The organism is Marinovum sp. (assembly GCF_048263515.1).
In the GTDB taxonomy this organism is placed as follows: Bacteria; Pseudomonadota; Alphaproteobacteria; order Rhodobacterales; family Rhodobacteraceae; genus Marinovum.
This window is the reverse complement of record NZ_JBLXEC010000012.1, coordinates 54,456-112,126: the sequence shown is the minus strand read 5'-3', so window position 1 is coordinate 112,126 and position 57,671 is coordinate 54,456. Positions and strand designations below refer to the sequence as shown.

Annotated in this window: 43 protein-coding genes and 1 tRNA gene (2 of these 44 cut by a window edge); 25 read left to right on the top strand and 19 right to left on the bottom strand. The window is 66.3% G+C overall.

The features are described 5' to 3' along the window. Both ACN0SE_RS12730 and ACN0SE_RS12725 read left to right on the top strand, forming a co-directional pair. Nucleotides 1-320, top strand: the 3' end of a protein-coding gene (locus ACN0SE_RS12730; protein WP_417524900.1) for a 4Fe-4S dicluster domain-containing protein. 421 nt of this gene lie to the left of the window's left edge; 320 of the gene's 741 nt are visible here — the last part of the coding sequence; the start codon falls outside the window, past its left edge; the stop codon is at nucleotides 318-320. Nucleotides 321-330: 10 nt separating this feature from the next. Beyond that, complete coding sequence (locus tag ACN0SE_RS12725; protein ID WP_417524899.1) at nucleotides 331-1,266, top strand: dimethyl sulfoxide reductase anchor subunit family protein; 936 nt, start codon at nucleotides 331-333, stop codon at nucleotides 1,264-1,266. Between the two features lie 463 nt (nucleotides 1,267-1,729). Here the strand turns inward: ACN0SE_RS12725 and ACN0SE_RS12720 are convergent, their stop codons facing one another. The 7 genes from ACN0SE_RS12720 to ACN0SE_RS12690 all read right to left on the bottom strand — a co-directional run bounded on the left by ACN0SE_RS12720 (nucleotide 1,730) and on the right by ACN0SE_RS12690 (nucleotide 11,487). Further along, the gene (locus tag ACN0SE_RS12720) at nucleotides 1,730-2,692 is read right to left on the bottom strand and encodes an ABC transporter ATP-binding protein (protein WP_417524898.1); all 963 of its coding nucleotides are present in this window, start codon (nucleotides 2,690-2,692) and stop codon (nucleotides 1,730-1,732) included. Then, nucleotides 2,693-3,667: an ABC transporter ATP-binding protein gene (locus ACN0SE_RS12715; RefSeq protein WP_417524897.1), complete on the bottom strand. Its 975-nt coding sequence runs from the start codon at nucleotides 3,665-3,667 to the stop codon at nucleotides 2,693-2,695. Continuing rightward, complete coding sequence (locus ACN0SE_RS12710) at nucleotides 3,667-4,611, bottom strand: ABC transporter permease (protein ID WP_417524896.1); 945 nt, start codon at nucleotides 4,609-4,611, stop codon at nucleotides 3,667-3,669. Before ACN0SE_RS12710 ends, ACN0SE_RS12715 begins: the two co-directional genes overlap by 1 nt. Then, a complete protein-coding gene (locus tag ACN0SE_RS12705; RefSeq protein WP_417524895.1) occupies nucleotides 4,611-5,591 on the bottom strand; it encodes an ABC transporter permease in 981 nt (326 codons plus the stop codon). Before ACN0SE_RS12705 ends, ACN0SE_RS12710 begins: the two co-directional genes overlap by 1 nt. An 827-nt stretch (nucleotides 5,592-6,418) precedes the next feature. Beyond that, a complete protein-coding gene (locus ACN0SE_RS12700) occupies nucleotides 6,419-7,990 on the bottom strand; it encodes an ABC transporter substrate-binding protein (RefSeq protein WP_417524894.1) in 1,572 nt (523 codons plus the stop codon). Between the two features lie 693 nt (nucleotides 7,991-8,683). Then, complete coding sequence (locus tag ACN0SE_RS12695; RefSeq protein ID WP_417524893.1) at nucleotides 8,684-10,264, bottom strand: ABC transporter substrate-binding protein; 1,581 nt, start codon at nucleotides 10,262-10,264, stop codon at nucleotides 8,684-8,686. A gap of 173 nt (nucleotides 10,265-10,437) precedes the next feature. After that, a complete protein-coding gene (locus tag ACN0SE_RS12690; protein WP_417524892.1) occupies nucleotides 10,438-11,487 on the bottom strand; it encodes an AraC family transcriptional regulator in 1,050 nt (349 codons plus the stop codon). Between the two features lie 134 nt (nucleotides 11,488-11,621). Between ACN0SE_RS12690 and ACN0SE_RS12685 the strand changes: the two genes are divergently transcribed. Together ACN0SE_RS12685 and ACN0SE_RS12680 are read left to right on the top strand one after the other, a co-directional pair. Continuing rightward, nucleotides 11,622-12,668, top strand: a complete 1,047-nt coding sequence (locus tag ACN0SE_RS12685) for an efflux RND transporter periplasmic adaptor subunit (RefSeq protein WP_417524891.1) — start codon at nucleotides 11,622-11,624, stop codon at nucleotides 12,666-12,668. An 11-nt stretch (nucleotides 12,669-12,679) separates the two neighbouring features. Beyond that, nucleotides 12,680-15,733 carry an efflux RND transporter permease subunit gene (locus ACN0SE_RS12680; protein ID WP_417524890.1) on the top strand — a complete coding sequence of 1,018 codons (3,054 nt, stop codon included), beginning with the start codon at nucleotides 12,680-12,682 and terminating at the stop codon, nucleotides 15,731-15,733. Between the two features lie 28 nt (nucleotides 15,734-15,761). Here the strand turns inward: ACN0SE_RS12680 and ACN0SE_RS12675 are convergent, their stop codons facing one another. From ACN0SE_RS12675 to ACN0SE_RS12635, 9 genes are all read right to left on the bottom strand, one after another. Further along, nucleotides 15,762-16,052 (bottom strand): SH3 domain-containing protein, encoded by a 291-nt coding sequence (locus ACN0SE_RS12675; RefSeq protein WP_417524889.1) that lies wholly within the window; start codon nucleotides 16,050-16,052, stop codon nucleotides 15,762-15,764. A 214-nt stretch (nucleotides 16,053-16,266) separates the two neighbouring features. Continuing rightward, a tRNA-Ser gene (locus ACN0SE_RS12670) sits at nucleotides 16,267-16,356 on the bottom strand. Nucleotides 16,357-16,451: 95 nt separating this feature from the next. Next, nucleotides 16,452-17,171, bottom strand: a complete 720-nt coding sequence (locus ACN0SE_RS12665; protein WP_417524888.1) for an alanyl-tRNA editing protein — start codon at nucleotides 17,169-17,171, stop codon at nucleotides 16,452-16,454. Beyond that, complete coding sequence (locus ACN0SE_RS12660) at nucleotides 17,168-19,657, bottom strand: DUF3772 domain-containing protein (protein WP_417524887.1); 2,490 nt, start codon at nucleotides 19,655-19,657, stop codon at nucleotides 17,168-17,170. The genes ACN0SE_RS12665 and ACN0SE_RS12660 overlap by 4 nt, the downstream gene beginning before the upstream one ends. After that, nucleotides 19,657-20,691 (bottom strand): cysteine synthase A, encoded by a 1,035-nt coding sequence (locus ACN0SE_RS12655; protein WP_417524886.1) that lies wholly within the window; start codon nucleotides 20,689-20,691, stop codon nucleotides 19,657-19,659. The genes ACN0SE_RS12660 and ACN0SE_RS12655 overlap by 1 nt, the downstream gene beginning before the upstream one ends. Before the next feature lie 54 nt (nucleotides 20,692-20,745). Beyond that, on the bottom strand, nucleotides 20,746-21,888 hold the full coding sequence (locus ACN0SE_RS12650; RefSeq protein WP_417524885.1) for an NUDIX domain-containing protein: 1,143 nt from the start codon (nucleotides 21,886-21,888) through the stop codon (nucleotides 20,746-20,748). 4 nt (nucleotides 21,889-21,892) lie between these two features. After that, nucleotides 21,893-22,333, bottom strand: coding sequence for a TrgA family protein (locus ACN0SE_RS12645; RefSeq protein WP_417524884.1), 441 nt, complete (start codon nucleotides 22,331-22,333; stop codon nucleotides 21,893-21,895). After that, nucleotides 22,333-23,544 (bottom strand): class I SAM-dependent methyltransferase, encoded by a 1,212-nt coding sequence (locus ACN0SE_RS12640; RefSeq protein WP_417524883.1) that lies wholly within the window; start codon nucleotides 23,542-23,544, stop codon nucleotides 22,333-22,335. Before ACN0SE_RS12640 ends, ACN0SE_RS12645 begins: the two co-directional genes overlap by 1 nt. Nucleotides 23,545-23,609: 65 nt before the next feature. After that, entirely contained in the window at nucleotides 23,610-25,016 is a 1,407-nt protein-coding gene (locus ACN0SE_RS12635; RefSeq protein WP_417524882.1) for a cryptochrome/photolyase family protein, read from the bottom strand. Between the two features lie 133 nt (nucleotides 25,017-25,149). On the opposite strand from ACN0SE_RS12635, the gene ACN0SE_RS12630 reads away from it, so the two are divergent. Next, entirely contained in the window at nucleotides 25,150-25,776 is a 627-nt protein-coding gene (locus tag ACN0SE_RS12630; RefSeq protein WP_417524881.1) for a nucleotidyltransferase family protein, read from the top strand. Nucleotides 25,777-25,900: 124 nt separating this feature from the next. Here ACN0SE_RS12630 and ACN0SE_RS12625 read toward each other — a convergent pair whose 3' ends face one another. Then, the gene (locus ACN0SE_RS12625; RefSeq protein ID WP_417524880.1) at nucleotides 25,901-27,889 is read right to left on the bottom strand and encodes a Hint domain-containing protein; all 1,989 of its coding nucleotides are present in this window, start codon (nucleotides 27,887-27,889) and stop codon (nucleotides 25,901-25,903) included. A gap of 999 nt (nucleotides 27,890-28,888) precedes the next feature. Here ACN0SE_RS12625 and ACN0SE_RS12620 point away from each other — a divergent pair. Both ACN0SE_RS12620 and ACN0SE_RS12615 read left to right on the top strand, forming a co-directional pair. Beyond that, nucleotides 28,889-29,683: an alpha/beta fold hydrolase gene (locus ACN0SE_RS12620; RefSeq protein WP_417524879.1), complete on the top strand. Its 795-nt coding sequence runs from the start codon at nucleotides 28,889-28,891 to the stop codon at nucleotides 29,681-29,683. Next, a complete protein-coding gene (locus tag ACN0SE_RS12615; RefSeq protein WP_417524878.1) occupies nucleotides 29,667-31,022 on the top strand; it encodes an HWE histidine kinase domain-containing protein in 1,356 nt (451 codons plus the stop codon). The genes ACN0SE_RS12620 and ACN0SE_RS12615 overlap by 17 nt, the downstream gene beginning before the upstream one ends. Before the next feature lie 6 nt (nucleotides 31,023-31,028). Here the strand turns inward: ACN0SE_RS12615 and ACN0SE_RS12610 are convergent, their stop codons facing one another. Continuing rightward, nucleotides 31,029-31,973: a GlxA family transcriptional regulator gene (locus tag ACN0SE_RS12610; RefSeq protein ID WP_417524877.1), complete on the bottom strand. Its 945-nt coding sequence runs from the start codon at nucleotides 31,971-31,973 to the stop codon at nucleotides 31,029-31,031. 76 nt (nucleotides 31,974-32,049) lie between these two features. Here ACN0SE_RS12610 and ACN0SE_RS12605 point away from each other — a divergent pair, with 76 nt between their 5' ends. The 15 genes from ACN0SE_RS12605 (at nucleotide 32,050) to ACN0SE_RS12535 (ending at nucleotide 52,399) form a co-directional block, all read left to right on the top strand. Further along, nucleotides 32,050-33,210: an acyl-CoA dehydrogenase family protein gene (locus ACN0SE_RS12605; protein ID WP_417524876.1), complete on the top strand. Its 1,161-nt coding sequence runs from the start codon at nucleotides 32,050-32,052 to the stop codon at nucleotides 33,208-33,210. Between the two features lie 91 nt (nucleotides 33,211-33,301). Then, nucleotides 33,302-35,320, top strand: coding sequence for an acetate--CoA ligase family protein (locus ACN0SE_RS12600; protein WP_417524875.1), 2,019 nt, complete (start codon nucleotides 33,302-33,304; stop codon nucleotides 35,318-35,320). Beyond that, the gene (locus tag ACN0SE_RS12595) at nucleotides 35,317-36,102 is read left to right on the top strand and encodes a carnitinyl-CoA dehydratase (protein WP_417524874.1); all 786 of its coding nucleotides are present in this window, start codon (nucleotides 35,317-35,319) and stop codon (nucleotides 36,100-36,102) included. The genes ACN0SE_RS12600 and ACN0SE_RS12595 overlap by 4 nt, the downstream gene beginning before the upstream one ends. Nucleotide 36,103: 1 nt before the next feature. After that, nucleotides 36,104-37,027, top strand: coding sequence for a 3-keto-5-aminohexanoate cleavage protein (locus tag ACN0SE_RS12590; protein ID WP_417524873.1), 924 nt, complete (start codon nucleotides 36,104-36,106; stop codon nucleotides 37,025-37,027). Next, a complete protein-coding gene (locus ACN0SE_RS12585; RefSeq protein ID WP_417524872.1) occupies nucleotides 37,024-38,448 on the top strand; it encodes a carnitine 3-dehydrogenase in 1,425 nt (474 codons plus the stop codon). Before ACN0SE_RS12590 ends, ACN0SE_RS12585 begins: the two co-directional genes overlap by 4 nt. Nucleotides 38,449-38,946: 498 nt before the next feature. Continuing rightward, a complete protein-coding gene (locus tag ACN0SE_RS12580) occupies nucleotides 38,947-39,906 on the top strand; it encodes a TAXI family TRAP transporter solute-binding subunit (protein ID WP_417524871.1) in 960 nt (319 codons plus the stop codon). Then, complete coding sequence (locus ACN0SE_RS12575; RefSeq protein WP_417524870.1) at nucleotides 39,903-40,370, top strand: DUF1850 domain-containing protein; 468 nt, start codon at nucleotides 39,903-39,905, stop codon at nucleotides 40,368-40,370. Before ACN0SE_RS12580 ends, ACN0SE_RS12575 begins: the two co-directional genes overlap by 4 nt. Beyond that, entirely contained in the window at nucleotides 40,367-42,346 is a 1,980-nt protein-coding gene (locus ACN0SE_RS12570; RefSeq protein ID WP_417524869.1) for a TRAP transporter permease, read from the top strand. The genes ACN0SE_RS12575 and ACN0SE_RS12570 overlap by 4 nt, the downstream gene beginning before the upstream one ends. 106 nt (nucleotides 42,347-42,452) lie before the next feature. After that, entirely contained in the window at nucleotides 42,453-43,583 is a 1,131-nt protein-coding gene (locus tag ACN0SE_RS12565) for a metallophosphoesterase family protein (RefSeq protein ID WP_417524868.1), read from the top strand. Beyond that, the gene (locus tag ACN0SE_RS12560; protein ID WP_417524867.1) at nucleotides 43,580-46,192 is read left to right on the top strand and encodes an AAA family ATPase; all 2,613 of its coding nucleotides are present in this window, start codon (nucleotides 43,580-43,582) and stop codon (nucleotides 46,190-46,192) included. Before ACN0SE_RS12565 ends, ACN0SE_RS12560 begins: the two co-directional genes overlap by 4 nt. Nucleotides 46,193-46,843: 651 nt before the next feature. Next, a complete protein-coding gene (locus tag ACN0SE_RS12555) occupies nucleotides 46,844-48,469 on the top strand; it encodes a peptide ABC transporter substrate-binding protein (protein WP_417524866.1) in 1,626 nt (541 codons plus the stop codon). 53 nt (nucleotides 48,470-48,522) lie between these two features. Further along, nucleotides 48,523-49,446: an oligopeptide ABC transporter permease OppB gene (gene oppB / locus ACN0SE_RS12550; protein WP_417524865.1), complete on the top strand. Its 924-nt coding sequence runs from the start codon at nucleotides 48,523-48,525 to the stop codon at nucleotides 49,444-49,446. A gap of 4 nt (nucleotides 49,447-49,450) precedes the next feature. Beyond that, nucleotides 49,451-50,404 (top strand): ABC transporter permease subunit, encoded by a 954-nt coding sequence (locus ACN0SE_RS12545; protein WP_417524864.1) that lies wholly within the window; start codon nucleotides 49,451-49,453, stop codon nucleotides 50,402-50,404. Nucleotide 50,405: 1 nt separating this feature from the next. Continuing rightward, nucleotides 50,406-51,383 carry an oligopeptide/dipeptide ABC transporter ATP-binding protein gene (locus tag ACN0SE_RS12540; protein ID WP_417524863.1) on the top strand — a complete coding sequence of 326 codons (978 nt, stop codon included), beginning with the start codon at nucleotides 50,406-50,408 and terminating at the stop codon, nucleotides 51,381-51,383. Then, the gene (locus ACN0SE_RS12535) at nucleotides 51,380-52,399 is read left to right on the top strand and encodes an ABC transporter ATP-binding protein (protein WP_417524862.1); all 1,020 of its coding nucleotides are present in this window, start codon (nucleotides 51,380-51,382) and stop codon (nucleotides 52,397-52,399) included. Before ACN0SE_RS12540 ends, ACN0SE_RS12535 begins: the two co-directional genes overlap by 4 nt. Before the next feature lie 4 nt (nucleotides 52,400-52,403). Here ACN0SE_RS12535 and ACN0SE_RS12530 read toward each other — a convergent pair whose 3' ends face one another. Further along, complete coding sequence (locus ACN0SE_RS12530) at nucleotides 52,404-53,573, bottom strand: pyridoxal phosphate-dependent aminotransferase (protein WP_417524861.1); 1,170 nt, start codon at nucleotides 53,571-53,573, stop codon at nucleotides 52,404-52,406. Between the two features lie 214 nt (nucleotides 53,574-53,787). Between ACN0SE_RS12530 and ACN0SE_RS12525 the strand changes: the two genes are divergently transcribed. The 3 genes from ACN0SE_RS12525 to ACN0SE_RS12515 all read left to right on the top strand — a co-directional run. Continuing rightward, a complete protein-coding gene (locus ACN0SE_RS12525; protein WP_417524860.1) occupies nucleotides 53,788-54,945 on the top strand; it encodes a CaiB/BaiF CoA transferase family protein in 1,158 nt (385 codons plus the stop codon). 87 nt (nucleotides 54,946-55,032) lie between these two features. Further along, the gene (locus ACN0SE_RS12520; RefSeq protein WP_417524859.1) at nucleotides 55,033-57,081 is read left to right on the top strand and encodes an ASKHA domain-containing protein; all 2,049 of its coding nucleotides are present in this window, start codon (nucleotides 55,033-55,035) and stop codon (nucleotides 57,079-57,081) included. Between the two features lie 369 nt (nucleotides 57,082-57,450). Continuing rightward, nucleotides 57,451-57,671 carry the 5' portion of an outer membrane protein gene (locus ACN0SE_RS12515; protein WP_417524858.1) on the top strand. It continues 421 nt past the right edge of the window, so the window shows 221 of its 642 coding nt (coding positions 1-221); the start codon lies at nucleotides 57,451-57,453; the stop codon falls past the right edge of the window.

Sequence of the window (57,671 nt, the reverse complement as noted above, 5' to 3'; positions counted from 1 at the left end):
GCACCCTCTGCGTCGACCGCATCTATAACGAGACCATCCCCGAAGAGGACCGCGTGCCCGCCTGCGTCAAGGCCTGCCCGACCGGTGCGCGAGCCTTCGGCGACCTCGCCGATCCCGACAGCGCCGTGTCGCAGAACGTCGCCGCCCGCGACGGCTTCAACCTGCTCGACGAGTTCGGCTACAAGCCGGTCAACAAGTACCTGCCGCCGCGCAAGGCCTCTGACCGCACGCCGCAGGTCGCAGCCACGCCACAGGCGCAGGGCGATGGCTCGGCGCTCGACAAGCTCTTTGCCTGGGCCGACCGCGCCCTCAGCCGCTGAAGGACCAGAGATGCATCCTGCCTATTCGGTCATCCTCTTCACCACCTCCTCCGGCGCGGGTTACGGCCTGCTGTTCTGGCTCAGCCTTGCGCATGTGCTGGGCGCGCAGCCGGTCACCGGCTGGAGCTTTTTTGCCGGGCTCTTCATCGCCTTGGGCCTGATCACCCTGGGGCTTCTGAGCTCGACCTTCCACCTTGGCCGGCCCGAGCGGGCGTGGCGCGCGCTGTCGCAATGGCGCTCGTCCTGGCTCTCGCGCGAAGGCGTGGTGGCGGTGGCCACCTATGTGCCCGCCGGTCTGCTGTTGCTGCTGGCGCTTTTCGGCGTGACCGGCTGGCTGTCGCTGCCGCTGGCGGTGCTGAGCGCTGTTGGCGCCGTGGCGACCGTCTGGTGCACCGGCATGATCTACGGCTCGCTGCGCACGATCCGCGAATGGCACCAGCCCATGGTGCCCTGGATCTATCTCGCCAATGCCGCGGCCTCCGGCGCGGTGCTGCTGGCGCTGCTCCATGCGTTTTCCGGCCGGGAGGTGCACTGGGTGAGCCTGCTGGCGCTGGTCGCGCTGGTCGTCGCCGGCGCGCTCAAGGTGCTCTACTGGCGTCGGATCGATGCCGATCAAGGGGCTTATACCGCCGAGATGGCCCTGGGGCTCGAAGGCGTGAAGCGCCAGCTCGAACCGCCGCACAGCCGACCGAACTACGTGATGCGCGAGATGGGTTATGACGTGGCGCGCAAGCACGCCGAGACCCTGCGCCGTTCGGTGCTGGTCTGGGGCTTCGCGGTGCCCGGGGTGATGCTGGCGTTTCAGGCGCTGACCGGCGGTCTGGGTCCGGTGCTGATGCCGATCGTGGTGCTGGCGGCAGCCGGTGGCCTGGTGGTCGAACGCTGGCTGTTCTTCGCAGAGGCGAGCCATGTGTCGATGCTGTACTACGGTGCCAAGCGGGCCTGAGGCACCGAGCCGCGCATTGCCGGCGCGCGCGGTGGCGATCCGGCATTAGTTCAGCAGCGCTTTATCCCCGCCAAATCCGGAGAACCTTGGAGCGACGCGCATACGACTACCAAATCGCCAGCGCGATGGGGCGCGCCGGCGATGCGCGGCGGCCTGCGGCCGCTGTTAACGCGCATTGGCACGGCTCGGAGGTTCTTCTGGTGCTGATTACGGTTTAACGACGGCGTGAAGGCCCAAGCCGCGCATTGCCGGCGCGCGCGGTGGCGATCCGGCCTCGGTTCAGCCGCGCTTTATCTCAGCCAAATCCGGAGAACCTCGGAGCGACGCGCATACAACTACCAAATCGCCAGCGCGTGGGGGCGCGCCGGCGATGCGCGGCGGCCTGCGGCCTTGATTCCGCGCCTGGGCGTTGCCCGTAGGTTCCGCCTAAGCGTTCAAGGAAGGCAGACGAAGCCCAACAGCCCTACTCCGCAAAGTGGCACGCCACCCGCGTTCCGCCGATCCGCCGCATCTCCGGCCGGTCGCGCTTGCAGACCTCCTGCGCCAGCGGGCAGCGCGGGTGGAAGGCGCAGCCGGGTGGCGGGTTGATCGGGTCGGGGATCTCGCCCTCTGGCGGCTGGATCTCGCGGCCGAAGCCATCCATCTTGGGCGCCGCTTCAAGCAGCATCTGCGTATAGGGATGCTTGGGGTCCTGGAACAGCTGCTCGGGGGCTGCCTCTTCCACCAGCCGGCCGAGATAGAGCACGCCGATCACGTCGGCCATGTGCCGCACCACCGTCAGATCGTGGCTGATGAACACATAGGTCAGCCCGAAATCGTCCTTCAGGTCGCTCATCAGGTTCAGCACCTGCGCCTGCACCGAAACATCCAGCGCCGAGGTCGGCTCGTCGCAGACAATCAGCCGCGGCTCCGAGGCCAGCGCCCGCGCGATGCAGATCCGCTGACGTTGACCGCCGGAGAACTCATGCGGGAACTTGCCGGCATCCTTGACCGACAGCCCGACCTGCTCGAGCAGCTTCTCGGCCATGCCCTCGGTCTTGCCCCCGCGCGAGGCGACCGGCTCGACGATGATGTCCTTGACCCGCCAGCGCGGGTTGAGCGAGGCGTAGGGGTCCTGAAAGATCATCTGGATATCGGCGCGCACCGCGTCGATCTTGTCGGCGTCGGTCTCGTTCGCCAGATCGATCCCCTCGATCTCGACCTTGCCGTCTGACGGCCGCAACAGCCCCACCAGCATCTTGCCGATGGTCGACTTGCCCGACCCGCTCTCGCCCACCAGCGCATAGGTCGAGCGTTCCGGCACCTCGAAATCCACCTCGGAGACGGCGGTCAGATATTCCTTCTTGCGCCGCTCCAGCACCCGGTTCAGCCAGGGCTTCGAGACGTCGAACACGCGGCTCAGATTTTCGACTTTGACCAGAGCCATTCAAACGACCTTTTCTTCGACGAGGGGGTGCCAGCAGGCGGCCATGCCATCCTTGACCTTGGGCGGTGGCGGCGTGCGACAGACCTCGGTGGCGCGCGGACAGCGCGGGTTGAAGGCGCAACCGTCGGGCACTGCATCAAGCCGCGGCATGGCGCCGGGGATCTGGTGCAGCCTCGCCTTGCCGGCCGAGGCCAGCGGCGTCGAGGCCATCAGCCCGTGGGTATAGGGATGCTGCGGCCGGGTCAGCACGTCGCGCACCGGACCCAGCTCGGCCAGACGGCCGGCATACATCACCGCCACCCGGTCGGTGGCCTCGGCGATCACCCCCATGTCATGGGTGATCAGCATCACCGCTGTGCCGCGCTCGCGGCAGAGCCGCTTCAGAAGCGCGATGATCTGCGCCTGCACCGAGACGTCGAGCGCCGTGGTCGGCTCGTCGGCGATGATGAGCGAGGGTTCGGCACAGAGCGCGAGCGCAATCACCACCCGCTGCCGCATGCCGCCCGAAAATTCATGCGGATAGGAGTTCACCCGCGCCGCAGCGCCGGGAATGCCCACTTCTTCCAGCGCCGCCACGGCACGTCTGCGTGCCTCGGCCTCGCCGATCTTGAGGTGGGTCTGCATGGTCTCGACCAGCTGATCGCCGATCTGCAACAGCGGGTTGAGCGAGGTCAGCGGGTCCTGGAAGACCATGCCGATCTCCTTGCCGCGCAGTCTCCGCATCGCCTCGCCGCGCAGCTGGTCGATCCGCTTGCCATTGAGCCAGATCTCGCCGCGCGCGATATGTGCCGGCGGCGTCAGAAGCCCGATGACCGCATTGCCGGCCATGGATTTGCCGGCGCCGGATTCACCGACGACGCCGAGGATCTCGCCAGCGGAGATGTCATAGCTCACGCCGTCGACGGGCCTGACGATGCCATGGCGGGTGGGAATTTCGACCGAGAGGTCGCGAATGGAAAGCACGGGGTCAGCCATCAGCGCAGCCTCGGGTTCAGGGCGTCACGCAGCCAGTCGCCCAGCAGGTTGACGGAAAGGGCCAGCGCCAGCAGCGTGACGGCGGGGAAGAACAGGATCCACCACTCGCCCGAGAACAGGAAGCCCTGGCCGATGCGAATGAGCGTGCCCAGCGACGGCTGGGTCGGCGGCGCGCCGACACCGAGGAAGGACAGCGTCGCCTCGGCAATGATCGCCAGCGCCAGCGAGATCGTGGCAATCACCAGCACCGGAGACAGCACGTTGGGCAGGATGTGGCGCAGCATGATCGCGCCCGGTTTGCGACCGATCAGCCGCGCCGCCTGGACGTATTCCTTGTTCTTCTCGACCAGGGTCGCGCCGCGCACCACGCGGGCGAACTGCACCCAGTCGGACAGGCCGATGGCAAGGATCAGCACCCAGATCGCCATCTGGTCGCGGTATTCCACCGGGGTCACCCCCTTGGCGATACCGAAGATCAGCATGGCGACGAGGATCGAGGGAAAGGTCAGCTGCACGTCGGCGACGCGCATGATGATGGTCTCGACCCAGCCGCCGACATAGCCCGAGATCAGCCCCAGCGTGATGCCCAGCACCATGGCGAATGCCACGGCGGCCACGCCCACGAAAAGCGAGATCCGCATGCCGTAGAGGATGGTCGAAAACACGTCGCGGCCCTGGTCGTCGGTGCCCAGCAGAAATTCGTCACCGGTAAAGGCATTGGGTTCCAGCGGCGGCGTGAAGCCGTTCATCAGGTTGAGCGAGGACGGATCGAACGGGTTGGTGGTGGCGACCCAGGGCGCAAAGACCGCCGAGAGCACCAGCACCAGCACCACCAGCGCCGAGATCACCGCCACGGGCGAGCGGCGGAAGGTGTAGAAGACATCGCTTTCCAATGCCAGGCGCAGCCGCGATTTCGGCGGCGGCGCGACGGGAGTATCGGTCATCAGTGGCCTCCGGAGCGGTCCGCGCGCAGGCGCGGATCGATGAAGAAGTAAAGGATATCCACCAGCAGGTTGATGCCCACGAACATTACCGAGATCAGCATGAGGTAGGCCGCCATCACCGGGATGTCGACGAACTGCACCGCGTTGATGAACAGCAATCCGACGCCGGGCCACTGGAACACCGTCTCGGTGATGATGGCAAAGGCGATGATCGCGCCCAGCTGCAGGCCGATCACGGTGATCACCGGCACCATGGTGTTCTTGAGCGCGTGGCGGAAGTTCACCGCCCGGTCCTTGAGCCCGCGGGCGCGGGCAAAGCGGATGTAATCCTGGCGCAGCACCTCGAGCATCTCGGAGCGCACCAGCCGCATGATCAGCGTCATCTGGTAGAGCCCTAGGGTGATCGACGGCAGGATCAGCGCCTTGAGCCCGCTTTCGGTCAGAAAGCCGGTCTTCCAGCCGCCGAGATCCACCACCTCGCCGCGTCCGAAGCTGGGCAGCCAGCCCAACTCGACCGAGAAGACGTAGATCAGCAGGATGCCGATCAGGAAGGTCGGCAGCGAGACGCCGATCAGCGAGGCCGACATGATGGCATGGGCCAGCCAGCCGTCGCGGCGGATCGCGGTGAAGACGCCGAGCGCGATGCCGAAGAGGATGGCAAGGATGCCCGAGACCGCGGCCAGCTCCAGCGTCGCCGGGGCGCGTTCCAACAGGATCTGCGTCACCGGGCGGCCCTGCCTGTAGCTGACGCCGAAGTTGCCCTGGATGGCCTCCTGCAGGAACTTGAAGTACTGGACGAAGAACGACCGGTCGAGCCCGAGCTGTTCGCGCAGCCGCGCGATATCCTCGGCGGTGCGCTCCTGGCCCAGCATGTTGTCGATCGGATCGCCCACGAAGTTGAACATCGAAAAGGCGACAAGCCCGACGATCAACAGGACAAGAAGGGATTGGCCGATACGGCGGATGATGAATGCAAGCATGGCCGTCAAAAGAACTTGCAGGCCGGTATGCGTCAAGGGCAAATCCGCCCGGTTTACGCGCGGACGCCCCTCAGGTGACGCGATGTTCCGGCGGTTCGGGGGGCAAAGCTGAAGTTCGGCTCACATCAGCCCCCTGCCCCTTGGCTAAAGCCGGGCCTGCGGCTGCCCGCGGGATGCCGCTGCAGCTCGTGTTCGGAAGCGCTTTATCCCGGTCAGATCCGGACAAGGAATGATCGGCGCGCTGACGTCAGCCGAAGCGGCAGCCCGATGGGGCGACGGCTTGCGGCCTTGTTCCGGGCCCGTGCGAAGATCATCGTTTGGGCAATTGCCATGAGCGACACTTGCATCGCTCAAGTCCAGGCCGGGCCAGCGGCTGCCCGCGGGGTGCCGCTGCAACCTGCGTTCGGCAGCGCTTTATCCCGGTCAGATCCGGACAAGGAATGATCGGCGCGCCGACGTCGACAAAGCGGCAGCCCGATGGGGCGGGCAGCCGCTGGCCCGGCGGCCTGCGGCCTTGTTCCGGGCCTGTGAGACGATCACCGTTTGGTAAATTGGCCATGAGCAACACTTGCATCGCTCATGTCCAAGCCGGGACCGTGGCTGCCCGCGGGGTGCCGCCACGCCCTCAAGTTCCGCAGTGCTTTATCCCAGCCAGATCCGGACAAGGAATGATCGGCGCGCCTACGTCAGCTAAAGCGGCAGCCCGTCACGCCAGAGGCGTGCCTTGACGGACGGCGCACCTCCGGTGCGACGGGGCGGGCAGCCGCTGGCCCGGCGGCTGCGGCCTTGATTCCGGGCCCATGGTGCGTCGAACGAACGGCAAAAGCTCAGTTCACCGTCACCCAGCGCAGGATGAAGAAGTCGTCCGGGCGCTGTGTCAGCTCGACATTCGCCCGCGTCCCCCAGACCAGAGGTTGCACGTAGAGCGGCACATAGGCCTGTTCCTCCGTCATGATCTGCGCCACCTCGTCCAGCATGGCCTGCCGCTTGGTCTCGTCGATCTCCGACTGGATCATCGGCAGCAACTCGTCGATCCTCTCGTTGGAATAGCCCCCGAAATTCCAGCTCCCCAACTTCTTCTCGTCATCCGGCGTGGCAACGAGGAAACGGATCGGGTGCTCGGCATCGAAGGTGCCCGGCGACCAACCCAAGAGGTACATGTCGTAATTGTCGGCGCGCAGTTCGGGCCAGTAGTTGTTCACCGGCATCGCATCGAGCGAGGCCTTCAGGCCGACCTGCGCCAGCATCCCGGTGACCGCCTGACAGACGGATTCGTCGTTGAGATAGCGGTCGTTGGGACATTTCAGACCAAAGGAGAACCCCTCGGGATAGCCAGCTTCGGCGAGCAGCGCCTTGGCCTTCTCCGCATCATATGCCGGCGCCGCCGCCAAAGCCTCGGAATAGCCGTTCATTGCCGAGCTCACCAACTGGTTCACCGGCTCGGCATTGCCGCGCATGATGGTCTGCAGGATCGCCGGCACGTTGATCGCATGCGCCACCGCCTGGCGGACACGGACATCGGCAAAGGGATTGGCGTCCGTGGTCTCGGTCGAGTATTTCAGCGTCTCGGCCTCATGCGGGAAACCCAGCATGATGACCCGCGCCTCAATGCCCTGGACGACCTTGACCTCGGGGTTCTCGGCCAGCCGCGCCACGTCCTGGATCGGTACCGGGTTGATGAAATCGACGTCGCCTGACAGCAGCGCCGCCAGCGCCGTCGCCGGGTTCTGGATCGGGGTCAGCTCGGCGCGGGTGAGATTGTGCTCGGCCTCGCCCCACCAGCCCTCGAAGGGTTCAAGTACCGTGCGCAGGCCCGGCTCGCGCGCGGTGATCATGAAGGCGCCGGTACCGTTGGCGTTCAGCGTGGCGTGGTTGCCGTTCTCCTTGTCGGGGCGCGTGGCGTCATTGGCCTCGGCCCAGCCGCTGTCCATGATCATCCAGTTGGCGATCGACGAGGGAAACAGCGGATTGGGCGCGGTGGTCATGAAGTCGATGGTGGTGGCATCGACCACCTTGACCTCCGAGATCGGCGAGAACCAGCTGCGGGTGTCGGCCTCCTCGCTGGCGGCGCGTTCGTAGGAGAACAGCACGTCCTCGGCGTCGAAGCTGCTGCCATCGTGGAAGGTCACGCCTTCGCGCAGGGTAAAGCGCCAGCCCTCGCCCTCGCCGATCGGCTCCCAGCTGGTGGCCAGCGCCGGCTCGACCGACATGTCCTTGCCGCGCCGCACGAGGCCTTCGTAGACGTTGTTGAGAAAGCCCAGAACCGGCGTCGAGTTCACCGCATGCGGGTCCATCGTCTGCGGATCGGTGGTAACCGCCCATTTGAGCTCTGCCGCCGCCGCGGGAATGGCAAGCGCCACCCCGAGCGTCGCGGCGGTGGCGTAAATCATGTGTCGCATTGCGGTAACTCCCCGGATTGTTTTGCTCAGGGTAGCACATGCGCGCGGCGCGTCCATCGGGAAGGGTTTGGGGGAGGCTGGTCATTCGAGCCAAAGCCGCGCGTCGCCGACCCGTGGGGTGGCGATGCTACCAGCGTTCATTGCACTTTATCCCGGCCACTGCCGCAAGACTTCCGAGCGATGCACTGGTGGCTGCCAAATCGCCGCCCCATGGGACGGGTCGGCGATGCGCGGCGCCTGCGGCGCTGTTAACGCGTTTTGGGCAAGGCTCCGAGGTTTTGAGGCACTGGGAAATTTCTCCCTCACCAAAACAACGCCAACCCCGGGCACAAGCCGCGCATCGCAGACCCGTAGGGTGGCGATCCGACCGAGGTTCCGAGCACTTTATCCCGGCCACTGCCGCAAGACTTCTGGACGAGGCGCTGGTGGCTGCCAAATCGCCGCCCCATGGGACGGGTCGGCGATGCGCGGCGCCTCCGGCGCTGTTTACGCGCTTTGAGCAAGGCTCCGAGGTTTTGAGGCGCTGGTGAAATTCCTCCCTCACCTACCAATGCCGAACCTAGGCAAAAGCTGTACTTCGCCGCCCCGTGGGGCGAGTCGACGCTGTTAACGCGCTTGGGGCAAGGCTCGACCGCCCCCAACGAAAAAGGGCGGCCCGTCTGGACCGCCCTCCAATCACTCGGCGACGTACCCTCAGTCCATCGTGAAGTACTTCACCTTCGGCTGGTCTTCCGGGTCGACCTCGATGCCGACCTTCTCGGACATGCCCCAGTTCAGCACCTGGTGGTGGATCGGGATGTAGAGCTGCTCGTCCTGAACCACCCGCCAGATGTCGGCGATGTCCTTGTTGCGGGCTTCCAGATCGGTGTTCGACGCCAGCGACTTGATCTTGGCATCAAGCTCCGGATCGGAGAAACCGGTGCCGTTCCAGGTCCCGATGTCATCTTCACGCGTATGCACGAGGAAGTTGAAGATATACTCGGAATCGTAGGTCGGAACGCCCCAGCCCAGCATGTAGAAGTCGGTCTTGCTGTCGGTGATCAGCGGGAAGTGTTGCGCCTTGGGCTTGGCGTCGAGGTTCACGGTGATGCCGATCTGCCCCAGCATGCCGACAGCGGCCTGACAGATCGCTTCATCGTTGATGTAGCGGTCGTTCGGGCAGTCGAGACGGATCGAGAAGCCGTCAGCATAGCCGGCCTCTTCCAGCAGCGCCTTGGCGCCTTCGATGTCGGTCGAGCTCTCGGCGTCCATCTCCTCGGTCCAGCCGTTGACGAACGGCGGTGCGATCATGCCGGCCGGCACCGACTGGCCGCGCATCACCACCTGCTTGATGGCATCGCGGTTGATCGCCATCGACATCGCCTTGCGCACGCGCACGTCTGCCAGCGGGTTCTTGCCGTCGACGTTGTCAGCCTCGATGTCATCGGCACCCATGTTCATGCCGAAGAAGATCACCCGGTTCTGCGGCGCCTGCTTGACGGTCAGGCCCTCGGCATTGTTGACGCGCTCCAGATCCTGCACCGGCATGTCCTGAAGGAAATCGACCTCGCCAGACAGCATCGCCGCAACCCGGGTCGAGGCGTTCTGGATCGGCGTATAGACGATCTCGGTCACTTCCATCGGGAACTGGTCACGACCCCAGTAATCCTCGTTGATGGTCATGACGGTCTTCACGTCGGGCTCGCGGCTCTGCAGCTTGTAGGGGCCGGTGCCGTTGGCATTGGTGGTGGCATAGGTGATCTCGCCACCCTCGAAGTCCTGCACGTTGACCGTGTCATTGGCCTCGGCCCAGCCCTTGTCGAGGATGAAGAGGTTGGTGAGGTTCGACGGCAGGATCGGGTTCGGACCGTCGGTGACCATCTCGATGGTGTAATCGTCGACCGCGCGGACCTCGGTGATCGAGCCGATCAGCTCTTTCATGTCCGAGTTCGGCTGCTTGGCGCGCTCGAAGGAAAACACCACGTCCTCGGCGGTGAAATCGGCCCCGTCGTGGAATTTCACGCCCTGACGCAGGTTGAAGACCCAGACGTTCGGGTCACCTTCCTTGGGCGCCCAGTCGGTGGCCAGCGCCGGCTCGAATTCACCGGTGACGTCGCGGATGATCAGCGGCTCGTACATCTGGTGGCGGATGGTATGGGTCGGACCCTCGTTCTGGGCATGCGGGTCGAGCGTCAGCGCATCACCGGCGCGCGCCCAGCGAAGGGTCTCGGCACTCAGCGAGGCGGTGGTGGCCAAGAGCGCACCGATCACTGACAAAGCGAATGTCGTCTTCATTGGATTTCCCTGTCTGTTGTGTGTCTGTCGTTTTCGACATGTGTGTGTTTGCCGTTTCCGACATGGCGCCAGTCTTTGACACAAGCGCGGGAATGACAAGAGCCGACTTGGCTTGACGTAACGAGGGGCTGGCAGGCTAAGCCGCCCTGACCGCTCGATTAATTGCTATAGCGCTAACGCCGCGATGCAGTATCCGCGAGCGTTGCCGCCCCTGCCTGCGCGGCCCGTCGCAGCGCCGCCGGAGGGGCGCCGAACCATTTGCGGCAGGCCCGCGACAGCGCCGATTGCTCGGGAAAGCCCAGCATCGCCGCCAGTTGGCCAAGGGTCACGTCGGTTTCGGTCAGGTGCTTCAAGGCCAGATCGCGACGAGCGCTGTCCTTGATCTCCTGAAAGGTGGTGCCCTCGGCCCTGAGCTGCCGGTGCAGCGTGCGCGGCTCGATGGCGAGGATGCGGGCAATGTCGCTGCGATTGGCCTGCGGCGTGCCGATCAAGGGGCGCAACGCGGCGCGCACCCGGTCGGTGACACGCTGCGCCGGGGCCGGGAAATTCCGTTCGAGATGCTCTTCCATCAGCTGCTGGAATCGCGGGTAGCTGTTGGGATCGGGCCGGTGCCAGCCGCCAGCGTCGAGGTGCAGCGCCGCCAACGGCTGGTTCTCGTGCACCGGCACGCCAAAGAACCGCGCATGCCGCGCGCCCTCTTCGCCGATCGCATGTGGCAGCGAGACCGCGCGCACGCGGTTGACCCAGGGGTCACGCATCCGGCCGATCTGGTAGCCCATGCCGAGAATCAGCTCGATTATCTGACGCTGGTGCGCCGCCGGGATGCCGTCGATCTCGAGCGTCAGGGCCACGGTGTCGGGCACCAGCGGGCCCGGAACCTCGGCCCGCATCCGCAATGCCGTGCCCTGCAGAAAGATGAAACGCGAGATGATCTTGGAACCCTCGGCCGGGCTCGCGGCGGTCTGGAGGGCAAGGCCGAGGATGCCCAGCACGCCCAGATCCTGATGCCGTGCGATGCGCAGGCCCAGGTCAGGGCAGCCCGCCGCCTGCGCCGAAGCCTCGAGCAGTGCGCAGACCGCGGCCATCGGCAAGAGCGCATCCTCATCCGTCAAATCCGCGGCGCGAAGCCCGTGGCTGCGCAACAAACCAGCCGGCGCGATCCCGCAGTCGCGCATCACCTCGGAATAGCCTTTGAGCGCGGCGGCGCGGATCACGTGGGACATGTCCTCAAATGACAATTTTTTGTCCTCGAATGTCAAGACATGGCGAAGCTCTACCCATAGGTCTGCCCCCCGTGCTGTGTTTTGCAGTGCAGCATCATTTATCCGGCGAAGATCAGGTCAAGGAGTTGTCACAGGTGAAACCGCTTCAGATGGGCATGCTTGCTTTGGTTCTTTCCGCCCTGGGGCTGTTGCCGCAACTGGCCAGCGCCGAGGCGCCTTTCGTCAAGCTCGAGACCGCGACCTCCTCGGCCGAGGGCCTCAGCCGGGTGTTCTTTGGCCATGTTGTGGCGCGAGAAACCGTCGACCTCGCCTTTCAGGTTTCTGGCCAGGTCATCACCTTCCCGCTGGAAGAAGGCGCCGTGGTGCCCGCTGGCGGTCTTGTCGCCCGGCTTGACCAGGAGCCGTTCCTGCTGTCGCTTGAAGATGCCCGCGCCCGCGCGCAACAGGCCGAGCGCACGCTGGACCGCTACCGCCAGCTTCAAGGCAGCTCTGTCAGCCAGACCACGGTGCAGGACGCGGAAACCGATGTCGAACTGACCGGCGTGGCGCTGCGCAATGCCGAGCGGGCGCTGGAACAGGCGACGTTGCATGCGCCCTTTGATGCGCTGGTGGCGGCGCGGCTGGTGCCCAAGTTCTCGACCATCAACGCCGGCACCCCGGTGGTGCGCTTGCACGACATGTCGGAACTGCGGATCGAGATCGACGTGCCGGAAACCCTGTTCCAGCAGGCCGGCCAGAACCCCGATCTGGAGATCACCGCAGAATTTCCTGCCAGCCCCCGCGCCTATCCGGTGGAACTGCGCGAATTCAACGCCGAGACCGCGGCGGTGGGCCAGACCTATTCCATCACCCTCGGCATGGCGCCGCCCGAGGATCTGACCGTGCTGCCCGGCTCGTCCGCCAAGGTCACCGCCACGTTGAAAACCGGCGAGGGTCGCATCGTCGTGCCCGGCTCGGCCATTGTCACCGGCAATGACGGCGCGAACTACCTGATGGTCTTTGCCCCCACAGGCGCCGGCGAAGGCACCGTCACCCGCACCCCCGTGACCATCGCCGCCACCGAGCACGGCACCGTCGAGGTGACCGAGGGCCTTGCGCCCGGTGCGGAATATGTCGCCGTCGGCGCGCCGCTCCTGAGCGACGGCGACCAGGTCCGCCGCTTTACCGGCTTCGGCAAGTGAAGGCCCCGGTGATGGACATTGCACGCTTTTCGATCAACCGCCCGATCTACACCTGGATCGTCATCCTGACCTGCCTGCTGGGCGGCATCTGGGGCTTTTCCTCGCTCGGCCGGCTGGAAGACCCGGCCTTCACCATCAAGGTCGCCGTCGTCGTCACACAATACCCCGGCGCAAGTGCCGAGGAAGTGGCCGCCGAGGTCTCCGAACCCATCGAGTCGGCCATTCAGAAGATGGGCGAGGTCAAGCGCATCGAGACGATGAACCAGCCCGGCCTGTCCTGGATCACCGTCGAGATGCAGGACACCTTCGACGGCACCGAACTGCCCGGCATCTGGACCAAGCTGCGCAACCGCGTGGGCGAGGCCGCCCTGCCCTCCGGCGCCACCGAACCTTTCATCAACGACAGTTTCGGCGATGTCTACGGGCTCTATTACGCGGTCACGGCACCGGGGTTTTCCGATCGTGAAATCAACGACCTGGCCGATTTCCTCCGGCGCGAGGTGCTGGCGGTCGACGGGGTTGCCGACGCGGTGATCTCGGGCCAGCCGAACGAGCGGATCTATGTCGAGCCGAACCTCGCGCTGTCCACCTCGCTTGGCATCTCTCCCGGCATCATGCAGGGCGCGATCGCCACCGCCGACGAGATCGTCGATGGCGGCTCGATCCAGAACGAAGGCGGCCGCACGCTGGTGCAGCGGCCCGAGGGATCGGACACCGTCTCGGCCATCGCCGCGCTCTCGGTGGGGGTCGGCGGCAAGGTGGTGAACCTCGCCGATTTCGCCGAGGTCTCGCGCGGCCGCGAGGCCAATCCCAACCTGATCCTGCGCCATAACGGCGTCGAGGCCTTCAGCCTCGGCGTGGCCGGCCTCTCGACCGAGAACATCGTCGAGGTCGGCAAGGCCGTCGATGCCCGGCTCGAGACACTCAAGGCGGCGATCCCGCTCGGCGTGACCATCGCGCCGATCTACCAGCAGCACGTGGTGGTCGAAGAGGCCTCGAACGCCTTTCTCGTCAACCTCGCCATGTCGGTCAGCATCGTGATCGTGGTGCTGGCGGTCTTCATGGGCTGGCGGGCGGCCGTCGTGGTCGGCGTGACGCTGCTGCTGACGGTGGTCGGCACCCTCTTTTTCATGGCGCTGGGCTCGATCGAGATGGAGCGGATTTCGCTGGGCGCACTGATCATCGCCATGGGCATGCTGGTCGACAATGCCATCGTGGTGGCCGAGGGCATGCAGATCAACATGCAGCGCGGCCAGACCTCGCGCGAGGCCGCCACCGAGGCCGCTAGCAAGACGCAAGTGCCGCTGCTGGGCGCCACGGTGATCGGCATCATGGCCTTTGCCGGCATCGGTCTCAGCCCCGATGCCACCGGCGAATTCCTGTTCTCGCTCTTTGCCGTGATCGCGATTTCGCTGCTGCTGTCCTGGGTCTTGGCGATCACCGCGACGCCGCTGCTGGGGCATTACTTCTTTCGCCAGGGCGCCGAGGGCGGCGCCGACGGCTATGACGGCTGGCTGTTTCGCGGTTATGCCGGGCTGCTCAGGGTCAGCCTGCGGCTGCGCTGGCTGGTGATCGTGGCGCTGATCGCGGTGACCGTGGTCTGCTACGGGCTCTTCGGTCAGATCAAGCAGCAGTTCTTCCCCGACAGCAACACGCCGCTTTACTTCGTCAACTACAAGCTGCCGCAGGGCGCGGCCATCCACCAGACCTCGGCCGATCTGCAGGTGCTGGAAGACTGGCTGGTGGCGCGCGACGAGGTGGTGGCGGTGACCTCCTTCTCGGGCATGGGTGCCTCGCGCTTCATGCTGACCTATGACAGCGAAGACCCGAACCCCAGCTACGGCCATCTGATCGTGCGGGTCTCCTCGCTCGAGGTGATCGACGCCGAGATGAACGCTCTAGAGGACTTTGCGCAGCAGACGGTGCCGCAGGGCGAGTTCCGCGCCAAGCGGCTGGCCTTTGGCCCCGGCGGCGGCGCGCCGATCGAGGTGCGGTTCTCGGGCAGCGACCCTGAGGTGCTGCGCGATCTGGCAGACGAGGCCATGGCGCGGATGCAGGCTGCGTCAGACAACATCGTCTCGCCGCGCCATGACTGGCGCGAAAAGGAACTGGTGCTGCGCCCGGTCTATGCCGAGGACCGCGCGCAAGAGGCCGGCATCTCGCGCAGCCAGGTCACCGAGACGCTGCAGTTCGCCACCGTCGGCACCACCTCGGGCGTCTTCCGCGAAGGCGACCGGCAGATCCCCATCGTGCTGCGGGTGGCGCCTGACGCCGATCTCTCGTTGCTCGACCACGTGATTTATTCCGATAGTGGCAATACCCTGGTGCCGATGGCGCAGGTGATCGACGGTTTCCGCTTCGAGCCGCAGGACACCCTGCTGCACCGCCGCGACCGCGCCAATACCATCACCGTCGGTGCCGAGATCCCGCGCGGCAAGACCGCCGCCGAGGTGCTGGCCGAGGTGCGCGAGACCATCGAGGCGATACCGGTGCCCGATGGCTATCAGATGGCTTGGGGCGGCGAATACGAAAGCTCGACCGACGCCCAGGCCTCGCTCGGCAAGCAGTTGCCTCTGAGCCTGATCATCATGGTGCTGATCTCGGTGCTGTTGTTCAACGCGCTGCGCCAGCCGATCATCATCTGGCTGCTGGTGCCGATGTCGGTCAACGGCGTCTCTCTGGCGCTGTTGGGCACCGGGTTGCCGTTCACCTTCACGGCGCTCCTGGGGCTCTTGTCGCTCTCGGGCATGCTGATCAAGAACGGCATCGTTCTGGTCGAGGAAATCGACCTGATCCGCGAGGCCAACCCGGCGATGCCGCTGGAAGAGGCCATCGTGACCGCTTCGACCTCGCGCCTCCGGCCGGTGTTCCTGGCGGCGGCAACCACGATCCTAGGGATGCTGCCGCTCCTGTCGGACGCCTTCTTTCAGTCGATGGCGGCGACGATCATGGGCGGGCTGGCCTTTGCCTCGGTGCTGACGCTGATCGCGGCACCGGTGCTCTACTACCTGTTCTTCAAGCGCTCCGTGCGGCGCGAACAGGCCGCCCTGCCCGCTGCCGCCTGAGCCCGGCCCCTGCCCGGCGTCCTTCCGGTCAGGGGGTCTTCAGGTAATCCGCCGCCACATAGCCGCTGATCCCCGGCCCCCGCGCCAGCGACACCTGGCACCATTCCTGGCCCAGCTCGGTGGTGCAATCGCCGCGCAACAGCTCGGTGCCGTCAGGCAGGCCCAGGATCACCCGATAGCCAAGCCCCGGTCCCGCCCTGAGCTTGAGGAAATCATCCGCGCCCACACGGTCGACCACCGCGCGGCTGCCGGTGACACCACCGGCGCAACCGGCCAGCAGGGAAAGCATGAAGAGGACGGGCAAGACGGTACGGCGCATGGGCGAACTCGGCAGGTTGTTGTGATTGGTCGCCCTGTGTCGCAGACGGCGGCGCGGCTGTGAAGGGACAACCGCGCGGAGGCCGGGCCTATGTGGTGAAAACCGCGCAGGCGCCGGTCACTCCGCAGGTTCGCTCCATTAGAGCGAACATACAGGCGCAGCAAAGGCTCTGACCAGCCCGGGGCCGGCAAATTAAACACTGCAATAAGAGAGGTGGCGGACAGTGAGGGATTCGAACCCTCGAGACGGTCTCCCGCCTACACACTTTCCAGGCGTGCGCCTTCGACCACTCGGCCAACTGTCCGTGCGCGGGTGTTTAGCCTCGACCCCGACCGGGTTTCAAGAGCAAATGCAACGGTATCCAAGGAAATCTGCCCCGCCGCCGCAAGAGCCGCGATCTCAGCTGTCGAGGATCACGTTCAGGCGGCGGTTCTGCCGGCCCTTCTTCTCGATCTTGCCCAGACGAATGGCACCGATCTCGCCGGTGCGGGCGACATGGGTCCCGCCACAGGGCTGCAGATCGACCTGGTCGCCGCCCTTGCCGATCCGCACAAGGCGCACCTTGCCCTGGCCGCGCGGCGGCTTGACCGACATGGTCTTGACCAGTTCGGGCGTGGCGGCCAGCACCTCGTCGGTGACCCAGGTCTCGGTCACCGGCAGGTCGCGCTCGACCAGCAAGTGCAGCGCCTCTTCGATGATGTCGCGGTCGGCCGGCGCTTCGGGCATGTCGAAATCGAGCCGCCCCTTGTCAGAGGTGATCGCCCCGCCGGTCACCGGCAGGGGTACCACCACTGACAACAGGTGCAGCGCGGTGTGCACGCGCATGTGCCGATGCCGCCGCTCCCAGTCGAGGTATTGCATGACGTGGGTGCCCTTGCCGGGCAGCGGCAGCGGCTCGGCCGGGACCAGCACCACGGCTGCGCCCTCGCCCTTGACCGTGGTGGCGATCGGCATCTCGACACCGTCCCAGACCAGCATGCCGCTGTCGCCGGGCTGGCCACCGCCGGTGGGGTAGAACACCGTGCGGTCGAGGATGATGCCGCCCTCGGGCGTGTGGCCCGTCACCCTGGCCGGGGCCTCGCGACGATAGGGATCCGCGCGAAACAGAAGCTCGGTCATTTGTCGGCGTCTCCTCCGGTCACCCCGCCCTCGCCGTCGCCCGGCGACGGCTCACGCGACGCGCCCGAGGGCGGCGCAGCCTCGACAGGATCGGCCGGCGGCGGGCCGCCATCGGCCTTGGGATCGGCCGGGCGCAGCGCCTCGGGGTTGCGCAGCCAGATGTCGCGCTGGGCAAAGGGCACTTCGATGTTTTCCTTGGCAAAGGCTTCGACGATCTGGTGGCGCATCTCGGTGCGCACCGCCATGCCCTGTCCGATGTCGCGCAGCACCGCGCGGATCTGGAAATCCAGCGAATCCGCGCCGAAGCCGATGAAATCCGCCGAAGGCTCGGGGTTCATCAGCACCTGGTCGTGATGCCGCGCGATCTTGAGCAGGATGTCCTGCACCTTGCGGGTATCGGTGCCATAGGCCACGCCCACCGGCACGACGATCCGGCCCACGGAATTGCCGCGGGTATAGTTCGCCACCCGGCCCGAGACGAAATCGGCATTGGGGATGATGACGTCAAACCGGTCGAAGGTCTCGAGCTTGGTGGAGCGCACCGAGATCCGCTTGACCGTGCCGTGAATGCCGCCGACCTCGATCCAGTCGCCCTCGGCGATGGGGCGTTCGATCAGCAGGATGATGCCCGAGACAAAGTTCGACACGATGTTCTGCAGGCCGAAACCGATGCCCACCGACAGCGCACCGGCAACGATGGCCAGCGACGACAGGTCGAGCCCGGCCGAGGTGATCGCCACCAGCGCGGCGATGAAGATCCCGACATAGCCGATGCCCGAGATGATGGCGTTCTGGCCGCCGGTGTCGATCTTGGTCTTTGGCAGGATCGAGTTCTTGAGCGCGCCCTGCAGCAGCCGCGTCGCCATGTAGCCGACGACAAAGACCAGCAGCAGCACAAGGAAATCCATCGGCGAAATGCGGCTGTCACCAATGGCAAAGCCTTCGCCCACCTTGGTCCAGAGCTCGGTCAGATCGGCAACCCGTGCGCCCCAGATCAGCGCCAGGAAAGGCAGCGCCGCCAAGGCCAGCATGAAGCCGATCAGCACGGTGATCAGGCTGTCGGCCTCTTCCTCGGACTGGCGCATCACGTAGCGATAGAGATCGTTGGTAAAGCGCTGCAGCACCACGATCAGACCCAGCAGCCCGAGGGTGCTGATGGTCGGAAAGATCAGCCAGGACGCCGCGGCGCCATACCCAGTCGCGGCCAGTACCGGCCCCACGATCGAGACAAGGATGACGATCCGGCCGAGAAAGCTCACCACCCGCGCCCGCACCATGCGTTCGGCATTGGCGCTGTCGAACTTGATATGGGTGACCATCAACTGGCCAAGCCGGAACAGGATCAGCGAGGTGACCACCAGCAGCGGGAATTCCAGCACCGAGATGGTGGCGGCGGAAAAGTTCTCGACCGCGCCGAATTCGTACAGCGCGTCGCGCAGCACCAGCAGGATCGCCAGGGTGCTGGCATAGGTCCGGGCCTCGCGGCGCTGTGCGCGCGCCATCGGCAGCATCCGGTCGCCGTCATGCTGCGAAAACAGCCGGTCGACCAGCCAGCGCAGCCCGAGGATCACCAGACCCCAGGACGGCAGATTGTCGAGCAATGCGGTCATCCGGACCCCGGCAGAGCCGGTGGCAAAGACCGCCTCGGTCAGCGCGTAGAGGCCGATCAGCGGAATGACGATCTGTCCGACGGAGACAAGGAAACTGAAGACCGTGCCGCCGCGCACCGAGGTGCGCCGCATCCAGGCGCCGCCGGCCCGCGCCCAGGCGCGGCCGCGCAGCACCAGCACGATGCCCACCAGCAAGAGCAGCAGCACCGTCGGCAGGTTGTTGCGCAGCTTGCTGCGGTTGATCTCGGAATTCCACGAGGTCCGGGCCTCGGTCACGGTCGCGCTCCAGGCCTCGCCCATCTCGCGCGCGGCAATGGCCCAGTTCTCCGGCATCAGCGGGATCGGACCCAACTGGAACAGCGCATCGGTCTGGCGGGCGCGGATCAGGGCGTCGATCTCGCTGATCAGCCCGTCGGCGCGGTTGTAGGCCTCTTCCGCGGCGCGCACCGGGGCGCGCAGCTCGGCCAGCTGCTCGGCCAGTTCGGCGCGGCGGTTGGCGACTTCCTCGGCCTCGGTCTCGCCTTCTGCCGGAGGCTCGCCAAGGGCGTCGAGCTGCGATTGCAGCGTGCGGATGCGCGACTGGTTGGTGCCTTGCGCCGCCAGGAACTGCGCCCGCCACTCCACCAGCTCGCGCCGCAGCGCCTCGAAGGCGGTGTCAGAGGCTCGTCCGGCCTCGAGCGCGGCCTCGGCGCGTTCGGCCAGATCGGTCCAGGACTGATAGTCCAGCGCCTCGCCGCCGACGATCAGGTCGAGAACCTGGGTGTCGGTGGCAACGCCACCGGCCGACAGGTCCTGCGCCCTGAGCGCATTTGCGGGCAGGAAGAGGGAGACGACTAGCGCCAGCAGAACTGCCGGCAGCACGGTGGAAAAACGCATCAGTTGTCCTCGAAGACACCGGGGATCGAGGCCGGCGCGCGGGTCAGCCAATCCGGCGTCGGCAGCCCCTTGTCACGCAGGAACTCGGGGTTGAAGAGCTTGGACTGGTAGCGCGTGCCATAGTCGCAGAGCACGGTGACGATGGTGTGCCCCGGCCCCATTTCCCTGGCCAGACGGATCGCACCGGCGACGTTGATGCCGGACGACCCGCCAAGGCAGAGCCCCTCTTCCTTGAGCAGGTCAAAGACGATGGGCAGCGCTTCGCTGTCCGGGATGTTGTAGCTGAAATCCGGCTTGAAGCCTTCGAGGTTGGCGGTGATCCGCCCCTGGCCGATGCCCTCGGTGATCGACCCGCCCTCGGCCTTGTGCTCGCCGGTGGTGTAGTAATTGTGCAGCGTCGCGCCGTCGGGATCGGCCAGGCCGATCTTGACGCCCTTGGGCTGCAGCGCCTCGGCGACGCCGGCCAGCGTGCCACCCGATCCCACGGCGCAGATGAAGCCGTCGACCTTGCCGCCGGTCTGTTCCCAGATCTCTGGGCCGGTGGTCTCGACATGCGCCTGCCGGTTGGCGGTGTTGTCGAACTGGTTGGCCCAGATCACGCCCTCGTTGGAGTTGCGTGCCATCTTCTCGGCCAGACGGCCGGAATAGCGCACGTAGTTGTTGGGGTTGCGATAGGGCGCCGCCGGCACCTGCACCAGCTCGGCCCCGGCCAGGCGGATCATGTCCTTCTTTTCCTGGCTTTGCGTCTCGGGGATCACGATGACGGTGCGAAAGCCCATGGAGGCCCCCACCAGCGCCAGGCCGATGCCGGTGTTGCCTGCCGTGCCCTCGACAATCGTGCCGCCGGGTTTCAGCAGGCCCTTCTCGACCGCATCCTTGATGATATAAAGCGCCGCGCGATCCTTGACCGACTGGCCCGGGTTCATGAACTCGGCCTTGCCCAGGATGGTGCAGCCGGTCTCTTCGCTGGCTTTTCTCAGCTTGATCAGGGGGGTGTTGCCAACGGCGTCGGCCAGATCGGATGCAATGCGCATGATGTCCGCTCTCCTTCAGGATTTCTCGTTGTGTATGCGCCGTGCGGCGTGAACTCAAGGGCGCGCTGGCAGACCGTCGCGGCGGAGTTCCTCACGATGGCGTGCGAGCCAGAGCAGCATCAGCGCCAGTGGCCCGGCATTGGCCTCGCCGCTGTCGACCAGCTCCATCGCCCGGTCGAAGGAGATCACGTGGCTGCGGATATCCTCGTTCTCATGCGCCAGACCGGCCAGACCGCCGTTCTCCCGGCTCAGATCGCAGAGCCCGAGGTAGCAGTGAAAGAACTCGGTCGAATAGCCCGGCGAGGCATAGACCCGGGTCATCAGCCGCAGATCGCCCAACTCCAGCCCGGCCTCCTCGACCGCCTCGCGCCGGGCGCAATCTGCGGGGTCTTCACCGGCGTCGACGAGGCCCGCGATCGGCTCCAGCATCCAGGGCACCGGGTCCTTGCGCCAAACCGGGCCAAAGCGGAACTGCTCGACCAGCATCAGCTGATCGGCCACCGGGTCATAGGGCAGCACCAGCGCCGCGTCGAAGGCCTGAAAGGCCTCGCGCCCCAGGGTGGCGCTCTGCTGGCCGTCGAAACGGCGGTGCGAGATGTCAAAGGCGCGCAGGCGGAAGAAGCCGTCGTAGCCCGGCCGCATCCCCTCGATCCGGTAATCGTCGGGCGCCGGCGTGCGGCGCAGGGTCGTCGGTGCGGCCTCCTGCGCCAGACACTGCGACCAGCCGCGCGCCCGGATCCAGGAAAAGAGCGTGTCGATCTCCTGCGCCGAGGAGATGCCGAAGCGCTCCATCACCTCATCCGCCGCCGCCAGCGTCAGCGCGCCGTAGCGTGCCACCCAATCCTCAAGCTTCCAGGGCGCCCCCAGCGGCCAGCGGTCGCCGTCGGGCAGATAGACAAAGGCTTGCGCCCGCCCCTCGGCCGTCACCACCTCGAGCGGTTCCAGCGCATAGCCGAAGCCGCCTTCGTAGTGGTCGAGCCGCGCCAGATCTTCCTCGCCCAGATCGCGCAGCAGCACACCCAGGGCGCGCCCGCCCGCCTCGGCCCGGATTGTCGGAAAGCATTCGCCCTTGGCCCAATAGACCGCCCACCCCGGCAGTTCCGCCTCGATCAGCCCCAACGCCTTGGCCGAGCGACCCAGCACCCGCTCGAGCAGCGGCACATGGCACAGGGTGCCATAGAAAAACAGATCGGCCACAGGCTCAGTTCCAGCGCCGCGACGCGAGATAGCTGAGCAGGCCGGCGATGAAGCCACCGACCGCCAAGGTCATCAGGACCTCGAGCGTGAACGCCTTCTGGCCGTAATCGACACCGATCTGAAAGACATCGACAATCGCCTCCATCGGCCCGCCATAGCGATGGCGCATCGACAGCCGCGTCATCTCGTTGACCGATTGCGCAAAGAGCGCCACGAAGGCCAGGATCGCGGCGCCTGTGAACCCGAAGCTCAGCGCATCCGCCAGCCGCGTCGTCGCCAGCGGCCCGGTGTAGAGCCAGCCGGTGAAAAAGCCGATCGCCATGTTAAGTGGCAGAAAAATCCCGAAGTCCGTCGACTCGGGCATCAGCTCCATGACCATCTTCGAGACGACATAGGCCAGGACCGACAGGGAAATCGCGGCAACGAGCTTGGGGATCGTGGGCATCAGGCGGCGGGCCTCCGAACGGTAATCTGTGTCACGTCGCAGTTACCGCTGTGGAAGGTCGCGGCGCAAGAGGTCAGATAAAAGTTCCACATCCGCCGGAAGCGGTCATCAAAGCCCAGCTGCGCCACCTCGTCCCAGCGCGCGTTGAAGGTCTCGTGCCAGCGCCGCAGGGTCTGGCTGTAGCTTTCGCCGAACTCGACCGAGCGCAGCACACCCAGCCCCGCCTGCTCGATCTCGGCCAGCAGCGCCTTGCGCGAGGGAAGCATGCCGCCCGGAAAGATGTATTTCTGGATGAAGTCGACGCCGCGGCGATAGACCTCCCAGCGCTTGTCCTGAACGGTGATGATCTGCAGCGTCGCAGTGCGTCCGGGCCGCAGCCGGTCGCGCAACGTGTCGAAATAGACCGGCCAGTATTTCTCGCCCACCGCCTCGAACATCTCGATGCTGGCGATGCCGTCGTATTGCCCGCGCTCGTCGCGGTAATCCTGCAGCTTGAACTCCACCTGATCGGTCAGCCCGGCCTTGGCGATGCGGTCCTGGGCATAGTCGAACTGCGCCTTGCTGATGGTCAGCCCGGTCACCTTGAGCCCGCGTTCGCGCGCCGCATATTCGGCAAACCCGCCCCAGCCGCAGCCGATTTCCAGCACGTGATCGCCCGGCGCCACCCCCATCTGATCGACCAGCGAGGCATATTTGGCGATCTGCGCGCCTTCGAGGCTTTCCTGCCCGGTATCGAACAACGCCGAGGAATAGGTCATCGTATCGTCGAGCCACAAGCCATAGAAATCATTGCCCAAATCGTAATGGTACGAGATGTTCTTGCGGGCCTGTCGCCGTGAATTTCCGTTGAGCCAGAAGCGCAGCCGCTCGTAGGCGCGCACCAGCCCCATGCCGGGAAAACCGTCGTAGAGATCGTCGTTGTCCGCATGCACCAGATCGAGAAAGGCCATGAGGTCCGGCGTGTCCCACCAGCCATCGAGATAGGCGTCGCAAAAGCCCAGATCGCCTTCGCGGATCAGCCTGGCAAAGATGTCGGTGTTGTGCACGATCAGCTCGGCCACCGGCCCTGGCTGCGCCCCCACGGCGCGAAAGCGGCGGCCGTCCGGCAGGACAAAGTCCAAACGCCCGTGCTGCATGGCGCTGGCCGCGGCAAAGACCTGCGAAAAGTACCGCGGCAGATTGGGCTGCCGGTCTGTCGACGTGAGATGCATTGCTCACTTCTTCCCTGTTATATGAAGAGTTTAGGCGCGATATTAACGTTCTGGCAAGAACCGGTTCAGAAGCTCCGGTTCTCGTAGGCCTCGAGCGCACGTTGCCGCCCCTCGTCGAGCGCCACGATCGGCTCGGGGTATGGATCATCGGGCGACATGTTCCAGCGTCTGGGGATTGCCTCGAAATAGGCCAGCGCGGTATCGGGCGGGTTGTCCTGCCCCTCGGCGATCCAGCGGGTGATGTACTCCTTGTCGGGATCAAATTTCTCGCGCTGTGTCATGGGGTTGAACACCCGAAAGTAAGGCGACGCATCAGGCCCCGACCCCGCCACCCATTGCCAGCCCATGGCGTTTGACGCCGGGTCCCAATCGGTCAGACACTCCTCGAACCAGCGTTGCCCGACCCGCCAGTCGGTCATCAGGTGCTTGGTCAGGTAGGAGGCGACGATCATCCGCACGCGGTTGTGCATCCGCCCGGTCACATACATCTCGCGCAACCCGGCATCGACAAAGGGAATCCCGGTACGCCCTTGTTTCCACGCCTTTATCTCGGCGGCGCGTTCGTCGTCTTTCCAGGGAAAGGCATCCCATTTCTCGCGCCAGTTGTCGGTCAGGATCCGCGGCATGTGCACCATCAGGTGATAGGCAAACTCGCGCCAGCCCAGTTCGCGCAGAAAGGCCTCGGCGCCGGCCTTGCCTGCCTCCCGCGCCTGCACGCCGGCGTGCCAGCACTGCCGCGGGCTGATCTCGCCATAGGTCAGGTATTCCGACATGCCCGAGGTGCCATCCACCGCCGGCCGGTCGCGCATCTTGTCATAGTCTTCAACGGCTTCCTCGATGAACTGCGCCAATCGCTTCTGCGCTGCCGCCTCGCCCGGTTCGGTGAACCGCCGCACCACCTCGGCGCCGCGGTTCATCCTGTCATCAAACTTCAAGTCCGAAGGTTTTTCACTGTCAGGCCAGGACTTTGGCGAAGGTATCTTGTCCGGTGCGTCAAGTTCGTCCTCAACCTCGCGGTTCTTGATCGCCTTCCAGTAGGGCGAAAACACCTTGTAAGGTCCGCCGGTCTTGGTCTCGACCGAGGTCGGCTCGAAGAGCACATGACCGTCAAACAGTTTTACTTCAATGTCTTGATCGGCAAACCTCTCCTGCAACATGAGGTCCCGCTCGGCGGTCTCGGGGTGGAAGGACCGCGACATGAAAATGCGCTCGGCTCCGGTCTCCTCGACCAGCTCCGCCAGCACTTCCGAGGGCATGCCGGACCGCAGGATCAATCGGCTGCCGCGGTTTTCCAGCGCCTCGGACAGCGCCGCGACCGACAGGCCCAGCCGCCACTTCGGCGCGGCGCCAAGCGCGTCGACCATGCCGTCGCGGATGAAGACCGGCACCACCGGGCCCTGCTCGCAGGCCGCCGTCAGGGCCGAATGATCGCTGAGCCGCAGGTCGCGGCGAAACCAGAGAAGTGTTGTCACGTAGGTCCCCCTTTTCCCGAATATACGCGCGCCGGCCGGGCTTGGATCACATGCGACATTTGTCGGGATGCGAAACCCGCCGCCCGGGCTTTCGCACCGCGGCCCCCGAGACTAGTCTGGCCGAAACCGGCAAATGAGGTCGACCCCCGTGAACTGCGCCCTGATCCTGCCCGCCGCCGGTCTCTCGAGCCGGATGCGCGGCGGTGACAAACTGCTCGAAAAAGTCTGCGGCCAGCCCTGCCTGCGCGCCATGGCGCTGCGCGGGCTCACCGCCGGGCTCTCGGTGATCGTCACCCTGCCCTCCCCGGATCATCCTCGGGCGCTGGTACTGGCGGAAACCCCGGTGCGGCGCGTGACGGTGGCGGATGCCTCAGAGGGCATGTCGGCCTCTCTCCGGGCCGGGATCGCGGCGCTGCCAGAGGGCACCGAGGCGGCGCTGATCCTGCCGCCGGACATGCCCGACATCCAGAGCGACGACCTCGGCGCATTGGTCGCCGCGGCCGAGGCGCAGCCCGAGGCGTTGATCCTGCAGGCCACGACCGAGGACGGCACGCCCGGGCATCCGATCCTGTTCCGAAGCGCATTGTTTGGCGAGTTCGCTCATCTCACCGGTGACACCGGCGCCCGCAGCATTCTGCAGGCCCATGCCGACCAGACGCGGCTTGTCGCCCTGCCCGGCAATCGCGCGCGGCTCGACCTCGATACGCCTGAGGCCTGGGCAGAGTGGCGCGCCGGTCAGGCTGGCGCGTCGCGCAGCTGAGCGACTGCGGGTCTTAGATTTAAAGCCCCCAAATGAAGTCGGCCAGAGGCGACAGAACCGCCCCTGGCCTTGATAGACAGACGTCCCCCGGATGGGAGACGTCTGTTCGCTGCATATTCGGGTGTTACCGGACCAGAAGCTTCGCTTCGTGCTTTTTCAGCGAGCGGCGGGCCGCGGTGTAGTCTTGCAGTCCTTCGGCGGTCTGAAGCTCTGGGAAGAGCTCGAAGATCTCCGCCTTGGGCTTGGCGCCCATGCTGTCCATGGTCTGATCGCCGGGCTGGAAGCTTTCGGTCCAGACACCGTTCGACAGGACCACTTCGTGCTGGTCGAACATGAAGTGGATGTAGGTGACACCCAGGGTGCCCACTTCGTCGACGCCATCGAGATCGGTCAGGTGCTTGGCCGCGGCCAGGACCTCGCGCTCTTCGAAGTAGAGCTGCGCCTTCTCACCGGTCATCAGGATGCGGTGCTGCGGGCTGACGAGGATGTCCTGCTCGGGCAGGTTCGGCCCGAGGCTGCCGGCCTGGATCAGGATCGGACGCAGATGCGGCGCACGGGCCAGCTTGTGTCCGGTCAGTTCGGTGGTGCCGATCCAGCGGATTTCCTGCAGGCCGTTGTCGCGGGTGATCACCCGGTCGCCCTCGCGCAGATCCTCGATCAGACGCTCGCCGGTGGGTGTGGCGATGGTCGTGCCGGGGGTGAAGCACGGGATGACGTTCTCGATGTCCTCGAAGGTCGAGGTGCCCATCAGCGCGCCGGTGTCGTCGAAGTATTCGACAAAGCCGTCTTCGCGGTCGGCCGAGGTATAGGTGACCGAGAGCGTGCCGCCCCCCGGCGCCGAGCCGCGCAGGTCGAGCGTGTCGTAGTCGTTGGGCAGACCGTCCGCCGCATCGCCCGCCGGGCCGTCACCGCCGTCGACGCTGTCACCGACGTTGGAGCCGACGATGGTGTCGCGGCCGTCGCCACCCAGCACGGTGTCGACACCTTCGCCGCCCTCGAGCAGGTCGTCGTCGATGCCGCCGTCGAGCAGGTCGTCGCCCTCGCCGCCATGGAGCGTGTCGTCGTCGTCGCCGCCGAGGATGGTGTCATTGCCGGCCTCGCCATCGACGAAGTCGCGGTCGTTGTCCGGCACCGGGTCGGTGGCGTCGGGCTCGTTGCTGTACAGCATGCCGCTGGTCGCCGCACTGGCGTCGATGTAATCGTCGCCGTCGTAGCCCGTGATGGTGTCGCTGCCGTGGCCACCATCGATGCTGTCGTCTCCCTCGCCGCCATCGATGGAGTCGTCGTCGATGCCGCCGTCGATGGTGTCGGCGCCGGTGCCACCGAAGATGGTGTCGGCGTCGTCACCGGTCGAGATCACGTCATCGCCCGCGCCGCCGTCGACCAGGTCACGGCCGTCATCGGTGTTGGGATCGGAGGTGTAGCCCTCGAACGGCAGGTTGGGATCGTCCCCCTCGTAGTCGGAGAACGTGTCGAACCCGGCGATGACCGTGTCATTGCCGGCGCCGCCGTCGATGGTGTCGGCGCCTTGGATGTCGGTGATGCTGTCGTCGCCGTCGCCGCCATCGACCGAGTCGTTGTCGATGCCGCCCCGGATGTCATCATTGCCCTCGCCACCGAAAATGGTGTCGCGGTCATCGCCGGTGGTAATGGTGTCGTCACCCGCGCCGCCGATGACCAGGTCGCGGTCGTTCTCGGGGTCGGGGTCGACCGGCACGCTGGGAAAGCTCGACGGGTCGATCAGCTCGTCGAAGCCGCCGGTATGGATCTCGTCATGGCCATCGCCACCGTCGACGCTGTCATTGCCGTCGCCGGTGCGCACGGTGTCGTTGCCTTCGCCGCCGTCGACCTGATCGTCACCGTCGCCGGAGAGGATGGAATCGTCCCCCTCGTAGGCCTCGATGATGTCGTCCTCGGCATCCGCCGGATCGTCGGAGAAGATGTTGTCGCTGAAATCGACGCGATCGCCCTCGGGGTCGCCGGTATAGCCGGCATCGATCGTGTCATCGCCGGAGGTCCCTTCGACGATCCCGTCGAGACCATCGGAAGGCCCACCGTCATTGCCGCTGTTCAGCGTGGCTTGCGGGGTGTTGTTGTTCTCTGATACGGGCACGTTAGGAACGCCTCCCTTCGTCAATGCTGTTACAATATGTTTCGATCTGCATCATCGCTTCGAGGATGCCCAAGTCTGTCCGCCAGGCCGGCGGGTGGATATCGCCACGTGTCTGTCTGGTCTCAGGCATCTCGCCCCCTTCACCTTTTAACGCTCGGTCACCGTGCAGACTGAAACGCCCGGTTCACGTACCGCTCTTGAAAATGTCGCACGGTCCTAGCAGGCGGGCAGCATCATGGGTCCGGCGGTTCTCCGCAGGATGTGCCGGGCTGCATTGGCTGCGCCCTGCACCTGATCTGGTCCGTCCTCAGACGTGTGACTGTTTGGCGGCCGCCCCCGTGGCCAGCAGTTTACCCCCCAGTGGGCACCATTGAGATTATGGCGAGGCGTGCCGCAAACAAAGCACAATTTGTCCCGAAAACGGACCGTATCCTGCGGTGAAACACGCACCCAAGCGCCAATTGTGGCGGCGCGGATCGCGGGTCCGGCGGACCATGGCGACAAAAAGCCCCATATTTTAAGGGAAATTAACCTGCTGTTAACCTAAGCCCGCCTCCGAGCGGCCTCTGGGGAACTGTGCTCAGGCTCGGCACAAAGCTGCCTGAATTTTCCCTCGCCCGACGAAAGCCGTGCAATTTCAAAGCCGAGGATTGTCAGCGTTTCGTCTCCAATGACTGGATTTCGGCCCCACTGGTTACAACCGAACGCTGAGCGCGATGAATCGAATTGATTCGATATTGCGCGCTCATGCCGCGCCCGCCCCGCAATTGCAGGTATGATGATACTCCAATTCCTTGCCTCAGCCCGGGGTAGCGATCAGCCTGCCGGCAATTCTGCGTCTCTGCGGCCCAAAGCCCGGCCCCGAAACACCAACGTGGCTTTGCGACGGCCGGCGGACTGGACAGGGCCCCCAGTCTTACGCCAAACAACTCTTACATTGGCGGATTTTCGGTATAGTGGTAGCTCTACAAAAGGGTACGGAGGGATACAGACGTGTCCGTGACAGACAGATGCCATGTGACGGTCGAAGGCACCGGCACACCGACCCTCGTGTTCGTGCACGGCTACGGCTGCGATCAGAACATGTGGCGCTTTGTTGCGCCGCGCTTTGCCGCGCAGCACCGGATTGTGCTGTACGACCTGGTGGGCATGGGGAATTCCGACTACGGCGCCTATGACTTCGACCGCTATTCCACGCTGGATGGCCATGCCGAGGATCTGGGCGACATCCTGACCGAGCTCGACATCACCGACGCGGTGCTGGTGGGCCATTCGGTGGGCGCCACCATCGCCTGCCTCGCGGCGCTCAACATGCCAGAGCGGGTGCAGGCGTTGGCGCTGGTCGCGCCCTCACCCTGTTTCGTGAATGACGACAGCTATGTCGGCGGCTTCGGCCGCGAAGACATCGCCGGGCTGATCGACGTGATGGAAGACAATTACCTTGGCTGGACCGCCCATGTGACGCCGATCATCTCGGGCCAGCCCGAGGATGGCGACGCCACCGCCGACCTGACCCAGAGCTTCTGCCGCACCGATCCGAAAATCGCCAAGCACTTCGGCCGGGTCACCTTTCTCGCCGATCACCGCAAGGAGATGGCCGAGGTCAGCCACCCGACGCTGGTGCTGCAATGTTCCGACGATGCTCTGGCGCCAGAGGCCGTGGGCCATTGGCTGGCCGAACGCATGGTTCAGGCCAAAATCGAGATCATCGAGGCCACCGGCCATTGCCCGCACATGACCGAGCCAGACGCGACGGCGGATGAACTGCGGGGGTTTCTTGACCGGATCGAATGACCCTGGCCCCGGGCGGCCCGAGCCCGGCGCCGCGACCCTGCTGCATGATGCGCCCTGCGGGTTTCTGGTCATCGACCGGCGAGAACGGGTGCATTACGCCAATTCGACCCTGGAACGCTGGACCCACCGCCGCCCCGGCGCACTGGCCGAGGGCGTGCGGTTCAAGGACGTGCTGACCCACGCCAGCCACTTCTACTACCAGACCCAGATCGCGCCGATGATCCAGCTGCAGGGCTTTGCCCGCGAGATCTCGTGCAAGCTGCGGATCGAGGGGCAGAGCGAGCCCCTGCCGGTGCTGATGAACGCCGCGCTGCGCGGTTCGGGCGATGACAGCCGGATCGACATCGTCTTTTTCGACGCCACCGAGCGGCTGCAGTTCGAGCACCAGCTGCGGGTGGCGCGGGCCGAGGCCGAGGAACTGGCCGCCATCGTGCGCAATGCCAGCGTCGGCGTGCTGCGCTGCACCGCCGAGGGAAGGATCAAGCGCTACAACAGCTGCGCCGCCAACCTCATCGGGCCGGGTGCCGACGCCCTGCCCGACCGGCCGATCAGTGCGCTGCTGCCGCTCGAGACCGATGCGGAGGACTGGTTCGCCGAGGCGCTGCAGACCATCGCCCGGACCGGCCAGAGCCACCGCTTCGAGGCCGCCCGCGGCGAGAGCGTCTTCAATATCTCGGTCGCCGAGATCGACCACCCCGAAGAGCCGCTGGCCACCTCTGATTATTCGCTGATCGTTCGGGACGTGACCGAACGGGTGCGCGCCGAGCGCCGGCTCAACCTGCTGATCAGCGAGCTGAACCACCGTATCCGCAATGTCTTTTCGGTCGTCACCGGGCTGGTGCGCCAGACCATCCGCAGCGCGCCTGCGGAACGCGACACGCTGGTCGAGCGGCTGCACAGCGTCTCGGCCTCGCATGACATCCTGACCCAGAACTACTGGAAGGACGCCGGGATCCGGGAACTGACCGCGCGGGTGGAGGCGCAGGCCAGCGACAGCCAGCAGGTCATGGTCAAGGGCCCGGACGTCCGGCTGGTGCCGCGGCAATTCAAGGCGCTGTCGATGGCGCTGCACGAGCTGTCGACCAATGCCCGCAAATACGGCGCGCTCTCGGCGGATTTCGGGGTGATCGAGATCGACTGGAGCCTTGGCGCCGACGACGGGTTTGCCTTTGGCTGGCGCGAACGCGGCGGGCCCAGGGTGAGCCCGCCAAGCCGCACCGGCTTCGGCACGGTGATGATCGAGCGGGTGCTGGCCGAGGAGTTCCGCGGCGAGGTCGAGGTGGCCTATGCGCCAGAGGGGCTGCACCTGCTCTGTCGCGGCACGCTGATGCGGACGTGACCCAGCTCAGTGCCGAAAGGCGCGCGGCGGCCGGCCGTATTGCGCCACGAAGGCCCGGGTCATCGCCGCTGCATTGGCATAGCCGCAGCGCAGGGCGATCTCGGTGATCGAATATTCCGACTGTTCCGCATAGCGTCGCGCCGCCGCCAGCCGCAGCCAGACATAAACCGCCTTGGGCGCCGCGCCGAGATCGGCCTGAAAGGCCCGCGACAGCGTGCGCTGGGTGGTCTGCAACCGCGCCGCCAGCGTGGCAATCGGCAGCGGCGCCTCGATCGTGGCCGACATCAGGGTGATGGCCTGTTCCACCAGTGGCGCGCCGCCGCGGCGAAAGCCGCTCTCGACCGGGATTTCGGCCGAGCGGTGCAGGAAGAAGGCCGAGACCTCCAATCCCAGCGCCTCGCCATGGGCGGCGCGGATCATCTCCAGCACGGTGTCAAAGGCCGCCATGGCGCCGCCGGACGTGGTGCGGTTGCCACAGGTCACCACCCGGTCGGGGACGGTTTCCAGCGTGTCGAACCTCTCGGAAAAGGCGGTCATCTCGGCCCAGTGGATCGTGGCCCTGGCCCCGTCCAGCAGCCCCGCCTGCGCCAGCAGCCAGGCGCCGGTGTCCATCCCCGAGACATGGCCGAAGCGCCGGGCAGCAGCCGAGAGCGCCTTGGCGGCGGCGGGCGTGGCATGGCTGCGCACGTCATAGCTCGCCAGCACGAACAGGTGATCGCCGCCGCCATGCGCCCTGAGCGGACAATGCGGCAGCACCGGCAGTCCCGACGAGGATTCCACCGGCGCGCCGTCCAGCGTCACGAAGCTCCAGCGATAGGCCTCGCGGCCCAAGAGCTCGTTGGCGGCGCGCATGGGCTCGACCGCATTGGCCAGGCAGAGGTTCGAGAACCTCGGGAAGAGCAACACCGCCACCTCTTGCGGGGCGCCCGGGGGATTTGTCCAATTGCGCATGATTTTTGTCTAGAAGCGCATCCTGCCGGCCGTCAAGCCGGATACCACTTGGAACAGGCAACCCCGGGAGAGCACCATGCAGTTCGGACTGACCGAAGAACAGGAGATGATCGTCTCCACCGTGCGCAGCTTTGTCGAGGCCGAAATCTATCCGCACGAGGCCGAGGTTGACCGCAGCGGCCATGTGCCGACCGAGCTGGCGCAGGAGATCAAGCGCAAGTGCCTCGATCTGGGGTTCTACGCCTGCAATTTCCCCGAAGAGGTCGGTGGCGCCGGGCTGGGCCACCTGGACTTTACCCTGGTCGAGCGCGAGCTCGGGCGCGGCTCGATGGCGCTGACGCATTTCTTTGGCCGGCCGCAGAACATCCTGATGGCCTGCGAGGGCGAGCAGCGCGAGCGCTACCTGCTGCCGGCGGTGCGCGGCGAGAGGATGGATGCCCTGGCGATGACCGAGCCCGACGCCGGATCCGACGTGCGCGGCATGAGTTGCACCGCGGTGCGCGACGGCGGCGACTGGGTGCTGAACGGCTCCAAGCACTTCATTTCCGGCGCCGATCACGCCGATTTCTTTATCGTCTTCGTGGCCACCGGTGTCGACGACACGCCGCGCGGGCCCAAGAAACGCATTACCACCTTCCTGGTCGACCGCGGCACGCCGGGCTTCGAGGTCCGTCCCGGCTATCATTCCGTCAGCCACCGGGGCTACAACAACTGCATCCTCGATTTCGACAACTGCCGCCTGCCCGACGCCCAGGTTCTGGGCGCGGTCGATGGCGGTTTCGAGGTGATGAACACCTGGCTCTATGCCACGCGGATCACCGTGGCGGCCTTTTGCGTCGGGCGGGCGCGGCGCTGTTTTGACCTGGCGCTGGGTTATGCCGCAGACCGCAAGCAGTTCGGCCAGCCGATCGGGCGGTTCCAAGGCGTGGGGTTCCAGATCGCCGACATGATCACCGAGATCGACGCCGCCGACTGGCTGACCCTCGCCGCCGCCTGGCGGTTGGACCAGGGGCTGCCCGCCAACCGCGAGATCGCCTCGGCCAAGCTCTATGCCTCCGAGATGCTGGCGCGGGTGACCGACCGCAGTCTGCAGGTGTTCGGCGGCATGGGGCTGATGGACGACCTGCCGATCGAGCGCTTCTGGCGCGATGCACGGGTGGAGCGGATCTGGGACGGCACCAGCGAGATCCAGCGCCATATCATCAGCCGCGATCTGCTGCGGCCTTTGGGGGCATGAGAATGTTTTCGGGCGCTGTGCCTTGTGGCCGGCCCCCGGGGCTCTGCCCCGGACCCCGCGGTATTTTCAAACAGAAGAAGGGGCCTGCGGCGTGAGCGCTGGATTGGAGCGGCTGTTGCGACCGCAGACGATCGCGGTGATCGGTGGCGGCAGCTGGTGCGAGAACGTCATTGGCCAGTGCCAGAGGATCGGGTTCGAGGGGGCGATCTGGCCGGTGCATCCGACCCGGGCGGCGTTGGGCGGGCTGGCGTGCTTTGCCGATGTCGCCGCCCTGCCCGGCGCGCCGGATGCGGCCTTTGTCGGGGTCAACCGCGATGCCAGCCTTGACGTGGTGCGGGCGCTGGCGGCGCGCGGGGCCGGCGGCGCGGTCTGCTTTGCCTCGGGCTTTGGCGAGACCGGCGATGGCGGCGAACGGCAGGCGGCGCTGGTGGCGGCAGCGGGCGAGATGACGATCCTCGGGCCCAATTGCTACGGGTTTCTCAACTACCTCGACGGCGCGGCGCTCTGGCCCGACCAGCATGGCGGCGTGCCGGTGGAGCGTGGCGTGGCGCTGGTGACCCAGTCGTCGAACATCGCGATCAACCTGACCATGCAGGCGCGCGGGCTGCCGGTGGCCTATGTGGTGACCGTCGGCAACCAGGCGCAGACCGGGCTGTCAGAGGTCGCCCGGGCACTGCTGGCCGATCCGAGGGTGACGGCGCTCGGGCTGCATATCGAGGGGATCGACGATCTGCGCGGTTTAGAGGCGCTGGCCGCCGAGGCCCGGGCGCGCGGCATTCCGGTGGTGGCGCTCAAGGTCGGCCGCTCGGCCCAGGCGCAGGCGGCGACGATCAGCCATACCGCGTCGCTCGCCGGCAGCGACGCCGGGGCGCGGGCCCTGCTGGCGCGGCTGGGGATCGGCCAGGTCGAGAGCCTGCCGGTGTTGCTCGAGACGCTGAAGCTCCTGCATGTGACCGGGCCGCTGGAGTCGAACCGCATCGCCTCGCTCTCCTGTTCCGGCGGCGAGGCCAGCCTGATGGCCGACATGGCGGAGGGCGCCGGCGTGGAGTTTCCGCCGCTGGCGCCGGCCCAGGAAAGGGCCTTGCGCGCGGTGTTGGGGCCGAGGGTGACGCTGGCAAACCCGCTGGATTATCACACCTATATTTGGGGGGACGTGGCGGCGATGGCTGCGACCTTCAGCGCGATGATGCAGGCTGACGTGGCGCTGGGCTGCGTGGTTCTGGACCTGCCGCGCGCCGACCGATGTGACCCGGAGGCATGGGAGCCGGCGATCCAGGCGCTTGAGGCCGCCAGCGCCGCCTGTGGCAAGACGCTGGCGCTGGTCAGCTCGCTGCCGGAGACCCTGCACGAAGCGCTGGCGTTGCGCCTGACCGAGGCCGGGATTCCGGCATTTGGCGGGATGGCCGAGGCATTGGCGGCGATCTCGGTGGTGGCCGGGATGCGAGCCCGTGAGCAGGCGCCGCTGCTTTTGCCGCCGCCCGCAGGCCATGGCCGGACACTGTCCGAAGCCGAGGCCAAGGCGGTGCTGGCCGCCGAGGGCATCAGCGTTCCGCGCAGCGCCACGGCCGCGACGCCAGAGGCGGCGGCAGAGGCGGCAGAGGCGCTGGGATTCCCGGTGGTGCTCAAGGGCTGCGGCATTGCCCACAAGACCGAGGCCGGCGCGGTGGTGCTGGGGCTCGGGACGCCCGAGGCGGTGGCAAGCGCCGCCAGAGCGATGCCGACCGACAGCTTCCTCGTCGAGCAGCAGATCACCGGCACGGTGGCCGAGCTTCTGATCGGCGTGGTCGCCGATCCGGCGCATGGTTACGTGCTGACCCTCGCCGCTGGCGGCACCCTCACCGAACTGCTGGCAGATCGCGCCTCGCTGCTGATCCCCGCCGACCGCGACAGCCTGCGCGCGGCACTCATGGGGCTGCGCATCGCCGCCCTGCTCAAAGGATATCGCGGCCAGCCGGCGGCGGATGTCGAGGCGGTGCTTGACGTCGCCATGGCGGTTCAAGCCATCGTGGCAAGGACCCTGCCGCAGGAAATCGAAATCAACCCGCTGCTCTGCACGCCCCATGGCGCCGTGGCCGCAGACGCCCTGATCCGAACCGGAGACCCGACATGACAGAGACGCCGATCAAGACCCAGCGCCGGGGCCATGTGCTCGAGGTGACGCTGGACCGGCCCAAGGCCAATGCCATCGACCTCGCCACCAGCCGCATCATGGGCGAGATCTTCGCCGATTTCCGCGATGACCCCGAACTGCGGGTGGCGATCCTGACCGGTGCCGGCGAGAAGTTCTTCTGCCCCGGCTGGGACCTCAAGGCCGCCGCCGAGGGCGCTGCGGTGGACGGCGATTACGGTGTCGGCGGGTTTGGCGGGCTGCAGGAGTTGCGCGGGCTGAACAAGCCGGTGATCGCCGCGGTCAACGGCATCTGCTGCGGCGGCGGGCTGGAGCTGGCGCTCTCGGCCGATCTGATCCTCGCCGCCGATCACGCGACATTCGCCCTGCCAGAGATCCGATCGGGCACCGTCGCCGATGCCGCCAGCGTCAAGCTGCCCAAGCGCATCCCCTATCACATCGCGATGGAGATGCTGCTGACCGGGCGCTGGCTGGATGTCGAGGAGGCCGCGCGCTGGGGCTTGGTCAACCACGTCTACCCGGCCGATCAACTGATGGAGGAGGCGCGGAGGCTGGCGGATCACCTGGCCGAAGGCCCGCCGCTGGTGCAGGCCGCGATCAAGGAGATCGTACGCGAGGCCGAGGACATGAAGTTCCAGGACGCGATGAACCGCATCACCAAGAGCCAGTTCGAAACGGTGGAACGGCTCTACCGCTCCGAGGATCAAAAGGAAGGCGCCCGCGCCTTTGCCGAAAAACGCGACCCTGTCTGGAAAGGACGCTGACATGCCGCTTGCCATGAACCGCAACGTCTTCATCACCTGCGCCGTGACCGGCTCGGGCGGGACCCAGGACCGGAGCCCGCATGTTCCGCGCTCGCCCAAGCAGATTGCCGAGAGCGCCATCGACGCCGCCAAGGCCGGGGCCGCCGTGGTGCATTGCCATGTCCGCGACCCCGAGAGCGGCGCGCCGTCGCGCAGGCTCGACCTCTATCGCGAGGTGACCGAGCGCATCCGCGCGGCCGAGGTCGACGTGGTGCTCAACCTCACCGCCGGGATGGGCGGCGACATGGTGTTCGGCCCGCCGGAGGCGCCCCTGCCTTTGAATGAAAGCGCCACCGACATGATCGGCGCCGCCGAGCGCATGGCGCATGTGGCCGAGTGCCTGCCCGAGATCTGCACTCTCGATTGCGGCACGATGAACTTTGCCGAGGCCGATTACGTCATGACCAACACGCCCGGCATGCTGCGCGCCATGGGCGCGATGATGACCGAGCTGGGGGTGAAGCCCGAGATCGAGGCCTTCGACACCGGCCATCTCTGGTTTGCCAAGGAACTGGTGCGCGAAGGTACCTTGGCGCCACAGGCGCTGGTGCAGCTTTGCATGGGGGTGCCCTGGGGGGCGCCAAATGACCTCAACACGCTGATGGCGATGGTCAACAACGTGCCCGAGGACTGGACCTGGTCGGCCTTCTCGTTGGGCCGCGACCAGATGCCCTATGCCGCGGCGGCGGTGCTGGCGGGGGGCAATGTGCGCGTCGGGCTCGAGGACAATCTCTTCCTCGACAAGGGCGTGCTGGCCACCAATGCGCAGTTGGTCGAGCGCGCGGTGAGCCTGGTCGAAAACATGGGGGCAAAGGTGATCGGCCCGGCAGAGGTGCGCGAACAGCTGGGGCTGGTGAAACGCGCGCCGAAAGGCGGTGTCGCATGACCCACAAGGCAGCAATCATCGGCGGCGGCGTCATCGGCGGCGGCTGGGCCGCGCGCTTTCTGCTCAATGGCTGGGACGTGGCGGTCTTTGACCCAGACCCCGAAGCGCGGCGCAAGATCGACGAGGTGCTGGCCAATGCCCGCCGCGCCCTGCCCGCGCTCTATGACAAGGTGTTGCCGGCGGAGGGCCGGCTGACCTTTCACGGCGATCTGGTCGAGACTGTCGCCGGTGCCGCCTGGGTGCAGGAGAGCGTGCCGGAGCGGCTCGAGCTGAAGCACAAGGTCCATGGCCAGATCACCCGCGCCGCCGATGCCGGCGCGGTGATCGGCTCGTCGACCTCGGGCTTCAAACCCTCCGAACTCACCGCCGAGGGCGCAAAGGTGATCGTCGCCCATCCGTTCAACCCGGTCTACCTGTTGCCGCTGGTGGAACTGGTGGGCGCGCCCACCCTCTGCGACCGCGCCGCCACCCTCCTCCGCGAGATCGGCATGCATCCCCTGACGATCCGCAAGGAGATCGACGCCCATATCGCCGACCGCCTGCTCGAAGCGGTCTGGCGCGAGAGCCTCTGGCTGGTCAAGGACGGCATCGCCACCACCGAGGAGATCGACGAGGCGATCCGCATGGGCTTTGGCCTGCGCTGGGCGCAGATGGGCCTGTTCGAGACCTACCGCATCGCCGGCGGCGAGGCCGGGATGAAGCACTTCATGGAGCAGTTCGGCCCGGCGCTGGAATGGCCCTGGACCAAGCTGATGGATGTGCCCGCGTTCACGCCCGAGCTGGTCGACCTGATCGCCGGGCAATCCGATGCGCAATCCGGCCACATGTCGATCCGCGAACTGGAACGGCTGCGCGACGACAACCTCGTGGGCATGATGCGGGCGCTGCGCAAGTCGGGCTCCGGCGCCGGCGGCACGATCAACGCCCACGAGGCCGGCCTGCCGGATCCGGAGCCTTTGGATCTGCCGGTGACGGTCGACCGGGTGATCCCGCAGAGCTGGACCGACTACAACGGCCACATGAACGAGACGCATTACGTCGAGGTCTCCTGCCAGGCCACCGACCGCTTCATGGAGATGATCGGCGCCGATGCGGCTTATGTCGCCTCGGGCGGCAGCTATTTCACCGTCGAGAACCACGTGCGCTACCTGGCCGAGATGCTGGCGGGCGACCGGGTGACGGTGACCACGCAGGTGCTCGATGGCAGGGGCAAGAAGATGCACCTGTTCCACCGGCTGACCAAGGCGGACGGCACGCTCGCGGCCACGGTCGAGACGCTGCTGCTGCACGTCGACATCAAGACCCGCCGCAGCGCGCCGCCGTCCGAGGCGGTTGCCGCGCAGTTGAGCCGGTTCGCCGAGGCGCATGCCGACCTGCCCAAGCCCAAGGGTGTGGGCCTGGCGGTCGGTCAGCGCGGTTGAGGCGTCTGGCCGAGGTCGACGCGGGTTGGCCATGTCAATGCTGGCTGGCGGCGAGGTCCCGGATCAAGTCCGGGACGCGGGCGTTCAACCTTTGCCCCTCGCGCCTCGGCCCCCGCGCCGGGGCCGCCCGCTCAACTCCCTCCAAACGCCAGCGCCTCAAAGCGCACCGCCGCCCCGGCCCCCGAGCCGGGGCCTCTCAACGCGCGCAGTTGGGCAGGGAGGTCGGCGCGGGTTTGTTGGCTGACAATGAGGTCCCGGATCAAGTCCGGGACGCGGGCGCTCTACCTTTGCCCCTCGCGCCCCGGCCCCCGAGCCGGGGCCTCTCAAAGGACGCAGCGTCCGCTTCGCTCAAATGCCGGCGCTGAACACCGGCGAGGTCCCGGATCACGACCGGGACGCGAGTCGTCCGACGCACCGCCCACCCTCGCGCTTGTTCCTCTTGAATAATCTCAGCCGAAAGATACGGTGGCTGGCATAACAATTGGGAGGACCACAAAAATGAAACTTGCCAAATACTTTGCCCTTGCCACCCTGGTGGCTGCCAGCCCGGCGCTGTCGCAGACGCAGATCTCGATTGCCACCGGCGGCACCGGCGGGGTCTATTACCCGATGGGCGGCGGCCTGGCCGAGGTGATCAACAATCACGTTGAAGGCTACAGCGCCACCGCCGAGGTCACCGGCGCCTCGGTCGAGAACATGGGCCTGATCGCCACCGGCGACGCCGACCTTGCCATCGGTCTCGCCGACACCGTGCAGCAGGCCTATACCGGCACCGGCCGTTTCGAAGGCCAGCAGCTGCCGATGATCCGCGCGGTGGGCTCGCTCTATGCCAACATGGTGCAGATCGTGACGCTGGCCGACAGCGGCATCGAGAACATCGACGACCTCAAGGGCAAGCGCGTCTCGGTCGGTGCACCGGGCTCGGGCACCGAGGTCAACGCCATGACCCTGCTCGAGGCCAACGGCATTTCCTTCGATGATTTCGACGCCCAGCGGCTGAACTTCAACGAGACCGCCGATGCGCTCAACAACGGCGATATCGACGCCGGGTTCTGGAGCGTCGGCGCGCCGACCTCGTCGATCCTCAACCTTGCCACCACCAACTCGATCCGGATGATCGGGCTGACCGACGAACAGCTCGCCGCGGCCGATGCCGCCGACGAGACCTTTGCCCCGCTCAAGCTCGGTGCCGGCACCTATGACGGTGTCGATGCGGACGTCTCGACCGTGGGCGTGCCCAACGTTCTGGTGGTGTCGTCCGAGATGGACGAGGAAACCGTCTACCAGATCACCAAGGCGATGTACGAGAACATTGCCGACATGCAGGCGGTGCATCCCGCGGCCAACGAGACCACGATCGAGTTCTCGATGAACGCCACCCCGGTGCCGCTGCACCCCGGTGCCCTGCGGTATTACGAGGAAGCCGGCGCAACCATTCCGGACAACCTGCGCCCGTGATCACGACACTTGGAAGAGGGCTGCTGGCCCTCTTCCTCACCGCCTCGACCCTGCCCGCCGCCACCTTGACGGCCACCCTGCCCGACGGCACCGAAATCGGCCGCATCGCCCTGGCGGACGGCGCCGAATGGTGCGTGCTCTGGAACCACTCGGTCCAAGGCTTTCCGGTGCAGGACTGCTACCAGAACCGCGCCGGCCGCATGGTGCTGGTGCGCTCGCACCAGCCCGATTTCGCCGCCGGTCTCGGCCATCTGCCGGGCCGCGGGCGGCAGACCTCCGACGGCCAGGGCGGCTACTGGATCGAGGATATCGACGAGCCGGTGCCGGGCGATGCCTATGTGCTGCGCCCCGGGCGCGCCGCCGTCAACCACAGGATCGTGGCCGGGGATGCCGTGATCCCGCTCTCGGTCAGGGCCGCGCGCCAGCGGGTCCGGATCGCACTGCAACCGGGAGACCCAGAATGACCGACACCTATGAAGTCAAGGCGCCCGGCGCCGACCGCCAGCCGCGCTCGGTGCTGATGGCGATCTCGATCGTCGCGATCACCCTGTCGCTGTTCCAGCTCTATGCCGCCGGCATCCAGCCGCTGGGCCTGTTCTTTCAGCGGCCCATCCACCTGGGCTTCATCCTGGTGCTCTGTTTCCTGATGTATCCGGTCACCGGCAACCGGCCGCGCGGCCTGATCGGCTGGGCCATCGACGCGCCGCTGATCGCCTGCGGCGTGCTGGTGGGCTATTGGGTGCCGGCCAATATCGACGCCATCGCCAATGCCATCATCCCGCGCCAGATCGACGTCACCGTCGGCATCATCACCACCCTCGTGGTGCTGGAAGCCGCGCGCCGGGCCATCGGCCTCGGCATGACGATCATCGGCGCGATGTTCATCCTCTATGCCTTTGCCGGGACGCGGGGCGAGCTGCCCTTCCTGTCGGATTTCATGCCCGGCATCCTCAACCACCGCGGCTATACGCTCGACCGTCTGGCCAGCCAGATGACGCTGGGGGCCGAGGGCATCTTCGGTCTGCCGCTGGGGGTTGCCGCGACCTTCATCTTTGTCTTCGTGCTCTTCGGCGCCTTTCTGGAAGTCACCGGCGCCGGCAAGTTCTTCATCGATCTGGCTTATGCCGCCACCGGCCGACAGCGCGGCGGCCCGGCCAAGGCCGCGGTCATCGCCTCGGCCGGCATGGGCTCGATCTCGGGCTCGGCGATTGCCAACGTGGTGACCACCGGCGCATTCACCATTCCGCTGATGAAGAAGCTGGGCTATCGCCCGGCGCAGGCCGGCGGGATCGAGGCCGCGGCCTCGACCGGGGGCCAGATCATGCCGCCGCTGATGGGCGCCGGTGCCTTTCTGATGAGCGAGTTCACCCGGGTGCCCTACATCCAGATCGTTCTGGTCTCGATCTTTCCGGCAATCCTCTACTTCGGCGCGGTCTACCTGCTGGTGCATATTGCCGCCGTCAAACAGGGGATGAAGGGCATCCCCGCCGCCGATCTGCCCAAGGTGCGCGACGTGCTGGCCGAAGGCTGGCACTTCCTGCTGCCGTTGGTGGCCTTGGTCTGGCTTCTGGTGGTGGGCTATTCGCCGATGCGTGTGGGCTTCTACGCCATTCTCGCGGTGATTGCCGCCGCCGTGCTGCGCGGGGTTATGCAATATGTCGCCGCCGGTCCCACCATGGCCGGTCTCGTGGCGCTCGCTCGCTCGGGCTTTGCCAAGACGCTCGAGGCGCTGGAGCTGGGCGCGCGCAATGCCGTCGCCGTGTCGATGGCCTGCGCCGTGGCGGGGATCGTCGTCGGTGTCGTGGGTCTCACCGGGCTGGGGCTCAAGTTCTCGGCGATGATGCTGGCCTTCTCCAACGGCAACCTGCTGCTGGCGCTGCTGCTGGTGGTGATCGCCAGCCTGATCCTCGGGATGGGGCTGCCGGTGACGGCGGCCTATATCGTGCTGATCATCCTCGTCGGCCCTGCGCTTACCGAGGAATTCGGCATCCCGCTGCTGATCTCGCATCTGGTGGTCTTCTGGTGGAGCCAGGACAGCAACGTGACGCCACCTGTGGCCCTGGCGGGCTTTGCCGGGGCGGCGATTGCCAATGCCTCGCCGATGGAGACCTCGGTGCAGGCGTGGAAATACGCCAAGGGGCTCTACCTGATCCCGCTGTTCATGGTCTACAACCCGTCGATCATCGAGGGCGGCCCGGTGCCGCTGGTGCTCTGGAACGGCTTCATCGCCATCCTCGCGCTCACCGCCTTTGCCGCCGCGCTCGAGGCCTATCTCTTTGCGCCGATGCCACTCTGGGCGCGGCTTCTGGTGGTGCCCGGCATGGTGGCGGTCTTCTGGCCCAGCCTGCAGATCGAGATTGTCGGCGCGCTGTTGCTGACGGCCCTGCTGGCCCTCAACTGGGCCAGTGGCCGGGGGGCAAGACCGGTACCGGCGGCCTAGCCGCCGGAGCGCCCGCCAAACCGAAAAAATTCCGCGCTGCTGGTTGATTGCGGATCGGGCGAGGAGGCCCGATAAAGACGCCATCAGCCAGTTGCCGGAGTTATCCATGTCGTTTCGTTTCATCCATGCCTCTGACCTTCACCTCGGTCGGCGCTTCGCCAATATCCCGCAGCCCGAAGACGGCAATATCCGCGGCCGGCTGATGGAGGCGCGGCACGGCGCGATTGCAAAACTGGCCGCGGCGGCGCGCGATCATGGTGCGGCGCATGTGCTTCTGGCAGGTGACACGTTCGACACCGCGACGCCCTCGCCCAGCCTGATCCGACAGGCGCTGGCGGCAATGGGCGAGGCTTCGGAAATTACTTGGTGGCTCTTGCCCGGCAACCACGACAACCTCAACGATGCCGAGCCGCTCTGGGAGGTTCTTCGCCGCGATGCGCCCGCCAACGTTAGGCCCGTGATCGAGGCCCAGCCGCAGGCGCTGGACGCGACCGCCGTGCTGCTGCCCTGCCCCGTGGCTTTTCGCGCCGGTGCCAGCGATCCCACCGCGCCGCTGGTCGGCATGGAGAGCGCCGAGGGCCAGCTGCGCATCGCTCTGGCCCATGGTGGCGTCACCGATTTCACCGGTGCCGGCGACGCCATCGCCCCCGATCGCGACCGCTCGGCACGGCTCGACTACCTTGCCTTGGGCGACTGGCACGGGCGGCTGCCGATCTCCGACCGGGTGCAGTATTGCGGCTGTCCCGAGCAGGACCGCTTCAAGCATGGTCGCCGCGGCGTCTGCCTTGCGGTCACCCTCGACGGCCCCGGCGCCACACCGCAGGTGACCGAGGTCGAGACCGGCACCTTCCTCTGGACCGAGCTGCCCCTGACCCTGCACCCGCGACAGGACGCCGCCGCCGCGCTCGACGCGATCTTGCCTGAAAGCGGCCGCCGCGACGTGCTGCTCCGAGTCAATGCCAGCGGCTGGGCCGGCCTCGCCGACCAGTCCGACCTGGAGCGCGCCGCCGCGGCCTGCGCGCCGGATTTCGCGCATTTCGAACTGGTGACCGAAGGCCTCGGCACTCAGGTGGACCCCGGCGATCTGGACGAAATCGACCGCGCCGGCGCGCTGCGGCTGGCGGCCGAGACCCTGCAGCAGGAAGCACAGTCCGAAACCCTGTCGCAACAGGACCGGCGGGTGGCCGAGGATGCGCTCGCCCGGCTTTACGCCTATGTGCGGGAGGCCGCGCAATGAAGCTCCGCGCCATCACCCTCAACAACGTCCGCCGCTTTACCGACCCTGTGGCAATCCGGCAGATCGACGACGGGCTCAACCTGCTTTGCGAGCCCAACGAACACGGCAAATCGACGCTCTTCGATGCCATTCAGGCGCTGTTCTTCAAGGCGCATGGCTCGAAGGACGCCGAGGTCAAATCGCTCCGCCCCCATGCCGGCGGCGCGCCAGAGGTCAGCGTCACCGTCGAGACCGAGGACGGCCGGTTCACCATCTTCAAGCGCTGGCTGAGCAAGCCCGCTGCCACCGTGCACCGCGAGGGCGTTTTGATCGCCCAGTCCGACGCCGCAGAGGCCTGGGTCTCTGACCTCTTGGGCGGCGATGCCGGCGGGCCCTCCGGGCTGATCTGGGTGCGCCAAGGCATGACCGAGCTGACCGCCGGCAGCACCAAGGAGCAGAAGCTGGCGCTCGAGGCGCGGCGCGACCTGATGACTTCGGTCGGTGAAGAGGTCGAGCAGATGACCGGCGGGCGGCGGATGGATGCGGCGCTGGCGCGCTGCCGCGCGGCGCTCGACGACCTCGCCACCGGCAAGAACCGCAACCCCCGCAAGGGCGGCCCCTGGCGCGAGGCGCTCGACCGGGTCGAGGCCCTGACCGAGCGCCGCGACGCTCTGGCCGCCACCGCCGATGCGCTGCACGAGGCGCTGGCCGAGCGCAAACGCGCCCGGCGGGAGTTGTCTGCGCTAGAGGCGCCGGAAGCGGTGGAAGACCGCCGCGCTCGGCTCGAGGCCGCGCAGACCGCGCATCAGGCAGCCCAGCGCCATGCCGAGGAAGTGGCGGCCGAGGCGCAGAAGCTGGAGACCGCGCGGCTCACGGCCGAAACCGCGCAGTCGCGGCTCACCACCCTGCGCGAAACCCTGACTGAGGAGGCCGAGGCCCGTACGCTCTTCGAGACCGCCAGCGAGGAGGCGCAGGCCGCCCGCGCCGCCGCCGAGACCGCGCGAGGGGCGCGCGACGCGGCTCAACAGGCGCTTGATGACGCGCGCACGACGCTGAAACAGGCCGAGGCGCAGCATCGTCTGGCCTTGCGCGCCCAGGCTGCCCGCGACGGGGCCGAGCGCCGCCAAGCGCTCACCGACAAGATCGCCCAGGCCGAGACCCTGCGCAGCGCGATGGAAGAGGCCAGTGCCGCCGCCCGCCAAGGCCCCGATGACAAGGCGCTGCGCCGGCTCGAGAAGCTGGCCGGCGCCCATGCCACCGCCCTCGCCGCACGCGACGCCACCGCCACCCAGGTCATTGCGCAATATGCGCCGGACCGCGACGGCGCGATCCGCGTGGCCGGCAACTCCCTGCCCGCCGGCCAGCCGATCTCCCTGCCCCATGCCACGCGGCTGGAGATCGACGGCATCGGCACGCTCGAGGTGCGGCCCGGCGAAGGTGCCCACGACGACAGCTCGGTCGAGGCCGCGGCCGAGGCCCTGCGCAAGGCGTTGGAAGCGCAAGGCGTCGAGACGCTCGACGCCGCCCGCAGCGCCGCCGAGACCCGCGCCGCCGCCGACCGTCTGGCCGGCGAAGCCCGCGCCGTTCTGGCCAGCCTCGCGCCCGACGGAATCGACCGGCTGCGCGAAGCCCTGGCCGCCATCCCCCTGCCGGAAGAGACCGCCGAAGCCCCGGCGCCCGAGGTGGCCGAGGCCGCTCTGGAGGCGGCTCAGGCGGCCTTTGACAGCGCCCGCATCGCCCAGGAAACCGCTGCCGACCGCTACGCCGACGCCCGCAACGAGGCGACCCGCAGCGAAACACAGCTGGCCTCGCTGCGCGACCGGCTGACCCGGGCCGAACAGGCGCTGGCGCGTCTGGGCGAGACCTCGGTCGAGGCGCTGGCAGCGCATCTCGATCAGGCTGAAATGGCTCTGAAAGAGGCCACGGAACGGCACGCCGAAAAGGCCCGCGGCGCGCCGGATCTGGCCAGCACCGAGGCCGCGTTGAAACGCGCCACCTCGGTCGACCGCAATGCCCGCGACGAGATCACCCGGCTCAAACCGCAGCTGGCGCGGCTTGATGAGCGCATCGGACGGTCCTCCGGCGAGGCGGTCGAGGAGCGGCTCGAGGAGGTCCGTCAGGAGCTGGAAAGCGCCGAGGCCGATCTGGCGCGGATCGAGCATGAAAAGGAGGTGCTGATCCGGCTGGAAGCCGCGCTCGAGGCCGCCCGCACCGAGGCCCGCGAACGCTATTTCAGCCCGATAGCCCGCGAGTTGAAGCCGCTTCTTCACCTGCTCTGGCCAGAGGCCGAGCTGACCTGGGGCGACACCTCGCTGCTGCCCGACGCGCTGGTGCGCGACGGCCGTGAAGAGCCGATCACCATCCTGTCGGGCGGCACCCAGGAACAGGTGGCGCTGCTGGTCCGGCTGGCCTTTGCTCGGCTGCTTGCCGCCAGCGGTCGGACCGCGCCGGTGATCCTCGACGACGCGCTGGTCTTTACCGATGACGACCGGATCGAGCGGATGTTCGACGCGCTGCACCGCCAGGCAGGCGATCTGCAGATCATCGTGCTGAGCTGTCGGCAGCGGGCGTTCCGCGCGCTCGGGGGGCATAGTCTGCATCTGACGGCAGAGGTGGAACAAGCCGAGTGATACGCGTGGCGTTCTCCCTGACCTTGGTCTGATGTCCCCGCGCGTTAACAGCGGCTGAAAGCCGCCGCGCATCGCCGGGCCGCCCTCCGGCACGGCGATTTGGCTGACGTGAGCGCGCCGCTCCGGTCTTCTCCGGATTTGGCTGAGATAAAGCGCTGCCGAACCAATTGAAGATCGCCGCACCGCGGCCCGTCAATCCGCGGCTCTCCCTAACGTCGGGCTAATAGCGCCTGCGCGTTAACAGCGGCTGCAAGCCGCCGCGCATCATGCCAGAGGCATGCCTTTGGCATGACGGGCCGCCCTCCGGCACGGCGATTTGGCTGACGTGAGCGCGTCGATCTGATCTTTTCCGGATTTGGCGGGGATAAAACGCTGCCGAACTGGGGGTGGATCGCCGCACCGCGGCCCGCCAATGCACGGCTCTCCCCGACCGAACCAACTGAGGTTCGCCGCACCGCGACCCGGCGATGCGCGGCTCGGTGCCGCAGACCTCTCAGCGGAAACCCGCTGCCATCCACCGCACCGCGACGTCAACCGCAGCGTGAGCGCTCACACCGCTGGACTATGCCTAGTTTCTTGGCGATGTTAAGCGTCTGACCTTCAGGGCCCACCAGAGAAGAGGCCCGAGACACCATAGAAAGGGAGACCAGAATGACACGCAATCTCTTGCTGACGACGGCCACCGCCGTCCTCGTGGCCAGCGGCTCGATGCTCGCCGCTCAGGACACGCACCCCGTGACCGGCGAACCCCTGGCCGAGAGCCAGGTGTTCAAGTATCGCCTGCTCGACCAGTTCCCCACCATCGACCCGCAGCTGATCGAGGAAACCGCCGGCGGCCACGTCGCCCGCCAGCTTTTCGAAGGCCTGCTGACCCAGGATGCCGAGGGCTCGCTGCGCCCGGGCGTGGCCACCGAGTGGTCCTCCGAGGACAACCAGACCTGGACCTTCAAGCTGCGCGACAATGCCAAGTGGTCCAACGGCGATCCGGTCACCGCGCATGACTTTGTCTATGCCTGGCGCCGTGCCGCCGATCCGGCGACCGCTTCGGAATACGCCTGGTATGTCGAGCTGACCCAGATGAAGGGCGCCAAGGAAATCATCGCCGGAGAGGCCGCCACCGACACGCTGGGCGTCAAGGCGATCGACGACCACACCCTCGAAGTGACTCTGAACCAGCCGCTGCCCTATTTCCCGCAGATGGCCGTGCATTACACCCTGATGCCGACCCACCAGGCCACCATCGAAGCCCATGGCAACGACTGGACCGACCCGGAAAACATCGTGGTCAACGGCGCCTACAAGCTGGCCGAGATCCGCGTCAACGAATTCTTTCGGCTCGAGAAGAACCCGGAATACTGGGGCGCCGAGGACGTCATCATCGAAGAAGTCGTGGGCTATGTCATCAACGACGCCAACCAGGCGCTGAGCCGCTTTCAGGCCGGCGAGTTCGACATGATGGACGACCTGCCCGCAGGCTCCTACCCCGACCTTGAGGAGGAAAGCCCGGAGACCGCGCATGCCACACCGCGCCTCTGCTCCTATTACTACACGATCAACCAGTCCGAGAGCGGCCACGAGGCGCTGAAGGACGTGAACGTGCGCAAGGCATTGTCCTATGCCGTCCGCCGCGACGTGATCGTCGATCAGATCCTGCAGGCCGGACAGAAGCCCGCCTACAGCTTCACCCATTGGGCCACGGCCGACTTCGAGCTTCCCACCATCGACTATTCGCAGCTGAGCCAGGACGAGCGCATGGCACAGGCGATGGAGCTGATGAAGGAAGCGGGCTATGGCCCGGACAATCCGCTTGAACTCGACCTGATCTACAACACCTCGGAAAACCACAAGCAGATCGCCATCGCGGTCAGCCAGATGTGGAAGCCGCTCGGCGTCGAGATCAACCTGTCGAACTACGAATGGCAGTCCTACCTCGACATCCGTGGCAACCAGCAGTTCGATCTGGCGCGGTCGGCCTGGTGTGCGGATTACAACGAGGCCTCGACCTTCCTCGACCTGCTGACCTCGAACAATGCCAACAATGACGGCAAATACGTCTCGGAAGAGTTCGACAAGCTGCTCGACGAGGCCGCCAAGGCCGATGATCCGCAGCCGCTTTACACCAAGGCGGAAGAGGTGCTCGCCCGCGACATGGCGATCATCCCGATCTACCACTACACCCAGAACTTCGTGCTGAACCCGGAGGTCAGGAACTGGCCGATGGAGAACGCCGAGAACAACTGGTACGTGCGCGATCTCTATCGCGTCGCGGCCGAGTAACGGGCGGGCGCCGGGGCGGCTGATCCAGCCCGCCCCGGCGCACCCTGCATCCCATGATAGCATTCATCCTTCGCCGACTGCTGTTCGCGATCCCGGTCCTGTTGATCCTGATCGTGCTCACCTTCGTCCTGATGTACACCGCGCCGGGCAGCCCCTTTGCCTCTGATCGCGGGGTGCCGCCGGCGGTGCTGGCCAACCTCGAACGCGAATACGGCCTCGACCGGCCCTTCATCGCCCAGATCGGCACCTACATCTGGAACATCGTCACCCAGTTCGACTTCGGCCCCTCGTTCCAGTACCGCGACCAGGACGTCAACGACCTGATCGAACAGGGGTTTCCGGTCACGCTGACCTATGGCTTCTGGAGCTTCATCGTCGCCGTCGTCGTCGGTGGCACGCTGGGCATCGTCGCGGCGATCCGGCAGAACACCTGGCTCGACTATTTCGCCGTCGGCATCTCGATCGGCGCTCAGGTGCTGCCGAACTTCGTGATGGCGCCGATCCTTGTGCTGATCTTCACCGTCTGGCTGGGCTGGTTGCCCGGTGGCGGCTGGCAAGGCGGCCAGATCGAATACCTGATCATGCCGGTGATCGCGCTCTCGACCTCGTTCATGGCCTCGATCGCGCGGATCGCCCGGGCCTCGATGCTCGAAGTGATGACCTCGAACTTCATCCGAACCGCCCGCGCCAAGGGCCTGCCGGGCCGCACCATCGTGCTGCGCCATGCGCTGAAGCCGGCGCTCTTGCCGGTGATCTCCTACCTTGGACCCGCCTTTGTCGGCATGATCACCGGTTCGGTGGTGATCGATCTCTATTTCTCCACCGGCGGCATCGGCCAATTCTTTGTCGCCTCGGCGCTGAACCGCGATTACGGCGTGATGATGGGGATCACGGTGCTCTTGGGCGCGCTCACCATTCTGTTCAACCTGCTGGTCGATATCCTCTACGCGTGGATCGACCCCAAGATCCGGTACTGACGCAATGGTAGTCTCCAGATCCCAATCGGCGGCACTGGCCGCCGCGGCCCCCATGGGGCCGCCCCGCTCGCTCTGGGCCGATGCCCGCGCCCGTTTCTTCCGCAACCGCGCCGCCGTTGGCGGGCTGATCGTGCTGAGCCTCGTGGCTGCCTTTGCGATCTTCGGCCCCTTCGTGGCGCAGCATTCCATCGAGGAAATCAACTGGTCGATCCTCGGCAAGGTCGATGACGCCGGCGGGCCCTGTTTCCTGTCGGGTCCTGACAACGAGATCCCGCCCTGTTCCGAGACCGGCCATTGGTTCGGCACCGATGCCCAGGCCCGTGATCTCTTTGCCCGCACCGTTCAGGGCACCCAGATCAGCCTGATGGTCGGCGTCGTCGGCGCGCTGATCGCGGTGCTCGTGGGCACGATCTACGGCGCGGTCTCGGGCTATTTCGGCGGCAGGCTCGACAACGTCATGATGCGCATCGTCGATGTGCTGATGTCGGTGCCTTACATGTTCGTGCTGATCCTGCTGCTGGTGGTGTTCGGCCGGTCGATCCTGATGCTCTTCATCGGCATCGGTCTGATATCATGGCTCGACATGGCGCGGATTGCCCGCGGTCAGACGCTGAGCTTGCGCGGGCGCGACTTCATCGAAGCCGCCATCGCCACCGGCGTGCACCCTTTCCGCATCATCCTGCGCCATATCGTGCCCAACCTGCTGGGCGTGGTGATCGTCTATGCGACGCTGCTGGTGCCCTCGATGATCATCTACGAAAGCTTCATCTCCTTCCTCGGGCTCGGCGTGCAGGAGCCGCTGACCTCCTGGGGGGCGCTGATCAACGAAGGCGCCGACCAGATGCGCCAGGGACTTTGGATGTTGTTGATACCACTCGCTTTCTTTGTCGTCTCGCTGTTCGGCTTCTTCTTTGTCGGCGATGGTTTGCGCGACGCGCTTGATCCGAAGGACCGCTGAGATGACAGAGCAACTACTCTCCGTCCGCGACCTCTCGGTCAGCTTCGACACGCCCGACGGCACGGTGCGCGCGGTCAACGGCATCTCGCTAGACCTGGCCAAACAGGACACCCTGGCCATCGTCGGCGAAAGCGGGTCCGGCAAGACGCAGCTGGCCTTTGCCATGCTGGGGCTGCTGGCGCGCAACGGCCGCTCCGAGGGCTCGGTCAAGATCGAAGGCCAGGAGATCCTCAACCTGCCGGAGGCCAAGCTGAATTCCGTGCGAGCCGAGCGGGTGGCGATGATCTTCCAGGATCCGATGACCTCGCTGAACCCCTACCTCAAGATCGGCACCCAGATGGCCGAGGTGCTGCAACTGCACCGCGGCATGTCGAAGCGCGAGGCGCTGAACGAATCCGCCAAGATGCTCGACGCGGTGCGCATTCCCGACGCCAAACAGCGGCTGGGCATGTATCCGCACGAGTTCTCTGGCGGGATGCGCCAGCGGATCATGATCGCCATGGCCCTGCTCTGCCGCCCGGCGCTGTTGATCGCCGACGAGCCGACCACCGCGCTCGACGTCACGGTGCAGGCGCAGATCATGGAGCTTTTGAGCGAGGTCCGGGCCGAGTTCGGCACCGCGATCATCCTGATCACCCATGATCTGGGCATTGTCGCCGGCACCTGCGAACGCACCATGGTGATGTATGGCGGCCGGGTGATGGAGACCGGCCCGACCGACAAGGTCTTCGAGACGCCCTCGCATCCCTATACCCTGGGCCTGCTTGCCGCCGTGCCGCGGCTCGACATTCCGCAGGACGAGCTGCTGACCATCCCCGGCGATCCGCCGGATCTGCTGGGGCTCACCGGCGGCTGCCCCTTCACCCCGCGCTGCCCATTGGCGCATGGGCCCTGCCCGGAGAAGATGCCGCCGCTGGAACGCTTCGACGATGACCGCAAACGCGCCTGCCATGCGCCCCGGGAGGAGGTTCACCGATGACCGACGTGCTGCTGGAAACCCGCGATCTCGACGTCACCTTCGACATCCCGAAACGCGGCGCCATGCCTTGGACCAAGCCGGACGGCCTGCAGGCGGTGTCCAAGGCCAACCTGACCGTGAACCGTGGCGAGACGCTGGGTCTCGTCGGCGAAAGCGGATCGGGCAAGTCGACGCTGGCCCGCGCCATCGTCGGCACGGTCAAGCCTACGGGCGGCCAGGTGTTGTGGAAGGGCAAGGACATCACCGCTCTGAAACCGTCAGAGCGGCGCGCCCATGGCCGCCATGTTCAGATGGTCTTTCAGGATCCGCTGGCGGCGCTCGACCCGCGGATGAACGTCGGTCAGATCATCGCCGAGCCGCTGAAAACCCACCGCGGCGATCTGGATGCCAAGGAACAGCGCCGCCGCGTCGGCGAGATGATGGAGCGTGTGGGCCTTCTGCCAAACCTGCAGAACCGCTATCCGCACGAGTTCTCCGGCGGCCAGTGCCAGCGCATCGGCATCGCCCGCGCGCTGATCACCGAGCCCGAGCTGGTGATCTGCGACGAGCCGGTGTCAGCACTTGATGTATCGGTGCAGGCTCAGGTGGTAAACCTTTTGAAGGGCTTGCAAAAAGACATGGGCCTGAGCCTGATGTTCATTGCGCATGACCTCTCGGTGGTGCGCCATATCTCGACGCGGATCGACGTGCTCTACCTCGGCCGTATCGTCGAGACCGGCACCGCGGCAGAGGTCACGGGCGACCCCAAGCACCCCTATACGCGGGCGCTGATCTCCTCGGTGCCGATCCCCGATCCGAAGCTCGAGCGCAGCCGTGACCGGCCGGTGCTGACCGGCGAGCTGCCCTCGCCGATGAACCCGCCGTCGGGCTGTGTCTTTCGCACCCGCTGTCCGATCGCGCGAGACGCCTGTGCCAAGGAGCGGCCGCCGCTGCTCGAGGCGGCGCCGGGCCATTGCGTCGCTTGCCCGTACTACGAGGAGGCCAGCGCCATGGGCGGCGCTCTGCCCGTCGCCTGAGGGCCTAGAGAATGGCGGCGATGCGGTCGATGGCCCTGCGGATGTTGTCCTCGGAATTGGCGTAGGAGAACCGCAGGTAGCCTTCGCCCATCGCGCCGAACGAGGTGCCCGCCACGGTGGCCACCCCAGCCTCGTCGAGAAACCGGTTCTGCGCCTCCATGGCGCTCATGCCGGTGCCCTCGATGTTCGGGAAGGCATAAAACGCGCCGCCGGGGTCCGTGCACCGCACCCCCGGCAGCGCATTCAGCGCCTCGACGATCACCGCGCGGCGGCTGTCGAACTCTGCCACCATCTGCGTTACCGCGTCCTGCGGGCCGGTCAGCGCGGCAAGGCCGGCGTATTGCGCGCTGGCGTTGACGCAGGAATGGTCGTTGATGCAAAGCCGCGTGACATGGTCCACCGCCGCCTCCGGCCAGACCGCGAACCCCAGCCGCCAGCCGGTCATCGCATAGGTCTTGGACCAGCCATCGAGCAGGATCAGCCGGTCGCGGATCTCGGGATATTGCAGCAGGCTGACGTGCTCCTGACCGTGATAGAGCATCTGGCTATAGATCTCGTCAGACAGAAGCGCCACGTGAGGATGATCCAGCAAACCCTTGACCAGCTTGTCGATCTCTTCGCGCGGCGTGACGCCGCCGGTGGGATTGGCGGGCGAATTGATGATGATCAGCCGGGTCTTGTCGGTGATCTGGCCCAGCACCTCGTCGGCGGAAAAGGCAAAGCCGTTCTCCTCGCGCAACCGGATCGGCACCGGCGTCGCGCCGGAATACTTGATCACCGACTCGTAGATCGGAAAGCCGGGGTTCGGATACATGATTTCCGTGCCCGGCTGGCCGAACATCAGCACGGCAAAGAACATCGTCGGCTTGCCCCCCGGCACCACCACCACGTTGTCGGGGTTGACCTCGGCGCCGTGTCGACGGTGCAGATCCGCCGCCACCGCCTCGCGCAGCGCCGGCAACCCGTTGGCGGGCGTATAGCCGTGATGACCGTCACGCAGCGCCTTGATCCCGGCTTCGACGATATGTTCGGGCGTCTGGAAATCCGGCTGGCCGATCCCGAGGTTGATGATGTCGCGCCCCTCGGCCGCCAGTTTCGAGGCGCGCGCCAGCACCATGAAGGCGCTTTCGGTTCCCAGCCGCGAAAGGCTGTCGGCAAAGATCAGGTCAGACATCGGGGAGCTTCCGTTGAGAGCGTTGAAATCTTGCGCGGATGCTACACCGCGGCTGCGCAAGGGAAAACCGGCTTTCCGCTGCCCGGAAATCAGGCCCCGCCCCGAAGCGATGGGCCGAAATCAGCCCAAGGCTGCAGGCTGCCTTGCCGCTCGCGTCAAAATATCGGTCATACTCCCGGCGTAGTCTGAGGCCGATCAACCCGGGGAATCGCCAATGCCCAATCCGCTTGCCAATGTGACCGTCCTCGACCTGACCCATGTGCTGGCCGGGCCCTTTGCCACCATGACGCTGGCCGATCTGGGCGCCCGGGTGATCAAGGTCGAACGGCCGCGCAGCGGCGACGACACACGCGCCTTTCCGCCGTTCAAGGACGGCAAGAGTGCCTATTTTTCGGCGCTCAATCACTCCAAGAAAAGCATCGCCCTCGATCTGAAGGCCGAAGCCGACCGCGTGGTCTTTCACCGGTTGCTGGCGCGCGCCGACGTGGTGGTCGAGAACTTTCGCCCCGGGGTAATGGAACGGCTGGGCTATGGCTGGTCCGACCTGCACGCCGCCTATCCGCGGCTGATCTATGGCGCGGTCTCGGGCTTTGGCCACACCGGGCCGGATGCCAAGCGACCCGCCTATGACATGGTGGCCCAGGCCCGCGGCGGGGTGATGTCGATCACCGGCGAGAAAGGCCGCGACCCGGTGCGCGTCGGCGCCTCGATCGGCGACATTATCGCCGGCATGTACCTGACCCAGGGCGTGCTGGCGGCGCTTTATGACCGCGAGCAGACCGGCAAGGGGCGCAAGATCGACATTGCCATGCTCGACAGCCAATTGGCGATCCTGGAACATGCGATTGCCATCACCACCGCCACCGGCACGCCACCGGGCCGCACCGGCGCGCGCCATCCCTCGATCACCCCCTTCGAGACCTTCCACGCCTCTGACGGGCTCTTTGTCATCGCCGCCGGCAACGACCAGCTGTTCGAAAAGCTCTGCATTTGCCTGGCGCTGCCGATCAACGAGGATCCGCGCTTTGCCACCAACCCGGCGCGTTGCAAGAATGCCCGCCTTCTCAAGCGCTTGATCGAAGCGGTGACGCTGGACAACACCACTGCTTTCTGGATTGCCAAGCTCGGCGCCGCGGGCATTCCGACCGCGCCGATCCAGGATGTGGCGCAGGTGCTCAAGGACCCGCAGATCCTCGCGCGGAAAATGGTGGTCGACGTGCTCGACCGGAACGGGCGGCATGCCTTTACTGCCGCCGGCAACCCGATCAAGCTGTCGGGGATGGAGGATCGCACCACCCGGCCGCCGGCGCCCGACCTCGACGGCAACCGCGGCGAGATCCTGCATTGGCTCGACGAGGCCGAGGCACGCTGACGCATCCGCGGCCCCGCCTGCCGCTTGTGGCCTTTCCCTCTGGCGCTCGCTGCCTATAGTCGCGCCAAACGCGTGAAAGAGAATCCCATGGCCCCCCAAGATCCCCTTGTCGTCTTTACCCCCTCCGGCAAACGCGGCCGCTTTCCTGCCGGCACACCGATCCTGACCGCCGCCCGGCAGCTGGGCGTCGATCTCGACTCGGTCTGCGGTGGGCGCGGCATCTGTTCGAAATGCCAGATCACCCCCGGCGTGGGCGAGTTTTCCAAGCACGGCGTGACCGTTGCGCCCGACGCGCTGTCGCCCTGGAATTCGGTCGAGGAACGCTACGACCAGAAGCGCGGGCTGAAACCCGGCCGTCGGCTGGGCTGTCAGGCGACGTTGCAATCGGACGTGGTGATCGACGTGCCGCCCGAAAGCCAGGTGCACAAGCAGGTGGTGCGCAAGGCGGCCAGCGCCCGCGTCATCACCATGGACCCGGCGACGCGGCTCTATTTTGTCGAGGTCGAAGAGCCCGATATGCACGAACCCACCGGCGATTTCGAGCGGCTGGAACGCGCGCTTGAAAAGCAATGGGAGATCAAGGGTCTGCGCGCCGATCTTGGCCTGATGGGTAAACTCCAGAAAGTGCTGCGCAAGGGCCAGTGGAAGGTCACCGTGGCGCTGCACCGCGACCACAAGGCCGACCGCTCGACGGTGATCGACATCTGGCCCGGGCTGCATGAGGCCGGGCTTTACGGTCTCGCCATCGACCTTGGCTCCACCACCATCGCGGCGCATCTCACCGATCTGGAGACCGGCGAAGTCAAGGCCTCGTCCGGCATCATGAACCCGCAGATCCGCTTTGGCGAAGACCTGATGAGCCGGGTGTCCTATGCGATGATGAACCCCGGCGGCGAGGCCGAGATGACGGCGGCGGTGCGCGAGGCGCTCAACACCCTGTTCGAGGAAATCGCCAAAGAGGCGGAAATCGACCCGGCGCTGATCGTCGAGACGGTTTTTGTCTGCAACCCGGTGATGCACCACCTGCTGCTGGGCATCGACCCGGTGGAACTGGGACAGGCGCCCTTTGCGCTGGCCACCTCCGAGTCGCTCCGGATCGACGCGCGCGAGCTTGACCTGACCGCGATCAACCCGCGCGCCAGGACCTATGTGCTGCCTTGCATCGCCGGCCACGTCGGCGCCGATGCCGCGGCGGTGGCGCTGTCGGAAGAGCCCGGCAAGAGCGAGGACCTCGCCCTGATGGTCGACGTCGGCACCAATGCCGAGATCCTGCTGGGCGACAAGACCCGCGTTCTGGCCTGTTCCTCGCCCACCGGCCCGGCCTTTGAAGGCGCGCAGATCTCCTCAGGACAGCGCGCCGCGCCCGGCGCCATCGAGGCGATCCGCATCGACCCCGTGACCAAGGAGCCGCGTTTCCGCGTCATCGGCTGCGATCTCTGGTCCGACGAGGACGGGTTTGACGAGGCCACCGCCGCCACCGGCATCACCGGCATCTGCGGCTCCGGCATCATCGAGGCGGTGGCCGAAATGCGCCTTGCCGGTCTGGTCGATGCCTCCGGCCTGATCGGCGGTGCCGATCACACCGGCACGCCGCGTTCGATCCCCGAGGGGCGGACGCACGCCTATCTGATCCACGATGCCAGCGCCGAGGGCGGTCCGCGCATCACCGTGACCCAGGGCGATATCCGCGCCATTCAGCTCGCGAAATCAGCACTATACGCCGGGGCACGGCTGTTGATGGACACTCGCGGTGTCGATCATGTCGACCGGGTGGTGCTGGCCGGGGCCTTTGGCGCGCATATCTCGCCGCTACATGCCATGGTGCTGGGGATGATCCCGGACGTACCGCTCGACAAGGTGACCAGCGCCGGCAATGCCGCCGGCACCGGCGCGCGCATCGCGCTCTGCAATGTTGCCGCACGGGCCGAAATCGAGCGCGTGGTGCGCCAGATCACCAAGGTCGAGACCGCGATCGAGCCGAAATTTCAGGAGCATTTCGTCAACGCCAACGCCATCCCCCATGCCACCGATCCCTTTCCGGAACTGCTCAAGCTGGTCACCCTGCCCGACGTCAGCTTCAACACCGGCGGTGACGAGGGCGACGGCGGCCGCAGACGGCGGCGCCGGCGCGGCTGATCGCGCGGCGAGGGCACCAGTGCAGAACGCCCGACATGGGCGGTCTGCCGCGGCTCGCCCGCCACACTGTGACGTTACGGCAACGCATCGCCTTCAGCAATAATATGTGATCACCCGCACCCGCATGAGTCGTGTTTAGATGCGGTTCGGGATCCTCATTCCGAACCGTCCGAAAGGCCCGCCTTTCGGAACGAGGCAGCTGTAACCGAAACGGCCGTTTCCACGTCAATCGGTTGATAATAATAGGGTTTTCAAATGACCACCAGACTCTCACAGATATCCCGGGCGGCGATTGTCGCAGCCCTCGCCAGCGCCGGCGCCGCCTAGGCCGCCGGTTTCGACCCCACGCCGGCGCCAGCCCCCATCCCGGTGCCGATCCCCGCACCGCCGCAGGGTGTCGACTGGTCCGGCTTCTACGGCGGTATCGGCGCCAACTACGCGCGCGGGAACGTGGACTGGGAAGACAACGACGGCGGATTCTATTCCACTGCGCCCGGCGACGATTTCGATGTCGAGATCGAACGCGGCGCTGCGGGCGTGCAATTGGGCTATGCCTTTCAGACGTCGAACAACCTGGTATTTGGTGTCGA

What these genes read in the sequence shown, in the direction of transcription:
- ACN0SE_RS12720 (WP_417524898.1), bottom strand. Translation starts at nt 2,692, where the DNA reads ATGGCTCTGGTCAAAGTCGAAAATCTGAGCCGCGTGTTCGACGTCTCG.
- ACN0SE_RS12695 (WP_417524893.1), bottom strand. Translation starts at nt 10,264, where the DNA reads ATGAAGACGACATTCGCTTTGTCAGTGATCGGTGCGCTCTTGGCCACC.
- ACN0SE_RS12640 (WP_417524883.1), bottom strand. Translation starts at nt 23,544, where the DNA reads ATGCATCTCACGTCGACAGACCGGCAGCCCAATCTGCCGCGGTACTTT.
- ACN0SE_RS12665 (WP_417524888.1), bottom strand. Translation starts at nt 17,171, where the DNA reads ATGACCGAGCTTCTGTTTCGCGCGGATCCCTATCGTCGCGAGGCCCCG.
- ACN0SE_RS12595 (WP_417524874.1), top strand. Translation starts at nt 35,317, where the DNA reads ATGACAGAGACGCCGATCAAGACCCAGCGCCGGGGCCATGTGCTCGAG.
- ACN0SE_RS12705 (WP_417524895.1), bottom strand. Translation starts at nt 5,591, where the DNA reads ATGCTTGCATTCATCATCCGCCGTATCGGCCAATCCCTTCTTGTCCTG.
- ACN0SE_RS12715 (WP_417524897.1), bottom strand. Translation starts at nt 3,667, where the DNA reads ATGGCTGACCCCGTGCTTTCCATTCGCGACCTCTCGGTCGAAATTCCC.
- ACN0SE_RS12535 (WP_417524862.1), top strand. Translation starts at nt 51,380, where the DNA reads ATGACCGACGTGCTGCTGGAAACCCGCGATCTCGACGTCACCTTCGAC.
- ACN0SE_RS12570 (WP_417524869.1), top strand. Translation starts at nt 40,367, where the DNA reads ATGACCGACACCTATGAAGTCAAGGCGCCCGGCGCCGACCGCCAGCCG.
- ACN0SE_RS12605 (WP_417524876.1), top strand. Translation starts at nt 32,050, where the DNA reads ATGCAGTTCGGACTGACCGAAGAACAGGAGATGATCGTCTCCACCGTG.
- ACN0SE_RS12590 (WP_417524873.1), top strand. Translation starts at nt 36,104, where the DNA reads ATGCCGCTTGCCATGAACCGCAACGTCTTCATCACCTGCGCCGTGACC.
- oppB (WP_417524865.1), top strand. Translation starts at nt 48,523, where the DNA reads ATGATAGCATTCATCCTTCGCCGACTGCTGTTCGCGATCCCGGTCCTG.
- ACN0SE_RS12680 (WP_417524890.1), top strand. Translation starts at nt 12,680, where the DNA reads ATGGACATTGCACGCTTTTCGATCAACCGCCCGATCTACACCTGGATC.
- ACN0SE_RS12675 (WP_417524889.1), bottom strand. Translation starts at nt 16,052, where the DNA reads ATGCGCCGTACCGTCTTGCCCGTCCTCTTCATGCTTTCCCTGCTGGCC.
- ACN0SE_RS12545 (WP_417524864.1), top strand. Translation starts at nt 49,451, where the DNA reads ATGGTAGTCTCCAGATCCCAATCGGCGGCACTGGCCGCCGCGGCCCCC.
- ACN0SE_RS12520 (WP_417524859.1), top strand. Translation starts at nt 55,033, where the DNA reads ATGGCCCCCCAAGATCCCCTTGTCGTCTTTACCCCCTCCGGCAAACGC.
- ACN0SE_RS12710 (WP_417524896.1), bottom strand. Translation starts at nt 4,611, where the DNA reads ATGACCGATACTCCCGTCGCGCCGCCGCCGAAATCGCGGCTGCGCCTG.
- ACN0SE_RS12530 (WP_417524861.1), bottom strand. Translation starts at nt 53,573, where the DNA reads ATGTCTGACCTGATCTTTGCCGACAGCCTTTCGCGGCTGGGAACCGAA.
- ACN0SE_RS12690 (WP_417524892.1), bottom strand. Translation starts at nt 11,487, where the DNA reads ATGTCCCACGTGATCCGCGCCGCCGCGCTCAAAGGCTATTCCGAGGTG.
- ACN0SE_RS12610 (WP_417524877.1), bottom strand. Translation starts at nt 31,973, where the DNA reads ATGCGCAATTGGACAAATCCCCCGGGCGCCCCGCAAGAGGTGGCGGTG.
- ACN0SE_RS12555 (WP_417524866.1), top strand. Translation starts at nt 46,844, where the DNA reads ATGACACGCAATCTCTTGCTGACGACGGCCACCGCCGTCCTCGTGGCC.
- ACN0SE_RS12660 (WP_417524887.1), bottom strand. Translation starts at nt 19,657, where the DNA reads ATGCGTTTTTCCACCGTGCTGCCGGCAGTTCTGCTGGCGCTAGTCGTC.
- ACN0SE_RS12560 (WP_417524867.1), top strand. Translation starts at nt 43,580, where the DNA reads ATGAAGCTCCGCGCCATCACCCTCAACAACGTCCGCCGCTTTACCGAC.
- ACN0SE_RS12565 (WP_417524868.1), top strand. Translation starts at nt 42,453, where the DNA reads ATGTCGTTTCGTTTCATCCATGCCTCTGACCTTCACCTCGGTCGGCGC.
- ACN0SE_RS12630 (WP_417524881.1), top strand. Translation starts at nt 25,150, where the DNA reads ATGAGGTCGACCCCCGTGAACTGCGCCCTGATCCTGCCCGCCGCCGGT.
- ACN0SE_RS12540 (WP_417524863.1), top strand. Translation starts at nt 50,406, where the DNA reads ATGACAGAGCAACTACTCTCCGTCCGCGACCTCTCGGTCAGCTTCGAC.
- ACN0SE_RS12700 (WP_417524894.1), bottom strand. Translation starts at nt 7,990, where the DNA reads ATGCGACACATGATTTACGCCACCGCCGCGACGCTCGGGGTGGCGCTT.
- ACN0SE_RS12580 (WP_417524871.1), top strand. Translation starts at nt 38,947, where the DNA reads ATGAAACTTGCCAAATACTTTGCCCTTGCCACCCTGGTGGCTGCCAGC.
- ACN0SE_RS12585 (WP_417524872.1), top strand. Translation starts at nt 37,024, where the DNA reads ATGACCCACAAGGCAGCAATCATCGGCGGCGGCGTCATCGGCGGCGGC.
- ACN0SE_RS12525 (WP_417524860.1), top strand. Translation starts at nt 53,788, where the DNA reads ATGCCCAATCCGCTTGCCAATGTGACCGTCCTCGACCTGACCCATGTG.
- ACN0SE_RS12725 (WP_417524899.1), top strand. Translation starts at nt 331, where the DNA reads ATGCATCCTGCCTATTCGGTCATCCTCTTCACCACCTCCTCCGGCGCG.
- ACN0SE_RS12645 (WP_417524884.1), bottom strand. Translation starts at nt 22,333, where the DNA reads ATGCCCACGATCCCCAAGCTCGTTGCCGCGATTTCCCTGTCGGTCCTG.
- ACN0SE_RS12655 (WP_417524886.1), bottom strand. Translation starts at nt 20,691, where the DNA reads ATGCGCATTGCATCCGATCTGGCCGACGCCGTTGGCAACACCCCCCTG.